At 73.1% G+C, this 43,100-nt stretch carries 42 protein-coding genes; 25 read left to right on the forward strand and 17 right to left on the reverse strand.

All coding sequences use genetic code 11. The features are described 5' to 3' along the window. Positions 1-154: 154 nt before the first annotated feature. The 8 genes from AB0G08_RS23500 to polA all read left to right on the forward strand — a co-directional run bounded on the left by AB0G08_RS23500 (position 155) and on the right by polA (position 9,273). On the forward strand, positions 155-1,105 hold the full coding sequence (locus tag AB0G08_RS23500) for a branched-chain amino acid ABC transporter permease (protein WP_357868568.1): 951 nt from the start codon (positions 155-157) through the stop codon (positions 1,103-1,105). Beyond that, positions 1,102-2,211 (forward strand): branched-chain amino acid ABC transporter permease, encoded by a 1,110-nt coding sequence (locus tag AB0G08_RS23505; RefSeq protein WP_358091496.1) that lies wholly within the window; start codon positions 1,102-1,104, stop codon positions 2,209-2,211. The genes AB0G08_RS23500 and AB0G08_RS23505 overlap by 4 nt, the downstream gene beginning before the upstream one ends. 46 nt (positions 2,212-2,257) lie before the next feature. After that, positions 2,258-3,049 carry an ABC transporter ATP-binding protein gene (locus AB0G08_RS23510; RefSeq protein ID WP_358091572.1) on the forward strand — a complete coding sequence of 264 codons (792 nt, stop codon included), beginning with the start codon at positions 2,258-2,260 and terminating at the stop codon, positions 3,047-3,049. After that, complete coding sequence (locus tag AB0G08_RS23515; RefSeq protein ID WP_357868574.1) at positions 3,039-3,749, forward strand: ABC transporter ATP-binding protein; 711 nt, start codon at positions 3,039-3,041, stop codon at positions 3,747-3,749. The genes AB0G08_RS23510 and AB0G08_RS23515 overlap by 11 nt, the downstream gene beginning before the upstream one ends. Positions 3,750-3,782: 33 nt before the next feature. Next, positions 3,783-4,697, forward strand: coding sequence for an ABC transporter substrate-binding protein (locus AB0G08_RS23520; protein WP_358091498.1), 915 nt, complete (start codon positions 3,783-3,785; stop codon positions 4,695-4,697). Positions 4,698-4,699: 2 nt separating this feature from the next. Continuing rightward, entirely contained in the window at positions 4,700-5,680 is a 981-nt protein-coding gene (locus AB0G08_RS23525; RefSeq protein WP_357868580.1) for an amino acid ABC transporter permease, read from the forward strand. Next, a complete protein-coding gene (locus AB0G08_RS23530) occupies positions 5,677-6,486 on the forward strand; it encodes an amino acid ABC transporter ATP-binding protein (RefSeq protein WP_358091500.1) in 810 nt (269 codons plus the stop codon). The genes AB0G08_RS23525 and AB0G08_RS23530 overlap by 4 nt, the downstream gene beginning before the upstream one ends. Before the next feature lie 87 nt (positions 6,487-6,573). Next, positions 6,574-9,273, forward strand: a complete 2,700-nt coding sequence (gene polA, locus AB0G08_RS23535; RefSeq protein WP_358091502.1) for a DNA polymerase I — start codon at positions 6,574-6,576, stop codon at positions 9,271-9,273. A gap of 229 nt (positions 9,274-9,502) precedes the next feature. Here polA and AB0G08_RS23540 read toward each other — a convergent pair whose 3' ends face one another. From AB0G08_RS23540 to AB0G08_RS23565, 6 genes are read right to left on the reverse strand one after another with little or no spacing between them, the layout of a single operon-like run. Next, positions 9,503-9,868 (reverse strand): MerR family transcriptional regulator, encoded by a 366-nt coding sequence (locus AB0G08_RS23540; protein WP_358091504.1) that lies wholly within the window; start codon positions 9,866-9,868, stop codon positions 9,503-9,505. A 49-nt stretch (positions 9,869-9,917) separates the two neighbouring features. Next, positions 9,918-10,667, reverse strand: a complete 750-nt coding sequence (locus AB0G08_RS23545; protein WP_358091506.1) for an SDR family oxidoreductase — start codon at positions 10,665-10,667, stop codon at positions 9,918-9,920. Positions 10,668-10,717: 50 nt separating this feature from the next. Continuing rightward, entirely contained in the window at positions 10,718-11,068 is a 351-nt protein-coding gene (locus AB0G08_RS23550) for a DUF3140 domain-containing protein (protein ID WP_101411732.1), read from the reverse strand. Next, positions 11,055-11,276: a DUF2945 domain-containing protein gene (locus AB0G08_RS23555; protein WP_121400637.1), complete on the reverse strand. Its 222-nt coding sequence runs from the start codon at positions 11,274-11,276 to the stop codon at positions 11,055-11,057. Before AB0G08_RS23555 ends, AB0G08_RS23550 begins: the two co-directional genes overlap by 14 nt. A gap of 46 nt (positions 11,277-11,322) precedes the next feature. Beyond that, a complete protein-coding gene (locus AB0G08_RS23560) occupies positions 11,323-11,925 on the reverse strand; it encodes a Uma2 family endonuclease (protein ID WP_358091509.1) in 603 nt (200 codons plus the stop codon). Further along, positions 11,922-12,785 (reverse strand): class I SAM-dependent methyltransferase, encoded by an 864-nt coding sequence (locus AB0G08_RS23565; RefSeq protein ID WP_358091511.1) that lies wholly within the window; start codon positions 12,783-12,785, stop codon positions 11,922-11,924. The genes AB0G08_RS23560 and AB0G08_RS23565 overlap by 4 nt, the downstream gene beginning before the upstream one ends. A gap of 297 nt (positions 12,786-13,082) precedes the next feature. Between AB0G08_RS23565 and rpsA the strand changes: the two genes are divergently transcribed. After that, positions 13,083-14,678: a 30S ribosomal protein S1 gene (gene rpsA / locus AB0G08_RS23570; protein ID WP_088999324.1), complete on the forward strand. Its 1,596-nt coding sequence runs from the start codon at positions 13,083-13,085 to the stop codon at positions 14,676-14,678. A gap of 191 nt (positions 14,679-14,869) precedes the next feature. On the opposite strand, the gene AB0G08_RS23575 is transcribed toward rpsA, so the two are convergent. Then, a complete protein-coding gene (locus tag AB0G08_RS23575; RefSeq protein WP_358091513.1) occupies positions 14,870-15,490 on the reverse strand; it encodes a GyrI-like domain-containing protein in 621 nt (206 codons plus the stop codon). Next, positions 15,474-16,007: a PadR family transcriptional regulator gene (locus AB0G08_RS23580; RefSeq protein ID WP_358091516.1), complete on the reverse strand. Its 534-nt coding sequence runs from the start codon at positions 16,005-16,007 to the stop codon at positions 15,474-15,476. The genes AB0G08_RS23575 and AB0G08_RS23580 overlap by 17 nt, the downstream gene beginning before the upstream one ends. Positions 16,008-16,135: 128 nt before the next feature. On the opposite strand from AB0G08_RS23580, the gene coaE reads away from it, so the two are divergent. Continuing rightward, on the forward strand, positions 16,136-17,317 hold the full coding sequence (gene coaE, locus AB0G08_RS23585; RefSeq protein ID WP_358091518.1) for a dephospho-CoA kinase: 1,182 nt from the start codon (positions 16,136-16,138) through the stop codon (positions 17,315-17,317). A 4-nt stretch (positions 17,318-17,321) separates the two neighbouring features. Here the strand turns inward: coaE and AB0G08_RS23590 are convergent, their stop codons facing one another. Then, positions 17,322-18,656 (reverse strand): hypothetical protein, encoded by a 1,335-nt coding sequence (locus AB0G08_RS23590; RefSeq protein WP_358091520.1) that lies wholly within the window; start codon positions 18,654-18,656, stop codon positions 17,322-17,324. A 431-nt stretch (positions 18,657-19,087) separates the two neighbouring features. Between AB0G08_RS23590 and uvrB the strand changes: the two genes are divergently transcribed. Both uvrB and AB0G08_RS23600 read left to right on the forward strand, forming a co-directional pair. Continuing rightward, positions 19,088-21,196 (forward strand): excinuclease ABC subunit UvrB, encoded by a 2,109-nt coding sequence (gene uvrB / locus AB0G08_RS23595; RefSeq protein ID WP_358091522.1) that lies wholly within the window; start codon positions 19,088-19,090, stop codon positions 21,194-21,196. Between the two features lie 136 nt (positions 21,197-21,332). Continuing rightward, the gene (locus AB0G08_RS23600) at positions 21,333-22,193 is read left to right on the forward strand and encodes a helix-turn-helix transcriptional regulator (protein WP_358091524.1); all 861 of its coding nucleotides are present in this window, start codon (positions 21,333-21,335) and stop codon (positions 22,191-22,193) included. Positions 22,194-22,200: 7 nt separating this feature from the next. Here the strand turns inward: AB0G08_RS23600 and AB0G08_RS23605 are convergent, their stop codons facing one another. Both AB0G08_RS23605 and AB0G08_RS23610 read right to left on the reverse strand, forming a co-directional pair. Continuing rightward, positions 22,201-22,959, reverse strand: a complete 759-nt coding sequence (locus tag AB0G08_RS23605) for an SDR family oxidoreductase (protein ID WP_358091526.1) — start codon at positions 22,957-22,959, stop codon at positions 22,201-22,203. Positions 22,960-23,095: 136 nt separating this feature from the next. Then, positions 23,096-23,389, reverse strand: a complete 294-nt coding sequence (locus tag AB0G08_RS23610; protein WP_121400645.1) for an antibiotic biosynthesis monooxygenase — start codon at positions 23,387-23,389, stop codon at positions 23,096-23,098. Between the two features lie 101 nt (positions 23,390-23,490). Here AB0G08_RS23610 and pnuC point away from each other — a divergent pair, with 101 nt between their 5' ends. The 3 genes from pnuC to AB0G08_RS23625 all read left to right on the forward strand — a co-directional run bounded on the left by pnuC (position 23,491) and on the right by AB0G08_RS23625 (position 26,646). Continuing rightward, positions 23,491-24,144, forward strand: coding sequence for a nicotinamide riboside transporter PnuC (pnuC, locus tag AB0G08_RS23615; RefSeq protein ID WP_358091528.1), 654 nt, complete (start codon positions 23,491-23,493; stop codon positions 24,142-24,144). Beyond that, positions 24,141-25,313: an AAA family ATPase gene (locus tag AB0G08_RS23620; protein ID WP_358091530.1), complete on the forward strand. Its 1,173-nt coding sequence runs from the start codon at positions 24,141-24,143 to the stop codon at positions 25,311-25,313. Before pnuC ends, AB0G08_RS23620 begins: the two co-directional genes overlap by 4 nt. A gap of 331 nt (positions 25,314-25,644) precedes the next feature. After that, positions 25,645-26,646, forward strand: coding sequence for a TerC family protein (locus AB0G08_RS23625; protein WP_358091532.1), 1,002 nt, complete (start codon positions 25,645-25,647; stop codon positions 26,644-26,646). Positions 26,647-26,714: 68 nt separating this feature from the next. On the opposite strand, the gene AB0G08_RS23630 is transcribed toward AB0G08_RS23625, so the two are convergent. Both AB0G08_RS23630 and AB0G08_RS23635 read right to left on the reverse strand, forming a co-directional pair. After that, on the reverse strand, positions 26,715-27,632 hold the full coding sequence (locus tag AB0G08_RS23630) for an NlpC/P60 family protein (RefSeq protein ID WP_358091534.1): 918 nt from the start codon (positions 27,630-27,632) through the stop codon (positions 26,715-26,717). Positions 27,633-27,690: 58 nt separating this feature from the next. Continuing rightward, a complete protein-coding gene (locus tag AB0G08_RS23635) occupies positions 27,691-28,788 on the reverse strand; it encodes a dipeptide epimerase (protein ID WP_358091536.1) in 1,098 nt (365 codons plus the stop codon). A gap of 46 nt (positions 28,789-28,834) precedes the next feature. Here AB0G08_RS23635 and AB0G08_RS23640 point away from each other — a divergent pair, with 46 nt between their 5' ends. Further along, entirely contained in the window at positions 28,835-29,632 is a 798-nt protein-coding gene (locus AB0G08_RS23640) for a tyrosine-protein phosphatase (protein ID WP_358091538.1), read from the forward strand. Positions 29,633-29,642: 10 nt separating this feature from the next. Here AB0G08_RS23640 and AB0G08_RS23645 read toward each other — a convergent pair whose 3' ends face one another. Beyond that, entirely contained in the window at positions 29,643-30,500 is an 858-nt protein-coding gene (locus tag AB0G08_RS23645) for a serine hydrolase (RefSeq protein ID WP_358091540.1), read from the reverse strand. Positions 30,501-30,565: 65 nt separating this feature from the next. Here AB0G08_RS23645 and AB0G08_RS23650 point away from each other — a divergent pair, with 65 nt between their 5' ends. After that, on the forward strand, positions 30,566-31,231 hold the full coding sequence (locus AB0G08_RS23650) for a methyltransferase domain-containing protein (protein WP_358091542.1): 666 nt from the start codon (positions 30,566-30,568) through the stop codon (positions 31,229-31,231). Positions 31,232-31,305: 74 nt separating this feature from the next. Here AB0G08_RS23650 and typA read toward each other — a convergent pair whose 3' ends face one another. Further along, entirely contained in the window at positions 31,306-33,174 is a 1,869-nt protein-coding gene (gene typA, locus AB0G08_RS23655) for a translational GTPase TypA (RefSeq protein ID WP_358091544.1), read from the reverse strand. Between the two features lie 135 nt (positions 33,175-33,309). On the opposite strand from typA, the gene AB0G08_RS23660 reads away from it, so the two are divergent. Continuing rightward, complete coding sequence (locus AB0G08_RS23660) at positions 33,310-34,707, forward strand: DedA family protein (RefSeq protein WP_358091546.1); 1,398 nt, start codon at positions 33,310-33,312, stop codon at positions 34,705-34,707. Positions 34,708-34,932: 225 nt separating this feature from the next. On the opposite strand, the gene AB0G08_RS23665 is transcribed toward AB0G08_RS23660, so the two are convergent. Beyond that, on the reverse strand, positions 34,933-37,068 hold the full coding sequence (locus AB0G08_RS23665) for an MMPL family transporter (RefSeq protein WP_358091548.1): 2,136 nt from the start codon (positions 37,066-37,068) through the stop codon (positions 34,933-34,935). A 170-nt stretch (positions 37,069-37,238) separates the two neighbouring features. Here AB0G08_RS23665 and AB0G08_RS23670 point away from each other — a divergent pair, with 170 nt between their 5' ends. The 5 genes from AB0G08_RS23670 to AB0G08_RS23690 all read left to right on the forward strand — a co-directional run bounded on the left by AB0G08_RS23670 (position 37,239) and on the right by AB0G08_RS23690 (position 41,139). Continuing rightward, positions 37,239-37,754, forward strand: a complete 516-nt coding sequence (locus AB0G08_RS23670) for a MarR family transcriptional regulator (RefSeq protein ID WP_358091550.1) — start codon at positions 37,239-37,241, stop codon at positions 37,752-37,754. A gap of 4 nt (positions 37,755-37,758) precedes the next feature. Continuing rightward, on the forward strand, positions 37,759-39,453 hold the full coding sequence (locus AB0G08_RS23675) for a CocE/NonD family hydrolase (RefSeq protein ID WP_358091552.1): 1,695 nt from the start codon (positions 37,759-37,761) through the stop codon (positions 39,451-39,453). 147 nt (positions 39,454-39,600) lie between these two features. Next, a complete protein-coding gene (locus tag AB0G08_RS23680; RefSeq protein ID WP_358091554.1) occupies positions 39,601-40,509 on the forward strand; it encodes a hypothetical protein in 909 nt (302 codons plus the stop codon). 60 nt (positions 40,510-40,569) lie between these two features. Then, positions 40,570-40,917, forward strand: a complete 348-nt coding sequence (locus AB0G08_RS23685; protein WP_358091556.1) for a hypothetical protein — start codon at positions 40,570-40,572, stop codon at positions 40,915-40,917. A 30-nt stretch (positions 40,918-40,947) separates the two neighbouring features. Continuing rightward, positions 40,948-41,139, forward strand: a complete 192-nt coding sequence (locus AB0G08_RS23690; RefSeq protein WP_358091558.1) for a hypothetical protein — start codon at positions 40,948-40,950, stop codon at positions 41,137-41,139. Between the two features lie 51 nt (positions 41,140-41,190). Here the strand turns inward: AB0G08_RS23690 and AB0G08_RS23695 are convergent, their stop codons facing one another. Continuing rightward, positions 41,191-41,394, reverse strand: coding sequence for a cold-shock protein (locus AB0G08_RS23695; protein WP_088961229.1), 204 nt, complete (start codon positions 41,392-41,394; stop codon positions 41,191-41,193). A 175-nt stretch (positions 41,395-41,569) separates the two neighbouring features. On the opposite strand from AB0G08_RS23695, the gene AB0G08_RS23700 reads away from it, so the two are divergent. After that, positions 41,570-42,265 (forward strand): 50S ribosomal protein L11 methyltransferase, encoded by a 696-nt coding sequence (locus AB0G08_RS23700; protein WP_358091560.1) that lies wholly within the window; start codon positions 41,570-41,572, stop codon positions 42,263-42,265. Between the two features lie 99 nt (positions 42,266-42,364). Continuing rightward, positions 42,365-42,976 (forward strand): VTT domain-containing protein, encoded by a 612-nt coding sequence (locus tag AB0G08_RS23705; RefSeq protein WP_358091562.1) that lies wholly within the window; start codon positions 42,365-42,367, stop codon positions 42,974-42,976. The last annotated feature ends 124 nt before the right edge of the window (positions 42,977-43,100 follow it).

Genomic DNA, 43,100 nt, shown 5'->3' on the forward strand with positions numbered 1-43,100 from the left:
TGGGGGGGTGTCCGTTCTCCCCGTACTCGCATACCCCGATGTCTTCCCGCTGTTGGGTGTTCCTGTTTTTGTTGTGTGTGCGGGGGTGCGGCCGGGAGCTCGCTCCCGGCCGCACCCCATTTTTCTCTCCAGACCCTGATGGAGTGTCCCTTCATTGAACTTCGACGACCTGTTCTCCAACTTCGGGACATACACGACGACCGGCCTGACGCAGGGCGCGATCTACGCCCTGGTCGCGCTCGGCTACACGCTGGTCTACGGCGTGCTGAGACTCATCAACTTCGCCCACTCCGAGGTCTTCATCGCCGGCGCGTTCGCGGCGATCTGGACCTGGAACGGCTTCGGGCTCGACCAGAACTCGCAGGTCAGCGGGATCGGCTCGATCCTGTTCTACCTGCTGGTGGCCATGATCGTCGCGGCGATCGCCTCGGCGGGCACCGCGACGGTGATCGAGCGGGTGGCGTACCGGCCGCTGCGTAAGCGCAACGCGCCGCCGCTGGCCTTCCTGATCACGGCGATCGGCGCGTCCATCGCCATCTCGGAGGCGTTCGGCATCTGGACCCGGCGCCGCCCGGAGGGCGCCCCCATCCTGGTCAGCCAGGACCCGCTGTTCCACGTCTTCGGCGTGCCGATCGACGCGGTGCAGCTGCTCACCCTCGGCGCCGCGTTGGCGATGATGATCGCGCTGGACCTGTTCATCAACCGCAGCCGGGTCGGTCGCGGCATCCGGGCGGTGGCCCAGGACGCCAACACCGCCGCGCTGATGGGCGTGAACAAGGACCGGATCATCCTGATGGTCTTCATCGCCGGTGGCGCGATGGCCGGCGTCGCCGGCCTGCTCTACGACGTACGGATCCAGACCCTCACCTACAGCGTCGGCTTCCTGCTCGGCCTCAAGGCGTTCACCGCCGCGGTGCTCGGCGGCATCGGCAACCTGCGCGGCGCGCTGCTCGGCGGCCTGCTGCTGGGCGTGGTGGAGAACTACGCCTCCGGCCTCTTCGGCAGCGAGTGGAAGGACTTCGCCGCGTTCGCGCTGCTGGTGGTGCTGCTGATGTTCCGGCCGACCGGTCTGCTGGGTGAGTCGCTGGGGAGGGCGCGGGCATGACGACCGTCTTGGAAAAGGTGCGCACCGGCCGCGAGGCGGCCGGCGAACGGTGGCGCGGCGCGCCGCGCTGGGTGCGCTGGGCGCTGCTGGTCGCGGTGATCGCGTTCTTCTACGCGCTGCCGAACAAGGAGTTCTACCAGTACCTCGGGCCGATCCCGACCCCCGGTGCGAACTTCACCCAGGTGATGTTCACCGTCTCGATCTACGTGCTGCTGGCCGTCGGTCTGAACATCGTGGTCGGCTTCGCCGGCCTGCTCGACCTCGGCTACTTCGGCTTCTTCGCCGTCGGCGCGTACACCGTGGCGGTGCTGACCTCGCCGAGCAGCGACATCAAGACGCTGTGGCCGTGGCTGCTGGCGGTGCCGGTGGCGATCGCCCTGACGATGCTCTCCGGCGTGATGCTCGGTACGCCGACCCTGCGGCTGCGGGGCGACTACCTGGCGCTGGTGACGCTCGGCTTCGCCGAGATGATCCGCATCGGCGCGGTCAGCTCGGAGTTCCTCAAGGGCCAGCGGGGCTTCAACCAGATCCCGCACCCCCCGGGCCAGTACGCCGACGGCAAGCCGGTCTTCGGCGTGCTCGACGCCCGGCCGTACTACTGGCTGGTGCTCACGGTGATCATCCTGGTGGTGATCGGCGTGCGGAACCTGACCCACAGCCGGGTCGGGCGGGCCTGGATCTCCATCCGCGAGGACGAGGACGCCGCGCAGCTCATGGGCGTGCCGACGTTCAAGTTCAAGCTCTGGGCGTTCGCCGCGGGCGCCGCGATCGCCGGCCTGGCCGGCGCGTTGTTCGCGGGCAAGCAGAACTTCGTCAACTCGCAGAACTTCGAGCTGCTGAACTCGATCATCATCCTGGCCGCGGTCATCTTCGGTGGCTCCGGCAACATCGTCGGCGCGATCGTCGGCGGTGGCCTGGTGGCGTACATGATCGAGCGGTTCCGCGGCATCGAGCTGTTCGGCGTCGAGCTGTACGAGTACCGGTTCCTGTTCTTCGGCCTGGTGCTGGTGGTCATGATGATCTTCCGGCCGGAGGGTCTGATCCCCAACCGACGACGTGCGGCGGAGTTCAAGGATCGCCGCAAGGAGGTGACCGTCGGTGAGTGACACCGAGCAGACGCCGGTGGTCCCGGCGCAGGCCGGCGCGCCGGCCGTGGAGGCGGTTTCCACCCGGGAGCCGCTGCTGGAGGTCGACAAGGTCACGCTGCGCTTCGGCGGCGTGGTCGCGTTGAACGAGGTGGACTTCACCCTCTACAAGGGCGAGATCCTCGGTCTGATCGGCCCGAACGGCGCCGGCAAGACCACCTGCTTCAACGCCATGACCGGTATCTACCAGCCCACCGAGGGGCAGATCCGGTTCCGCGGCCAGCGGATCAGCGGCAAGAAGCGGCACCAGATCACCAAGATGGGCATGGCGCGGACGTTCCAGAACATCCGCCTCTTCCCGGAGATGACGGCGCTGGAGAACGTCCTGGTGGGCGCGGACGCGCACAACAAGACGAGCGTCATCTCCGCGCTGTTCCGCCTGCCGCGGTACTGGAAGGAGGAGCGCGCGAGCCGGGAGAAGGCCGAGCGCCTGCTGGAGTTCGTCGGCATCCGCAAGCGGATGCACGAGTTCGCCCGCAACCTCTCCTACGGCGAGCAGCGGCGGCTGGAGATCGCCCGCGCGCTGGCCACCGACCCGGTGCTGCTCTGCCTGGACGAGCCGGCTGCCGGCTTCAACCCGGCGGAGAAGGAGGAACTGCTCCAGCTCATCCGGCAGATCCGGGACACCGGCGTGACCGTGCTGCTCATCGAGCACGACATGCGCCTGGTCATGGGGGTCACCGACCGGATCGTGGTGCTGGAGTTCGGAAAGAAGATCGCCGAGGGGCTGCCCGCCGAGGTGCGGGAGAACCCGAAGGTGATCGCGGCGTACCTGGGGGTGCCGGACGATGCTGCTTGAGATCGACGATGTGAGCCTGCTCTACGGGCGGATCCAGGCGCTGCACGGCATCAGCCTGACGGTGGACGAGGGCGAGATCGTCGCCCTGATCGGCGCCAACGGCGCCGGCAAGTCGACCACGATGCGGGCGATCTCCGGAATCCGGCCGGTCGCCAGCGGCAGCATCCGGTTCGACGGTGAGGACATCACCAAGCTCCGGGCGGACCTGCGGGTCCGGCGGGGGCTGTGCCAGGCCCCCGAGGGCCGCGGAATCTTCCCCGGCATGACGGTGCTGGAGAACCTGGACATGGGCGCGTACACCCGGCGCGACCGGGCCGGCATCGCCCAGGACCTCGACCGGGTGCTGGGGCTCTTCCCGCGCCTGGCCGAGCGGCGCAAGCAGCACGGCGGCACCCTCTCCGGCGGCGAGCAGCAGATGCTGGCCGTCGGGCGGGCGCTGATGAGCCGGCCGAAGCTGCTGCTGCTCGACGAGCCCTCGATGGGTCTGGCGCCGATGCTGATCCAGCAGATCTTCGACATCATCGTCGAGATCAACCAACAGGGCACCACCGTCCTGCTCGTCGAGCAGAACGCCCAGCAGGCGCTGGCCCGCGCCCACCGGGCGTACGTGCTGGAGACCGGCCGGATCGTCAAGAGCGGCACCGGCGCCGAGCTGCTGCACGACCCGGCGGTCAAAGAGGCCTACCTCGGCGTGGCCTGACCGGCCGTCACCCCTCATCGCAAGGAGTACCCCATGTTCCTCATCAGTGGCGGCCGCCGGGCCGTTCTCGGCGTCACCGGCGCCGCGCTGCTGGCCATCTCGCTGGCCGGCTGCGGCGAGAAGGAGAGCGGCACCGAGCAGCCCGGCGCCGGCCCCACCGTCACCGCCGCCGCCGACTCGGCGCTGGCCGCGAAGGTGCCCGACGCCGTCAAGGCCGACGGCGTGCTCAAGGTCGGCACCGACTCGACGTACGCCCCGGCGGAGTTCCTCGACGCCGACGGCAAGACGGTCGTCGGCTTCGACATCGAGCTGTTCAACGCCGTCGCGCAGAAGCTCGGCCTCAAGGCCGAGTACGAGTCGGCCCCGTTCGACTCGATCCTGCCCGGCGTGGACTCGGGCAAGTACGAGGTCGGCGTCTCCTCGTTCACCATCAACGCCGAGCGGATGAAGACCGTCAACATGGTCAGCTACTTCTCCGCCGGCACCCAGTGGGCGACCAAGGCCGGCAACCCGGCCAAGGTCGACAGCGAGAACGCCTGCGGCAAGAAGATCGCCGTGCAGGTCGGCACCGTGCAGCTCGACGACATCACCGCCCGGTCGAAGAAGTGCACCGACGCCGGCAAGCCGGCGATCACGATCGACCAGTACCAGGCGCAGAGCGACGCCACCGCCGCGGTGGTCAGCGGCAAGGACGACGCCATGCTGGCGGACTCCCCGGTCGGCGCGTACGCGGTGAAGCAGAGCAGCGGCCAGCTGGAGCTGCTCGGCGACATCTACGAGTCCGCCCCGTACGGCTACGCGGTGAAGAAGGACCAGGCCGCGTTCGCCGAGGTGCTGAAGGAGGCCGTCGCGGCGGTCATCGCCGACGGCACGTACCAGACCGCGCTGAAGAAGTGGGGCGTCGAGGGCGGCGCCATCACGACCCCGGCGCTGAACCCGACCAGCTGACCATGCCGGTCGAGACTGACACACCCGAACGGGCACGGCCGGAACCCATCCAGGCCGTGCCCGTGCGGCATCCCGGGCGGTGGGTCGCCGTCGCCGTGATCGGGGTGCTGGTGGCCATGTTCGTCCACCTGCTGGTGACGAACAAGGCGTTCAACTGGTCGTTCATGGTCGACGAGATGTTCCGGCCGCCGATCATCGAGGGGGTGCGCGGAAGCATCGCGCTGCTCCTGACCTCCATGCTGATCGGCATCGGGCTGGGCGTCGTCCTCGCCATCATGCGGCTGTCGGAGAACCCGATCCTGCGCGGCGTCGCCTGGGCGTACACCTGGTTCTTCCGGGCGGTGCCCCGACTGGTGCTGGCGATCCTCTTCGGCAACCTCGGCATCCTGTGGGCGCGGATCGAGTTCGGGCTGCCGTTCGACCGGCAGATCGGCGCCCTGTTCGGGGTCGACGACTTCGAGGCGCGGCTGTTCGGCTTCTCCGCCGTGGAGATCCTGACCGGCTTCGTCGCCGGCATGCTGGCGCTGGGCCTGTCCGAGGCCGCCTACATGGCGGAGATCGTCCGGGCCGGCATCCAGTCGGTGGACGAGGGGCAGACCGAGGCCGCCCAGGCGCTGGGCATGCGGCGCGGGCAGATCCTGCGCCGCATCGTGCTGCCGCAGGCCATGCGGGTGATCGTCCCGCCGACCGGCAACGAGACCATCGCGATGCTCAAGGACACCTCGCTGGTGGCCTTCGTGCCGGTCTCCACCGAGCTGTTCTTCCAGCTCAGGGCCGTCGGTAGCCGGACCTTCCAGGTCTTCCCGATGCTGGTCGCGGCGACCATCTGGTACCTGCTGCTGACCAGCGTGCTGCTGGTCGGGCAGTACTACCTGGAGCGGCACTTCTCCAAGGGCGTCGGGCGCACCGGGCGGGCGAAGACCAAGCTGCGGGGCCTCGCGGCGGAGAGCGGCGGCACGACGGGGAAGGTGGACGGCGCATGACCGGGCTGACGGTGCCGGCGCAGGCCGGCGGGCCGGCGGTGGACTCCGGGCCGATGGTCCGGGCCGAGCAGGTGCACAAGTCGTTCGGGGCGATCGAGGTGCTCAAGGGCATCGACCTGGAGGTCCGCAGCGGCGAGGTGTGCTGCCTGCTGGGTCCCTCCGGCTCCGGCAAGTCGACGTTCCTGCGCTGCATCAACCACCTGGAGAAGATCAACGCCGGTCGGATCTGGGTGGACGGCGACCTGATCGGCTACCGCGAGCGCGGCGGCAAGCTGCACGAGATGCGGGAAAAGGACGTCGCCGCGCAGCGCCGGGCGATCGGCATGGTGTTCCAGCGGTTCAACCTCTTCCCGCACATGACCGCCCTGCAGAACGTCGCCGAGGCGCCGGTGCTGCTGGGCCGCGAGAAGAAGGCCGCCGCCCGGGACCGGGCCGCCGCCCTGCTGGAGCGGGTGGGGCTGGGCGACAAGCTCGGCAACTACCCGGGCCAGCTCTCCGGCGGCCAGCAGCAGCGGGTGGCGATCGCCCGGGCGCTGGCGATGCAGCCGAAGCTGATGCTCTTCGACGAGCCCACCAGCGCGCTCGACCCAGAGCTGGTCGGCGAGGTCCTCGACGTGATGAAGGACCTGGCGCGCGAGGGCATGACGATGATCGTGGTCACCCACGAGATCGGCTTCGCCCGGGAGGTCGGCGACTCGCTGGTCTTCATGGACGGCGGCGTCGTGGTCGAGTCCGGCGTGCCCCGCGAGGTGATCGCGAACCCCCGGCACGACCGGACGAAGGCGTTCCTGGCCAAGGTGCTCTGAGCGGCACGCCGGCGCGGCCCACCCGGGCCGCGCCGGCGCCCGTGCCGGTGTCCCGGAGTGTCGGAGCGGGCGGCTAGAGTCGCTGCCGTGACAGCTACGACGCCGCGCCTGCTTCTCGTCGACGGACATTCCATGGCATACCGGGCGTTCTTCGCCCTGCCGGTGGAGAACTTCTCCACCACGACGGGGCAGCCGACCAACGCGGTCTACGGCTTCACGTCCATGCTGATCAACGTGCTGCGCGACGAGCAGCCGACGCACATCGTGGTCGCCTTCGACGTCTCCCGCCGCTCCTTCCGCACGGAGAAGTACGCGGAGTACAAGGCCGGCCGCAGCGAGACCCCGACCGACTTCAAGGGCCAGGTGAGCCTGGTCAAGGAGGTCCTCGCGGCGCTGCGCATCCCGGTCGTGGAGAAGGAGGGCTTCGAGGCCGACGACATCATCGCCACCCTCGCCTGCCAGGCCCGCGACCAGGGCATGTCGGTGCTGATCAGCAGCGGCGACCGGGACGCGTTCCAGCTCGTCGGCGACCGGATCACGGTGCTCTACCCGCGCAAGGGCGTCTCCGACCTGGCCCGGATGGACCCGGCGGCGATCGAGGCGAAGTACGGCGTCCCCCCGGAGCGCTACCGCGACCTGGCCGCCCTGGTGGGCGAGACCAGCGACAACCTGCCCGGCGTGCCCGGCGTCGGCCCGAAGACCGCCGCGAAGTGGATCACCACCTACGGCGGGGTCGACGGGGTCGTCGCGCGGGCCGACGAGATCAAGGGCAAGGCCGGCGACAGCCTGCGCGAGCGGCTCGCCGACGTGATCCGCAACTACGAGATCAACTGTCTCGTCTCCGACCTGGAACTGCCGCTGCGTCCCGAGGACGCGCGCTGGGAGGGGTGGGACCGCGAGGCCGTCCACCAGGTCTTCGACACCCTCGAGTTCCGCATCCTGCGCGACCGGCTCTACCAGTACCTGGAGGCGGTGGAGCCGGAGGCCGAGTCCGGCTTCGACCTGACCGGCGAGGTGCTCACCGCGCCCGGGTCGCTCGCCGGGTGGCTGGAGACGCACGCGCCGGCCGGCACCCCGGTGGGCGTGGCGGCGAAGCTCGACACCGGGCCCAACCGCCGGCACACCGCCTCCGTGACCGGGATGGCGCTGGCCACCGCCGGCGGCGCGGCGGCCTGGTTCGACCCCGCCACGCTGGAGGCGACCGACGAGGCGGCCCTGGCGGCCTGGCTGGCCGACGCCGGGCGGCCCAAGGTGCTGCACGACAGCAAGCCGGCGGTGCTGGCGTTCGCCGCGCACGGCTGGGGCCTGGAGGGCATCCTCCGCGACACCCAGATCGCCGCCTACCTGGCCCGCCCCGACCAGCGCTCCTACGACCTGACCGACCTGGCCCTGCGCTACCTGCACCGCGAGCTGCGGGTCGACGCCCCGGAGACCGGCCAGCTCACCCTGGAGGGGCTCGGCAACGACGGCGAGGCGGAGCAGAACCTCATGCTCCAGGCCCGCGCCACCCTCGACCTGGCCGACGCGATCGACGCCGAGCTGTCCCGCGACGGCGAGCAGTCGGCGCGGCTGATGGCCGGGGTGGAGCTGCCGCTGATGCGGGTGCTCGCCGCCATGGAACGCACCGGCATCGCCGCCGACACGCACTACCTCTCCGAGCTGGAGGCGCACTTCGCCGCCGAGGTGAAGGCCGCCGCCCAGGGGGCGTACGAGGCGGTCGGCCGGGAGTTCAACCTCGGCTCGCCGAAGCAGTTGCAGGAGATCCTCTTCGGCGAGCTGGGCCTGCCCAAGACCAAGAAGATCAAGACCGGCTACACCACCGACGCCGACGCCCTCCAGTGGCTCCACGCGCAGAACCCGCACCCGGTGCTGGCCCACCTGCTGCGCCACCGGGACGTGGCGAAGCTCAAGACGACCGTCGACGGGCTGCTCAAGTCGGTCTCCGACGACGGCCGCATCCACACCACCTTCAACCAGACGGTGGCCGCCACCGGCCGGCTCTCCTCGACCGAGCCCAACCTGCAGAACATCCCGATCCGCACCGAGGAGGGGCGCCGGATCCGCCGCGCCTTTGTGGTGGGGGAGGGCTACGAGTGCCTGCTCACCGCCGACTACAGCCAGATCGAGATGCGGATCATGGCGCACCTGTCGTCGGACGACGCGCTCATCGAGGCGTTCAACTCCGGCGCCGACTTCCACGCCGCCACCGCCTCGTCGGTCTTCGGGGTGCCGGTCGACGAGGTCACCGCCGACCAGCGGCGCAAGATCAAGGCGATGAACTACGGCCTGGCGTACGGGCTGAGCGCGTTCGGCCTCTCCCAGCAGCTCGGGATCACCGCCGAGGAGGCGCGCGGGCTGATGGAGAACTACTTCGCCGGGTTCGGCGGGGTGCGCGACTACCTCCAGGAGGTCGTCGCCCGCGCCCGGCACGACGGCTACACCTCCACCATCCTGGGCCGCCGCCGCTACCTGCCCGACCTGGTCAGCGACAACCGGCAGCGCCGGGAGATGGCCGAGCGGATGGCGCTCAACGCCCCCATCCAGGGCTCGGCGGCCGACATCATCAAGGTCGCCATGCTGCACGTCGACACCGCGCTGCGCGAGGCGGGTCTGCGCTCCCGGATGCTGCTCCAGGTGCACGACGAGCTGGTCTTCGAGGTCGCCCCGGGCGAGCGGGAGACCCTGGAGGCGCTGGTGCGGCGGGAGATGGGCGGGGCACACCCGCTCTCGGTGCCGCTGGAGGTCTCGGTGGGCGAGGGCCGCGACTGGAACAGCGCCGACCACTGACGGGCACCGTCCCGCGCGCGTCGGCACCGGCCCTGCCCGTGGAGGGCGGCAGGGCCGCGTCGCCGTCGAACTGAGCGGGACGGACGTGGTCGGGGTAGGGCGGCAGGGCCCGCGTCGCGGTCGAACCGTGCGGGACGGACGTGGTCGGGGTAGGGCGGCAGGGCCCGCGTCGCGGTCGAACCGTGCGGGACGGACGTGGTCGGGGGCAGGCGGCGGGTCCGCGTCGCCGTCAGACGTGCGGGACGGCCGTGCCCGCCGCGCGCAGGGCCGCCGCCAGCCGGTCGCGTACCGCCGTCTGCGCCGCGATGCGGGCGTCGAGTACCGCGAGCCGGTCCAGGGCGACCCGGACACCGGCGGGCGCGGGCGCGGCGGCGGCCACGTCCCCGTCCAGGCAGGGCAGGAACGTCCGCACGTCGTCCAGCGTCAGGCCGGCGGCCAACAGGTGACGGATGTTGCGCACCCGGCCGACCGATCGCTCGTCGTAGACCCGGTAGCCGTTGTGGGCCCGCCGGGAATCGAGCAGTCCGTGCCGCTCGTAGTGCCGCAGGGCGCGTGGGGTGGTGCCGGTGGCCTCCGCCAGCTCGCCGATCAGCATGGGTCCGCACCTCCGGGCACCGTTTCTACCAGGCCGGCAGCCGGCGCCGTCACGCGATCACGGCGCCACCGTCCACCGGCAGCACGACGCCGGTGACGAAGCCGGCCGCCGGGTCGGCGAGGCGCAGGATCGCCCAGGCCACCTCCTCGGGGCGGCCGACGCGTCCCAGCGGCGTCCGCTCCACCTGCCACCGGCGGACGTCGGCCTGCTGCTGCGGCGTCAGCCCCTGGTGCGCGCCGATCGGGGTGTCGACGGCGCCGGGCGCGACCGCCACCACCCGGATCCCGTGCGGCGCGAGTTCCACCGCCCAGCTGCGGGTCAGCGAGTCCAGGGCGGACTTGCCCGCCGCGTACAGCGAACTGCCCGGCCAGGCGCGTGACCCGACCGACGTGGTGACGTTGACGATTACGCCTCTGCTGTCGGTCAGCGCCGGCACCGCCGCCTGGGCGAGCAGGAGCGGCGCGACCAGGTTCGTCGCCAGGTGGCGCTCGACCGTCTCGGGGGCGAGGGAGCCGAGCGGGCCACCGCCGGCGACGCCCGCGTTGTTGACCAGGACGTCGAGGCGGCCGTGCCGCTCGGTGGCAGCGCCGACGATCAGCTCCGCGGCGCCGGGGGCGGTGACGTCGGCGACCAGCGGCTCGATGCCGGGGTGACCGGCGGCGGTCTCCGCCAGGGGCGCGGCCCGTCGTCCCACCGCGACGACGTGCGCCCCCTGGGCGCTGAACTCACGGGCGGTGGCCCGCCCGATTCCGGTACCCGCACCGGTGACGACGACGATCCTGCGTTGCGCTCGACTCATGGCGCGGATCGTCGGACCCTGCCGCCAGTGGCAGGGTCAAGCGGGCGAGCTCAGCGCTTCAGGGGGTCGTGGCCCCAGTTCATCAGCGACCAGCGCCACTTCGTGTCGCGGACGTCGCCGGAGGGGCGCTGCGCCATGTGCCGGCGGACGTAGCCGACGACCTTGCGCATGTGCCGGTAGTCGCCCTCGGAGAGCTCGGCACGCTTGCGCCGCAGCAGGTTGATGATCTTCCGGCCGGATTCGTGCCCGACCGACTCGCCGCCGCCGGAGCGCCCACCCTTGTGCCAGCCGACCTGCTTCGACTCGTCGGTCTCCAGCCACTTCGACAGCTCGGCCGGCTTCATGTTCACCGCCTCGGTGAACTCCCGGTAGGTGTCGCGGCCCTCGTCACCCCTGCTCATGGCGCAGCACCTCCGGTCGGTGTGCGACGTCCCGCCCCGAGTCGTCGTTGCGGATCCGGTACTGCGGGTCGTCCGGGGACGCGTTGACGGCGTGCCCGCGTACGTGCGTGCGTTCGGTGATCTTCTCCTTGACCACGCCGTACGCCCGGCCGCTGTGGCTGGCCCAGGAGACGTGGTCGCCCCTGCGGAACTCGCTCTGCTCGGCCATGCCGCGCGGGTACCCGGCGTCGACGGGCCGAAACGACGACCGCGGGCTACGGCGTGACGTCGGCGATCGGCAGCTTGATCTCGAATGGTTCGACCAGCTCGATCAGCTCCGCGCTGTCGGCGATCAGTTCGTACTGTCGCTCACCGCCCGGCCCGAGCCGATCGCCCCGCCGGTAGGCGTAGAGGTGGATGGGGTCCTGTTCGATCCGCCAGTAGAAGGGGATGCCTGCGGCGGCGTACTCGCCGGGCTTGGCGAACCGGTCGGTGCGGCGGGTGCAGGGCGACACCACCTCGACCGCGAGGACGACGTCGTCCGGCATGAGCAGCGACCGGTCGGCGGTCACCTCCGTCCGGCACAGCAGCACGTCCGGCTGCCGGCTGGTGTTCGCATTGAGGGCCACGCCGACGGCCTGTGTGGCACGCAGGTGTGCGGGGCAGTGGGTTCGCAGCCACAGCCAGAGCAGGCTGGAAATGTCCTGGTGGCCCAGGGTGGGGGAGGGTGTCACCTGGACGACTCCGTCGACGAGTTCGACGCGGGGGGCGTCGTCCGGCAGGTTGAGCAGGTCCTCCAGCGTGTAGTCGGCACGCTGCTGCCGGATCGGGTCCGGACACCATGGGCCAGGTGGTGTCGCGATCGGCTCGGCGCTCACCGGCTCAGCGTAACCCCGCGGCCCGCCTCGGACGTCGCACTGACTGTCCGGCTCGCGCGGGCGGGCTTCTCGGTGACGAAGATGGCGGTGCCGGGGAAGAGGCGGCCGCGCAGCGGGCTCCACTGCCCCCAGACGCCCTCGTGTCCCTCGGGCCACTCGGGCTCCACCAGGTCGACCAGGCGGAACCCGGCACCCACGATCTCGCGGACCCGGTCGCCGAGCGTGCGGTGCTGCTCGACGTAGGTGGCGTCGCCGGCCTCGTCCTGCTCCACGTAGGGGGAGCGGTCGAAGTACGAGTGCACGGCCGTCAGCCCGCCCTCGCCGGGGTCGTCGAGGAAGATCCACCGCATCGGGTGGGTCACCGAGAACACCCACCGGCCGCCGGGACGCAGCACCCGGAACACCTCGCGCATGACCGCCGCCGAGTCGGCCACGAACGGGACCGCCCCGAAGGCCGTGCAGGCCGTGTCGAACGCGGCGTCGGCGAAGGGCAGCGCCAGGGCGTCGGCCTGCACCAGCGGCACGCGTACGCCGGTGCGCGCGGCCGCCAGCGCGGCGTGCCGCAGCATGCCGGCGGACAGGTCCAGGGCGACCGGCCGGGCGCCCCGGGTGGCGAGCCACCGCGCGGCGGCGGCGGCCCCGCAGCCGAGCTCCAGCACCCGCCGTCCGGCCAGCTCACCCAGCAGCCGTACGTCGGCCTCGCGCACGCCCTCGGGACACCAGACGAAGTCCAGGTCGCCGAGGAAGCGGCCGTGCTCGGCCTGGTAGTCGTCGGCGTCGGCGTCCCACCAGCGGCGGTTCGCCCGGCGGGCCTCGGCGTCGCCGACCCGGCGCCGGGTCACCCGGCTGTCGTCATCCACCCGCTCACGCTAGTCCCGGCGGCGCCGATGGCCGGCCGACCCCCGCAGCGCGTGGCGTGGCGCCCGGCGCTACCGTTCACGGGTGATGCCCCTGTGACGGACGCGACACCTGCGACGCCTTCCTCCCGATATCTCCGCTTTCGCAGCTGACGAGGCGGCGAGAGGACGGGAGGCCTTGCACGCTGTGGTAATGCAGCGGGTAGGCTAGACGATGCGCTCGCGGATCGTGTGCCTCGGCAGGGAGCAGGTGCGCGGTCTCCGGGACCACTGGCGGAGCCACATCCATGATCTCACGCGATGATCTTTCGGTGTGCCCGGCGACGGATCCGCTGGCGCGAACAGGTCACCGCGACACACCAGCCTGCTGTGACACACCATCCGACCGGAGCAACCGCCCACATGACGAGCAGCATCGAGGCCCCCTCGAGCGCCACCCGGGTCACCCACGACGATCTCGGTTCCGAGGAGGCTTTCCTCGCCGCGATCGACGAGACCATCAAGTACTTCAATGACGGCGACATTGTCGAAGGCACCGTCGTCAAGGTCGATCGGGACGAGGTCCTGCTCGACATCGGCTACAAGACCGAGGGTGTCATCCCCTCTCGGGAGTTGTCGATCAAGCACGACGTGGACCCGGCCGAGGTCGTTTCGGTTGGTGACCACATCGAGGCCCTGGTCCTCCAGAAGGAGGACAAGGAGGGTCGTCTGATCCTCTCCAAGAAGCGGGCGCAGTACGAGCGGGCCTGGGGCACCATCGAGAAGATCAAGGACGAGGACGGCGTCGTCCGCGGCTCGGTCATCGAGGTGGTCAAGGGTGGCCTCATCCTCGACATCGGGCTGCGTGGCTTCCTGCCCGCCTCCCTGGTCGAGATGCGTCGGGTGCGTGACCTGCAGCCGTACGTGGGCCGTGAGCTCGAGGCCAAGATCATCGAGCTGGACAAGAACCGCAACAACGTGGTCCTGTCCCGCCGGGCCTGGCTGGAGCAGACGCAGTCCGAGGTGCGCACCGAGTTCCTCAACAAGCTGCAGAAGGGCCAGGTCCGCAAGGGCGTCGTGTCCTCGATCGTCAACTTCGGCGCGTTCGTCGACCTGGGCGGCGTGGACGGCCTGGTGCACGTCTCCGAGCTGTCCTGGAAGCACATCGACCACCCGTCCGAGGTCGTCGAGGTGGGCCAGGAGGTCGAGGTCGAGGTCCTGGACGTCGACCTGGACCGCGAGCGCGTCTCGCTGTCGCTGAAGGCGACGCAGGAGGACCCGTGGCGTCAGTTCGCCCGCACCCACGCGATCCAGCAGATCGTGCCGGGTAAGGTCACCAAGCTGGTGCCGTTCGGCGCCTTCGTCCGGGTGGACGACGGCATCGAGGGCCTGGTCCACATCTCCGAGCTGGCCGAGCGCCACGTGGAGATCCCGGAGCAGGTCGTCCAGGTCGGCTCCGAGGTCATGGTCAAGGTCATCGACATCGACCTGGAGCGCCGCCGGATCTCGCTGTCGCTCAAGCAGGCCAACGAGGGCTTCGTCGAGGGCGAGGAGCACTTCGACCCGACCCTCTACGGCATGGCCGCGACCTACGACGCCGAGGGCAACTACATCTACCCGGAGGGCTTCGACCCGGAGACGGGCGAGTGGCTCGAGGGGTACGACAAGCAGCGCGAGACCTGGGAGAACCAGTACGCCGAGGCGCGTCAGCGCTGGGAGGCCCACACCAAGCAGGTGCAGACCTCCCGGGCCGCCGACGCCGAGGCCGCTGCGAACCCGGCTCCGGCCGTCACCGGTGGTGGCACCACCACCTCGACGAGCGCGGCCCCGAGCCGCCAGGCCGAGGAGCCGGCCGGCACCCTGGCCACCGACGAGGCGCTCGCCGCTCTGCGGGAGAAGCTCGCCGGCGGCAAGTGACCCGCTGAACGACGACGGGCCCCGTCCCCGCGATCGCGAGATCGCCGGGGGCGGGGCCCGTCGCCGTTGCCCGACCTGCCCGCCGCGCGTCGCCTGCGTCCGAGGCGCTCGCGGTCGCGGCGGGTGGCCCGCCGCGCGCCGGCCGAGGGCGGTGGGGAGGACGCGCGGGTGAGGGCTGGCCGCCGTCGCGCCTACGCGGCGGCGACCGGTTGCCTCAGGATGGTGCGTTGCCGCTCGGGTGCGACCCGGCGGAAGTCGCTGAGGTAGATCTCGTGGTGTCTGCCCACCATCCGCAACCCGTTGCCCGGCACGAACTCGCCGTGCAGCCGCGCCAGCACCTCAGCCTCGTCGTCGAACGAGCCGACGTGCAGCGTCTGCACGCACCGCCCCTCGGAGAGCGTCTCCAGCCGGATGTCGTCGAGCCGCGACGGGCGGTTGCGGGCCCCGGCCTGCTCCACGGCGGCGGTGAACATGTCCCGGCCGATCCAGTCCGGGACCATGATCATCAGGGTCCAGTCCCACCGCGACTTGTCGCGTTCCGCGGTGAAGGAGGCCATGTCCTCGGCCCACCACAGGCCCTCCAGAGGCGGCACGACGTAGTCGCGCCCGAGCTCCCGTCTGCTGGCGAACTTCAGTTTGTAGGCCACCGGGTAGAGGGCTTCGACGGCGGCGGTGAACGCCGGTGAGGTGTTCGGGTCGCCGTGGCCGTCGACCATGAGGTACCGCATGTCGGGCACGTCCACGAGCCGGAACTCGCCCCGTCCGGCCTGGTAGGCGTCGACGGCCTTCTTGAAGTCAGTCTTCTCCGTCATGCGGCACCTGGGCTCGGGTGGCGAGCCACTGCCTTTCTGCCTCCAGGAGGCTCAGTGCGTACGAGAACACCTCGCGCGCCGGTCGCGGGAGGGGGGCCTGCGCCTGCTGCGCCACCTGGACCGCCCCGATGCGGGCCTCGACCCGCGCCAACCGGGTGCGCAGCGCCCGTGCGTACTCCCGGTCGGAGAGCAGGGGCAGGTTGGCGATCCCGACGAGAAGCGGGTGCCGGGCCGGCTGCGGATCCTCGATGAGGGCCAGCGTGGTGCGCGCCGCGACCTCCCGGCCCTCGGCGGTGGCGTGGAACACCCGGCGGGACTTCGGGGCGGCGGGGGCCTCGGGCACGTGGACGAGGCCGCGCCTCTCCAGCTTGGCGAGCAGGTAGTAGATGGAGGAGAACCCGACGTCGGACCACTGCCGGATGCCGCGTCGCTCGATCACCTGCTCCAGGTCGTAGCCGTGCCGGGCGCGTTCGATGATCAGGCCCAGCACGGTCAGCTCGGCGGGGGTCAGCTCCACGGGCATATCCTACTACTAGGATAGGGCTCCGGCGGGCGAGTTCCGCCGAGGTTCGGTCGGCCGCGGCGGGTGTCCGGACGAGGTGCCCCGGTGCCGGCGGCGCCGCGGTGATCCGGTTGACTGGTGTCGTGCTGAAGGTGGGACTGACCGGGGGAATCGGGTCCGGCAAGAGCGCCGTGGCGAGGCGACTGGCCGAGTGCGGCGCGGTGGTGGTCGACTCCGACCGGGTGGCCCGGGAGGTGGTCGCGCCGGGCACGGAGGGGCTGGCCGAGATCGTCGCGGCCTTCTCCGACCGGGTCCTCGACACCGACGGCGCCCTGGACCGGGCTGCGCTGGGCGCGCTGGTCTTCGCCGACGAGACGGCGCGCCGCCGGCTGGAGGCGATCACCCACCCCCGCGTACGGGCCCGCTCCGCCGAACTCGCCGCCGCGGCGGCACCCGACGCCATCGTCGTCAACGACGTGCCGCTGCTGGTGGAGGTGGGGCTCGCGCCCACGTACCACCTGGTGGTCGTCGTGCAGACGGAGGTGGCCACCCGGTTGGCGCGGCTGGCCCGCGACCGGGGGATGGACCGGGGGGAGGCCGAGCGGCGGATCGCCGCGCAGGCCGACGACGCCCGGCGCCGGGCCGCGGCGGACGTGCTGCTGACCAACGACGGCAGCCTCGCCGACCTGCACGCGGCGGTCGACGCGCTGTGGCGCGAGCGGCTGCGGCCCTACGAGGCGAACCTGCGCGAGCGGCGGCCGGCCGGGTCGGACCGCGTCGTGCTGGCGGAGGCCGACCCGACCTGGCCGCAGCAGTACGCGCGGCTGGCCGCCCGGATCCGGCACGCGATCGCCCCCGCCGACCTGCGCATCGACCACATCGGCTCGACCGCGGTCCCGGGGCTCGCCGCCAAGGACGTGATCGACATCCAGCTCACCGTCCCGACCCTCGCCGACGCGGACGGGCCGCTGGCCGAACGGCTCGCGGCGGCGGGATTCCCGCGCCTGTCCGGCGAGTGGTGGGACAACCCCCGTCCGCCGGGCAGCGGCCGGTGGGAGAAGCGCCTGCACGGCAGCGCCGACCCGGGCCGCCCCGTGCACCTGCACGTCCGCCCGGTCGACTCGCCCGGCTGGCGGTACGCGCTGCTGATGCGCGACCACCTGCGTGCCGACCCGGACCAGCGGGCGGCCTACCTGATGCTGAAGCGGGAGCTGGCGGCCTCCGCCCCGGACAGCGTCACCTGGACCACGGCGAAGGACCCGTGGTTCGACGAGGAGCACCTGCGCGCCGAGCAGTGGGCGGCGCAGACGGGCTGGCGTCCCTGACCGGTCAGCGGCCCGCCGCCGGGGTGCGAGCCGGCGTGAGCCGGGGCACCGTGGCGGGCGTCAGGTCGAGCTGGGCCCAGGCGCCGGCGCGGGTGCGCAGCTCCAGGCGGCGCAGCGCGCCGGCCCGGTCGATCCAGTAGCGCAGCAGCCCACGGGGCGTGCGCAACTCCACCACGTCGACGGTCTTCCCGGCGACGCTGTCGCCGCGCACCCGCAGGGCCGCGCCCCGCCCGCCGGGCGATCCGGCGGCCCGCAACGCCGCGTCGAGCAGCACGCCCAGCTCGCCCGCGCGCTGCGGGTCGGCGCGCCAGCCCCGGGCGGGCGGCGGCAGCGGCGGCCGGCCCGGCGACTCCACGGTGCCCGGGACCGTCGCGGCCGGCACCTCCGCCCGGCGTACGCCGGTGCCGTCGGCGCGCAGCAGCGTCCGGCGGTCCGGCACGTCGAGGTCGGCGACGGTCACGTACGCGGCCCGCCCGCTCCAGCTCACCCAGCCGGACCCGCGCAGGTTCGTGGCGGCGGCGACGGGCGCGGTCAGGGTCACGGCGGCGCCGCCGCGGGCGCGCAGCCGGGCGGGCAACCGGTCCAGGCGGCCCCGCTCGGCGATCGTCAGGGCGCGGGGCTGGCCGGGACGGCCGCCGAGGGCGTCGACCGGCCGAAGCGTGGGCCGGTCGGTCCGGTTCAGCTGTACGGTCACCGGCCCGACGCCGGCCAGCGCCGTCTCCAGCCGGTGCAGCCGGGCGTCGTGGTCGAGCCAGTAGCGCGGCTGCCCGTCCGGCGGCGAGGGTGGGGCCGACGCGCCCGGACCAGGCGGCGGCGCCTGGAGGATGTCGACCGGGGTCGCCCCGACCGTGGCGCCGCCGATCCGTCGCGCGGCGTCGGCCGGCGGCTCCGGGCGGTCCGCGGCGAGGCCGAAGAGCAGGTCGAGCCCGGCGGCCAGCCCCCGCCCGGCGGGCGGGTCGTGCAGCCGCCAGCGGTCCGCCGGCGGCACCAGCGGGGGCGGCGCCGGGGTCGGCACCGCCGTCGGGTCGGGACGCAGCAGGACCATCGTCGGGGTGGCCTGGAGCAGCCCCCGCTCGGCGCCCGCGCCGGGCCCGCCGACGTCGAGGTAGACCAGCGGCCGGGACCAGTCGACCCAGCCGACCAGTTCGGTGCGCGCCGCGCCGGTGCCCGCCGTCAGGCGCACCCCGGCGCGCAGGTCGCGGTAGTTGGTGACCCGCATCGCGGCCAGCCGCTCGCGCTCGGCGCCGGTCAGCGCCCGCGGCTGCTCCGCGCGGTCGGGCGCCCAGCTCAGCCCCACGACCAGCGCGGCGGCGGAGAGCACGGCCACGGCCGTGAGCACCAGCAGGACGGTACGTCGTCGGCCGGTCACCACCCGGGGGATGCCCCCGGTGTGGGCGTCGTCGTGCGGCGGGGGGCCCTGCGGCGGCGGTGTCGGGCCGGGACGGGCGGTCCGGGCGGCGGAGGTCTCCACGGGAGGTTGAACGGGATTCACCCCCGTGGGGTGACGAGCAGGGGCGCTCGCGGCGGCCGGTCAGCGCCTCACGCGCGACCACGTCGGGTGCGCACGCCGGACACGCCGGGTGCTGCGACCCCTGTGCCGGGGGCGGGCCGGCCGTGACGGCCTGGCCACCTGCCCGGTCGGCCGCCGCGAGCGGCCTACACGGAGAGCGTAGTCCGGTGAGATGCGCCACACAATGCGAATATTGAAGCCGATCACGGACCGGGCGTAGTCGCGTCACGGTGTCGGACCCCCGGCGTACCGTGGTGGTCATGGCGCTCGACATTCCCCGGCTCGACGGCCGTTTCCAGGTCATCAGCGAGTTCCAGCCGGCCGGCGACCAGCCGGCGGCGATCGACGAGCTGGAGCGTCGGGTCCGACGCGGCGACCGCAACACGGTGCTGCTCGGCGCGACCGGCACCGGTAAGAGCGCCACCACCGCGTGGCTGATCGAGCGGGTGCAACGGCCGACGCTGGTGCTGGCGCCCAACAAGACGCTCTGCGCGCAGCTGGCCAAGGAGTTCAGCGAGCTGCTGCCGCACAACGCGGTCGAATACTTCGTCTCCTACTACGACTACTACCAGCCCGAGGCCTACATCCCGCAGACCGACACCTACATCGAGAAGGACTCCTCGATCAACGAGGAGGTCGAGCGGCTGCGGCACTCGGCGACCATGTCGCTGCTCACCCGCCGCGACGTGATCGTGGTGGCGACCGTCTCGGCGATCTACGGGCTGGGCACCCCGGAGGAGTACCTCGACCGCGCGGTGCGGGTCGCGGTCGGGCAGGAGCTCGACCGCGACCAGCTGCTGCGCCGGCTGGTCGACATCCAGTACACGCGCAACGACATGGCCTTCAACCGGGGCACCTTCCGGGTCCGCGGCGACACGCTGGAGATCATCCCGGCCTACGAGGAGCTGGCCGTCCGGATCGAGCTCTTCGGCGACGAGGTGGAGAAGCTCTACTACCTCAACCCGCTCACCGGCGACGTGGTCAAGGAGGTCGACGGGCTGGTGATCTTCCCGGCCACCCACTACGCGGCCGGGCCGGAGCGGATGGAGCGGGCGATCCGCGACATCGAGGCCGAGCTGGCCGAGCGGCTGGCCGAGCTGGAGCGGCAGGGCAAGCTGCTGGAGGCGCAGCGGCTGCGGATGCGCACCACCTACGACATCGAGATGATGCGCCAGGTCGGGTTCTGCTCCGGCATCGAGAACTACTCGATGCACATGGACGGCCGGCTGCCGGGCAGCCCGCCGCACTGCCTGCTCGACTACTTCCCCGACGACTTCCTCACGGTCGTCGACGAGTCGCACGTGACCATCCCGCAGATCGGCGGCATGTACGAGGGCGACGCGTCGCGCAAGCGGATGCTGATCGACCACGGCTTCCGGCTGCCCAGCGCCGCCGACAACCGGCCGCTGCGCTTCGACGAGTTCCTGGAGCGGGTGGGCCAGATGGTCTTCCTCTCCGCCACGCCCGGCCCGTGGGAGCTGGAGCAGGCCCAGGGCGAGTTCGTCGAGCAGGTGATCCGGCCCACCGGTCTGATCGACCCGGAGGTCGTCGTCAAGCCGACCAAGGGCCAGATCGACGACCTGATGCACGAGATCAAGCTGCGCACCGAGCGCGACGAGCGGGTGCTGGTCACCACGCTGACCAAGAAGATGGCCGAGGACCTGTCCGACTACCTCCTGGAGAACGGCATCCGGGTGCGCTACCTGCACTCCGAGGTCGACACGCTGCGCCGGGTGGAGCTGCTGCGCGAGCTGCGCAAGGGCGACTACGACGTGCTGGTCGGCATCAACCTGCTCCGCGAGGGCCTCGACCTGCCTGAGGTGTCGCTGGTCGCCATCCTCGACGCCGACAAGGAGGGCTTCCTGCGCAGCGGCCGGTCGCTGATCCAGACCATCGGCCGGGCGGCCCGGAACGTCTCCGGTCAGGTGCACATGTACGCCGACAAGGTCACCCCGTCGATGGCCGAGGCGATCGGGGAGACCAACCGGCGGCGGGACAAGCAGATTGCGCACAACGAGGCGCACGGCATCAGTCCCGAGCCGCTGCGCAAGAAGATCCACGACATCCTCGACGACATCTACCGCGAGGCGGAGGACACCGAGAACAGCCGTGTCGGCGGAGCCGTGCGGCAGCTCTCCCGGGGCAAGGCGCCGGTCAAGGAGACCCGCAGCCGGAGCCGGTCCGGCGGTGCGGGGCCCGCGCGGGAGGGCATGGCCCGGGCCGAGCTGGCCCAGCTCATCCAGGAGCTCAACGACCAGATGCTGGCCGCGGCCCGGGAGCTCCAGTTCGAGCTGGCCGCCCGGATCCGCGACGAGGTCGCCGACCTCAAGAAGGAGCTGCGCGGCATGGACGCCACCGGCGTGAAGTGAGCGCCCCGAGCCCGCGCCCCGCCCGGGGCGACGAGGGCCGGCCGGCACACGCGACGGGTCTCTGATTGCGGTACGCGAGCAGACTATTGCGCTCAGTGATCGTCCTGCGTACTCTCCCTCGGTGGGGAGGCTGGGGATGCCGTTGCCAACGAGTCCGGTCATTCGTCGCGCCCGGCTGGGCGCCGAGCTGCGTCAGCTGCGACGACGGGAGGCGCTGACCCTGGAACAGGTCTGCGACCGGCTGGGTTGGGCCTCCACCTCCAAGCTGTCCCGCATCGAGCTGGGGCAGAGCCGGCCGGACCTGGCCGACGTGCTCGACCTGCTCGACATCTACGAGGTGCCGCCGCCGCAGCGCGACGCGCTCATCGTCATCGCCCGCGACGCCGCCACCAGCCGGGGCTGGTGGAAGGCGCTGGGGGAGATGGGCGAGCGGCAGCGCACCTACGCCGAGCTGGAGGCCGGGGCGGCGAGCATCGTGGACTGGCAGCCCGCGATCGTGCCGGGGCTGCTCCAGACCCCGGCGTACGCCCGGCTGCGGCTCGCCGCCGGCCAGCTGCTGGACCCCGCCCTCGACGTGGACGCCGACGTGCGCGCCCGGGCGCTGCGGCACGAGGTGCTGCGGCGGGCGGACCCGCCCCGTTACACGGCGCTGCTCGCCGAGGACGCCTGCGGGGCCGGCGACACCCCGCCGCAGGTGTGGCGGGAGCAGTTGCGGCACCTGGTCGACCTGGCGGCCCTGCCGCACGTCACGATCCGGCTGCTGCCCCGGGGCGTCGCCGCGCGGGGCGGGGCGCAGCCGCTGACGCCGTACTCCTGCTACTCGTTTCCCGACCCGGCCGACCCGCGCACCGTGATGCTGGAGGCGCTGACCACCGACGTGCGCCTGGTGACGGCGGCCGACGTCGACCGCTACGAGCAGCTCACCGGTTGGCTGCTGGACGCGGCCCTCGGCCCGGAGGAGACGGTCGCGGCGCTGGACCGGCTCGCCGCCGGCTGAGCCCGGCTCACAGGTGGCGGCGGAAGCCGCCCTCCGAGTCGATCACCTGGCCGGTGATCCAGTCGGCGTCGGACGAGCAGAGGAACCGCACCAGCCGGGCGGCGTCCTGTGGGGTGCCCCAGCGTCCGCTCGGAAAGAGCTTGGCGACCTCGGCGTACGCCTCGGGGGAGGCGTATCCGGTGTCCGTCGGGCCGGGGTGGACGCAGTTGACGGTGATGCCCCGTGGCATCAGCAGCGGGGAGAGCTGGAAGGTCGCGTTCTCCACCGCCGCCTTGCTGACCGCGTAGGCGAGGGTCTGCGGCATCGGGCCGAGGCGCTGGCCGGTGGAGAAGAGCACCAGCCGGCCACCCGATCCGGCGGTGAACGCCTTGGCGAACGCTTCGGCGAGCAGCAGCGTGGCCCGCACGTTGACCAGCAGGTGCCGGTCGATCTCGGCCGGATCCAGCGTGCCGAACGGCGTGTCGGTGCAGTAGGCGTGCACGGCGACCACCGCGTCGAGCCGGCCGTACCGGCGCAGCGCCTCGGCGACCAGGCCGGCGGGCGCCGCCGGGTCGAGCAGGTCGGCGCGGACGTGTGCCGTGTCGCGCAGCTCGCCCAGCAGGGCCGGCACGCCCTCGGGATCACCGCCGTAGGGCTGGGCGTCGTCGAACTCCGGCAGGCCGGTCAGCAGCAGCCGCCAGCCGTCCGCGGCGAGGGTGCGGGCGACCGCCGCGCCGATGCCGATACGTCGACTCACGCCCGTCACGAGGGCCACCCGCTGCGTCATGGTGGCCAGTCAACCGGGCCTGATGCCCGGGTGCCAGCGGTTATCGCCGCGCGGCCACCGGGCCCGGCGCCCCCGAGCCCGTCGGGACCGGCGGTCGGCGCGTGCACGGCGCACCCTAGGGCAGGGGTGCGACAGCTCAGGCCGGCACGTCCACGAAGTGCTCGACCAGCGGCGGGTTGGCGAAGTGCGGGCCGATCAGCGCCCGCCACTGCGCGAAGCGCTCGGTGGCGCGGAAGTTGTCGGTGTGCGCCTCGACCGAGTCCCACTCGACCAGCAGCACGAACCGGCTCGGGGACTCGACGCCCCGGGTCATCCGCACCGACCGGCAGCCGGGCGTGCCGGCGAGCACCGGATGCCCCTTGGCGTACGCGGCGGCGAACTCGTCCTCGTGTCCCGGCAGTACGTCGATGAGCGCGACCTCAAGCACCATGCCCGGAAGCCTTTCACGCCGTCGCGCGGGCCGGACGCCGCGGGGGCCTGTTCCCGCAGGCCGGGCGGATCTAGGGTGGGCGCGCGGAAAGGGGGAGGCCGATGATCGACTGGCTCACCGGCACGGCGTTCACCGTGGCCGGCACCGGCACCACCCGGGCGGAGCTGCTGGGCTTCGCCACCGGGGTGCTCAACGTCTGGCTGGTGGCCCGGCAGCGGATCGCCAACTGGCCGGTCGGCATCGCCAACGTGCTGCTGCTGATGCTGCTGTTCTGGACGGCCGGCCTCTACGCCGACGCCGGCCTCCAGGTCGTCTACGTCGGCCTGGGCCTGTACGGGTGGTGGGCGTGGCTGTACGGCGGCGAGCGGCGCACCCGGCTCACCGTCGCCCGGACGGGCCGCGGGGAGTGGTGGGCGCTGGCGGCGGCGGGCGTGGTGCTGACGGGCGGGCTCTGGGCGCTGCTGGAGCGGGCCACCGACTCCACCGTGCCCCTGCCGGACGCGCTGACCACCGCGCTGTCGCTGCTGGCCACGTACGGGCAGACCCGCAAGCGGGTGGAGAGTTGGTGGCTGTGGATCGCCGCCGACCTGGTCTACATCCCGCTGTACGCCTACAAGGGCCTGTACCTGACCGCGGCCCTCTACGTGATCTTCCTCGGGCTGTGCGTGCTCGGACTGCGCGAGTGGCAGGCGGACCTGCGGCGCGGCGCCGCCCCGACTCCGGTGCCCCCCGGTCCGGCCCCGGCGGCGGCGTGAGCGCCGGGCCGGCGCCGACCGACGGGTGCCCGGCCGCGGGTGCCGGCGGCGGCCCGCCGCGGTCGCCGGAGTTCCGGCACGCGATGGTGGTGGGCAAGTTCTATCCGCCGCACGCGGGCCACCACGCGCTGATCGAGGCCGCCGCCGCCCGCTGCGCGGCCGTCACCGTGGTGGTGGCGCCGTCCCGCCGGGAGTCGATACCGCTCGCGCTGCGGCTGGACTGGCTGCGCGAGGTGCACGCGGGCACCCCGTGGGTCCGCTTCGTCGGGCGGTACGACGACCACCCGGTGGACTACGCCGACCCGGAGGCCTGGGACCTGCACTGCGCGGTGTTCCGGGAGGCGCTGGGCGGGGCGTCGGTGGACGTCGTCTTCTCCTCCGAGGCGTACGGCGAGGAGTTGGCCCGGCGGTTCGGCGCGGCGTCGGTCTGCGTGGATCCGGGGCGGCGCGGCGTGCCCGTGTCGGGCACGGCGGTGCGCGCGGACCCGGCGGGGCACTGGGACCGGCTCAGCGCGCCGGTGCGGGCGTGGTTCGTCCGGCGGGTGGTGGTCCTCGGCGCGGAGTCGACGGGCACCACCACGATGGCCGCCGCCCTCGCCGCGCACTACGGCACCCGCTGGGTCCCGGAGTACGGCCGGGAGTTGACCGCGCGCAAGCTGGCCCGGCTGCGCGAGCGGGATCCGGCGGCCACGGTCTTCGACGTGGCCTGGGACCGCGACGACTTCGCCGAGGTGGTGCGGGAGCAGCAGGCGGCGGAGGACGCCGCGGCGCGGTCGTGCGGCCCGCTGCTGTTCTGCGACACGGACGCGCGGGCCACCGCCGTTTGGGAGGAGCGGTACCTGGGGTCGACGTCGGCGCGGGTGCGCGCGGCGGCCCGGCGCCCCGCGTTGTACCTGCTGACCGACCACGTCGGGGTGCCCTTCGACGACGACGGGCTGCGCGACGGCGAGCACCTGCGGGCGTGGATGACGGGGCGGTTCCGGGCGGAGCTGGCCGGCTGCGGGGTGCCGGTGGTGGAGCTGGCCGGCCCGCACCGGCGGCGGCTCGCCCGGGCGGTGGCCGCCTGCGACGCGGTCCTGGCGGCGGGCTGGCAGCTGACCGACCCGTTGGTGGCGCCGGGCCAGGAGCCGGCGCGCGCGGGCCGGGGAGCGACGCCGTCTAGCACCTAGCCTCCTAGGATGCCTACGGGGGGTGTACCCCGTCACGCCGTTCGCGATAGATGCTGGCGAGTGGGAAAGGACACCGACCGCCCGGGCTGCGGTCACTCGCGGCGATGGGCAACAATGGCGGACGAAGGAGGGGAGTATTCCCCCGCGACGGAGTCGTCAGCACGGTCGAGCGCCGATCCTGGATGCGCGACCCGGCCCCGTCGGTCGCCGCCCCCGAGGGCGGCGACGGAAGAGACCTCCGACAGTCACCAGTGTCAGCGTCGCCGGCACACCGCGCCCACCGAGGGCGTACGGTGTGCCCGTCGTTGCGTGTCTGCCGGAGGAATGAACCTTGGACGTGTCCGGACTGGTCTGGGCGGGGACGCTCGTCGCCCTGACCGGGATCCTGCTCGTGGATCTGCTGATCGTCGGTCGGCGACCGCACGAGCCCAGCGTGCGTGAGTCGAGCCTCTGGGTCGGCTTCTACGTCGCCCTGGCCCTCATCTTCGGCGCCGGCCTCTGGCTGACCTCCGGGGCCAGCGCGGCCGGGCAGTTCTACACCGGCTGGCTGACCGAGTACAGCCTCTCGGTCGACAACCTGTTCGTCTTCGTGATCATCATGGCCCGGTTCGGGGTGCCCCGGCAGTACCAGCAGAAGGTGCTGCTCATCGGCATCGTGCTGGCGCTGGTCATGCGGGGCGGGTTCATCGCGGCCGGCGCGGCGCTGATCTCCCAGTTCTCCTTCGTGTTCTACATCTTCGGCGCGTTCCTGATCTACACCGCGATCAACCTCGCCCGGCAGGGCGAGCCCGACGAGGACGAGTTCTCCGAGAACCTGCTGATCCGGTGGAGCCGCAAGGCGCTGCCGATCTCCCGGGACTACGACGGCGCCAAGCTGACCACCCGCACGATGAAGGGCAAGCGGATCTTCACTCCGATGCTGATCGTCATGATCGCCATCGGCACCACGGATCTGATCTTCGCGCTCGACTCGATTCCGGCGATCTTCGGCATCACCCAGGAGCCGTACCTGGTCTTCACCGCGAACGTCTTCGCGCTGATGGGCCTGCGGCAGCTCTACTTCCTGCTCGGTGGCCTGCTCAACCGCCTGATCTACCTCAGCTACGGCCTGGCCGTGGTGCTCGGCTTCATCGGCGTCAAGCTGGTGCTGGAGGCCCTCGCCGACAACAAGCTGCCGTTCATCAACGGCGGCGAGCACGTCTCCTGGGCCCCGCACATCCCGATCTGGCTCTCGCTGACGATCATCCTCGGCACGCTCGCGGTGGCCACCGTGGCCAGCCTGGTCAAGTCCTCCCGGGACCGGCGGCGGGTGCTCACCGACGCCCGCCACTGAGGCGTACCCGACGCGACGAAAGGGGGCGCTCCCGGCCGGGAGCGCCCCCTTTCCGTGTCGTACGCGCCTCAGACCCGGTGCACGCCGACCAGGGTGGCGGTGCGCTCGTCGGGCAGCCGCTCCTCCAGCACCCGGCGCTGCACGTAGCAGGCGTGCAGCATCCGCCGGTCGTCGCCGGGGCGCGGGTCTGCGGTGACGATGCCGATGTGGTGGATCCGGCGCCCGGGCCGGGCGAAGAAGTAGAGGTCGCCGGGGCGTTCCGCGCCCATCGGCACCGGCGTGGTCGCCGCCGCCTGGTCGTCGGCGTCGCGCGGCAGCAGCACGCCGAGCCGGCGCCAGGCCAGGTGGACCAGGCCGGAGCAGTCGATGCCGTACGCCGACACCCCGCCCCAGATGTAGACGACGTCGACCAGTCGCTGGGCGACGGCCAGCACCTCCCCGGCCGACGGGGGCGTGGTCGGCACCGGCACCGCGTCGCCGCCGGGCAGCCAGAGCGGCGCGGTGTGGCCCGGCGCGTGCACCGGTTGCCAGCCGTCGACCGCCGGCCCGGCCGGGACCAGCCGGGTGCCCAGGACGATCCCGGGGAGCACCTCGGCGCCGCCCGGCGCGTCGCGCAGCGCGGTGACCGTGGCGTCGACCACGAGCGGGTCGGCGTCGGCGGTGGCGGCGGCCGGGGCGAGCTGCTCGGTGGGCAGCCAGCCGGGGTAGCCGCGTGGGTGCAGCCGGGGAGCCGGCTGCTCGACCGCCACCACGTGGGCCCAGCCGTCCGGGCGCAGCTCGGTGACGAGCACCCGCTCGCCGAGCAGCAGCTGGCTCAGCACGCAGTCGCCGACCTGCTGGTCGCTGTCCATGCCCGAGATCCAGGCCGCGATGTCGGTACGCGGGGCCAGGGCGGGACCGTCGACGGGTCGTACCGCCTCGGGGCAGCTCCAGAGGGTCGCGACCGCGACCCGGACCACGGCCTCCCGGCCCGGTTGCAGCTCCACGTGCACCCCCAGCTCCCGCCGAATGTCCCCGCGACCATATGAAAGTTTTCGACAGGCATCAACTGCCAGTCTGCATCTTTGCTTCAGTAACGGAGCTGATGCCGAGGCCCGGCGCGTCCGGCAGCACGACGGTCGCGCCGTCGTACCGCAGACCGCCGCGCACCGGGGACCAGGCAAGCCACCAGGCGGCGTCCAGGTCGGCCACGGCGGTGGTGCCGTAGGCGCCGACCAGGCTCGCGGCGGCGCCGATGCCCACCTGGCTCTCCATCATCGACCCGACGACGGTGCCGATGCCGTGCGCGGCGGCCAGGTCGAGCAGGGTCCGGGCCGGGTGCAGGCCGCCGCACTTGGCGAGCTTGACGTTGACCATGTCGGCGGCCCGGCGGCGGATCACCTCGACCAGGTCGCGGACCCCGAAGACCGACTCGTCGGCGAGGATCGGCACGTCCACCCGGTCGCTGACCCAGGCCAACCCGTCCAGGTCCCAGCGGGCGACCGGCTGCTCGACCAGCTCCACGCCCAGCCCGGCGTCCTCGACGCCACGGATCACCCGGACCGCCTCGCGCGGGGTCCAGCCCTGGTTGGCGTCGAGCCGGATGCGGACCCCGTCGCCGATGGCGGAGCGCACCGCGCGGACCCGCTCCAGGTCACCGGCGGCGTCGGTGCCCACCTTCAGCTTGAGCACGTCGAAGCCCTCCGCCCGCCGCTGCCGGGCCGCCGCCGCCAGGTCCACCGCGTCGCCCGCGGCGAGCGTGACGTCCGTGGGCACCCGCAGGGCCGTGCCCCCGAGCAGCCGCACCAGCGGTACGCCGAGCCGCCGCGCGGCCAGGTCGTGCAGCGCGACGTCGACGGCCGCCTTGGCCGCCTCGTTGCCGACGACCACCCGCTGCACCTCGATGCAGCGGGCCACCAGGTCGTCGGCGTCACGACCGGTGAGCGCCGGGCCGATCAGCTCGCGGACGCACGCCTCGGAACCGGCGACCGACGCACCGGTCACCTGCCACACCTGCGGCGCCTCGCCGTAGCCGGACCGGCCGTCGGCGTCGACGACCTCCACGACCAGGGTCTCCACGGTCGTGGTGCGGCGCAGCGCGGTGACGAACGGAGTGTGTAAGGGGGCGGAGAGCCGATGGGTGCGTACCGCGGCGATCGTCATGTGCGGCACCCTATATGGGCACGGGCAGGCGAAGGGGAGGCCGAGCATGAGCGAGCGGGACTGGGATCTGGTGGGCGCGCCGAACGCGCGGGACCTCGGCGGCCTGGCCGGCGCCGACGGCCGGAAGGTGCGTCCGGGGGTGCTGATCCGCACCCCGGCGCTGGGTCGGCTGACCGACGAGGACCTGCCGGTGCTGGCCAAGCTCGGCCCGGCCTGCGTGGTCGACCTGCGGGACCACTCGGAGACGGCGGTCGCCCCGCCGGACCGGCTGCCCGGCGAGCCCCGGGTGGTGCACCTGCCGGTGCACGACGCCGAGCACCCCGTCTTCACGTACGTCTCGGCGGTGCTGCTCGGGCACGACCTGGGCGCGTACGAGGCCCTGGCGGAGCAGGGCACCCCGGCGGCGATGGCGGCGATCTACCGCTGGTTCGTCAGCGGGGAGTCGGCGCGGGCGAACTTCGGTGCGGCGGTGCGGCTGGCGGCCCGGGCGGAGAACCTGCCGCTGGTCTACCACTGCTCGGCGGGGAAGGACCGGACCGGCTGGTTGACGGTGCTGCTGCTCAGCGCGCTCGGTGTGGACGAGGCCGCGATCCGGGCGGACTACCTGGCGAACAACCGGCTGACCGAGAGCCTGCGGGAGGTGATCCTGGAGGCGATGCGCCGCCGGCTGCCGGGGCTCGACGTCGAGGCGGTGCGCCCGGTGCTGGAGGTCCGCGAGGAGTACCTGGACGCCGCGTACGCGGAGGTGCGCCGGGTGCACGGGTCGTTCGGGGCGTACCTGCGCGACGGCCTCGGGGTGACCGACGACGTCGTGGCGGCGCTGCGGGCGCACCTGCTGGAGTGAGGCGTCAGGGTCACAGGTCGTGCCGGGCGTCCCAGGCGGCGGCGGACACCCGCGCGATGAGCCGGCAGGCGTCGTCCTCGTCCTCACCCGTGGGGCCGCCGTCGGCGAGGTCGGTGGTGGTGCAGACGACGACGGCGTACGGCGGCGCGTCGTCGGGGAAGACCACCCCCGCGCCGTGCCGCACGCCGCGCACCCAGCCGTTCTTGTGCGCGATGCGGGTGCCCTCGGGCAGCCCGGCGGCCAGGTCCTCACGGTGTTCCTGGGCGAACAGCACGTCGAGCATGGCCGCGCAGCCGGCCGGCGAGGCGAGCGGACCCGGGGTGTCCGCGCCGGCGGCCAGCGCACCGAGCAGCGCGGCCAGGTCGGCGGCGGTGACCAGGTTGGTGACGCCCGCCTCGCGGGCCGCGAAGTCCTCGATGCCCCGGCCGGTGACGCTGTGCCGGGCCCCGGCGAGGTCCCACACCCGGGCCACGGCCGGCAGTCCGACGTGGTCGATGACCAAATTGGTGGCGAGGTTGCTGGAGCGGACGATCATCCGGTGGGCGAGCCAGCGCAGCGGCGCGCTCGCGCCGACCCGCTCCCACACGGCCTCGTCGTTGTCGTAGTGCCGGGCGCAGGAGAACCGGGGCACGCCGGGCAACGCCGAGTCGAACTCGTTGCGCACCGGCACGGGGGCGTCCAGGTCGAGGGTGCCGGCCTCGGCGGCGCGGTGCAGCGCGACGAGCACCGCCGCCTTCATCGTGCTGGCCGCGTAGTGGGTCGCGTCGGCGTGCCGGGTCCAGGCGGGGGCGGCGCCGACCCGCCCCACGTACGCCGACACGGTGCCGGGCACCCCGTCCAGACGGGTGTCGAGCTCGTCCCAGGTCATGCGGCTGACCGTAACGGATCGCCGACGGGGCGGCGGGGCGGGGCGATCGGTCGTACCGTGCGGGGATGACGGTTGCCGCCTACGACGCGCACGCCGACTGGTACGAGGCGTTTGCCACCGACACCTTTAGCGACTACATGACCCGGGTCCGCGGTCGGCTGCGCGACCTGCTCGGCCCCGGCCCCGGCCGCTGCCTGGACCTGTGCTGCGGCACCGGCCTCCAGGCGGCGGAGCTGCGCGGGCTGGGCTGGGAGCCGGTCGGGGTCGACCTGTCCGCCGGGCAGCTGCGGCACGCCCGGCCGCGCCTGCCGGTGGCCCGTGCCGACGCGGCGGCGCTGCCGGTGGCCGACGCCTCGGTGCCGGCGGTGGCGTGCGTGCTGGCCCACACCGACGTCCCCGACTACGCGGCGGTGATCGCCGAGGTCGCGCGGGTGCTGGCGCCCGGCGGGCGGTTCGTCCACGTCGGAGTGCACCCGTGCTTCACCGGGGCGTTCGCCGACCGCTCCGACCCGCAGCGGATCGTGATCGACGGCGGCTACGCCGAGCGGGAGCGCAGCTTCCGGGCCTGGACGCCGCACGGGGTGCGGGTGCGCGTCGGCGCGTGGCACGTCCCGCTGGCCGACCTGCTCAACGCGGTCACCGACGCCGGCCTGACCCTGGTCCGCACGGCCGAGGCCGGTTCCGGTCCGGTGCCCGACCTGTTCGCCTTCCTCGCCACCCGTCCCGCCTGAGCTTCCGCGGCCGGAACGGGCGGAGCCCGGACCGCGCGGGGCGGTCCGGGCTCCGGTGTGGCTGCCGTGGTACGTCAGCCGGCGTGCTTGCGGCGGGCGGCGGCCCGGCCACGGGTGGTCTGGTCGAGCACCACCTTGCGGATCCGGATGGCGGCGGGGGTCACCTCGACGCACTCGTCCTCGCGGCAGAACTCGAGGGCCTGCTCCAGCGACAGCTTGCGCGGCGGGATCAGCTTCTCGGTCTCGTCGGAGGTCGACGCGCGCATGTTGGTGAGCTTCTTCTCCTTGGTGATGTTGACGTCCATGTCGTCGGAGCGGGAGTTCTCCCCGACGATCATGCCCTCGTACACCTCGGTGGTCGGCTCGACGAAGAGCTGGCCGCGCTCCTGAAGGTTGATCATCGCGAACGACGTGACGGCGCCGGCCCGGTCCGCGACCAGGGAGCCGTTGTTGCGGGTGCGCAGCTCGCCGAACCACGGCTCGTACGACTCGAAGACGTGGTGCAGGATGCCGGTGCCCCGGGTGTCGGTGAGGAACTCGGTGCGGAAGCCGATCAGGCCACGGGCCGGGACCAGCCACTCCATCCGGATCCAGCCCGTGCCGTGGTTGACCAGCTGCTCCATCCGGCCCTTGCGGGTCGCCAGCAGCTGGGTGATCGCGCCGAGGTACTCCTCGGGGGCGTCGATGGTGAGCCGCTCGACCGGCTCGCAGGTCTTGCCGTCGATCTCCTTGGTGACGACCTGCGGCTTGCCGACGGTCAGCTCGAACGACTCGCGGCGCATCTGCTCGACCAGGATGGCCAGCGCCAGCTCGCCGCGGCCCTGCACCTCCCACGCGTCGGGACGCTCGGTGGGCAGCACCCGCAGCGACACGTTGCCGACCAGCTCCTTGTCGAGCCGGTCCTTGACCATCCGGGCGGTGACCTTGGCGCCCTTGACCCGGCCGACCAGCGGCGAGGTGTTGGTGCCGATGGTCATCGAGATGGCCGGCTCGTCGACGGTGATCAGCGGCAGCGGGCGCGGGTCCTCCGCGTCGGCCAGGGTCTCACCGATCATGATCTCGGGGATTCCGGCGACCGCGATGATGTCGCCCGGGCCCGCCGAATCGGCCGGCTTGCGCTCCAGGCCCTCGGTCATCAGCAGCTCGGAGATGCGGACCCGCTGGGTGCTGCCGTCGGTGCGGCACCAGGCCACCGTCTGACCCTTGCTGATGGTGCCCTGCCGCACCCGGCACAGCGCCAGCCGGCCGAGGAACGGGGAGGCGTCGAGGTTGGTGACGTGCGCCTGAAGCGGCGCCTCCTCCTCGTACGCGGGCGGCGGGATGGTGTCCAGCAGGGTGCGGAACAGGGGCTCCAGGCTGGTGCTGTCGTCGGGGACCGCGCCGTCGGCGGGCTGGGTCAGCGAGGCGATGCCGTCGCGGGCGCAGGCGTAGACGATCGGGAAGTCGATCTGCTCCTCGTCGGCGTCCAGGTCGAGGAAGAGCTCGTAGGTGTCGTCCACGACCTCCTTGATCCGGGCGTCGGGACGGTCCACCTTGTTGATCACCAGGATGATCGGCATGCGGGCCTTGAGCGCCTTGCGGAGCACGAACCGGGTCTGCGGCAGGGGGCCCTCGCTGGCGTCCACCAGCAGCACCACGCCGTCGACCATGGTCAGGCCGCGCTCGACCTCACCGCCGAAGTCGGCGTGGCCGGGGGTGTCGATGATGTTGATGGTCACCGGGTCGGAGCCGTCGGCCGGCATGTACCGCACGCCGGTGTTCTTGGCCAGGATGGTGATGCCCTTTTCCCGTTCGAGGTCCATCGAGTCCATGACCCGCTCGGTTACCTCGCCGCGGGCGCCGTAGGCGCCGGCCTGCCGCAACATGGCGTCGACCAGGGTCGTCTTGCCGTGGTCGACGTGGGCGATGATGGCGACGTTGCGGAGGTCGGTGCGAAGCTGCATACCCTCCATACTCCTGTCTGCGGTTGCCGGGGCACGCGTCGGGGTCTCCCCCCAGATGGCCCGGATCTCTGCCGAAACTGATGTTCCGACCGTTTCAGCGCCTGGCATGCTGACCCCCGTGGGAATGGGGGCCCGATGCACGACCTGCTGACCTCGCTGCAGGGCCTGCCGCCCCTGCTGATCTATGTGATCGCCGCGATGATCGTCGCGGGGGAGACCGCAGTGATCTTCGGTCTGCTGGTGCCGGGCGAGGCGACCCTGTTGCTGGTCGGCTTCCTAGCGTACGCGGGGACGCTGCGACTCGTACCGGCACTGCTGGTGATGATCCTTGCAGCCGTGATCGGCGACACACTCGCGTACCGGGCGGGCCGGCGGCACGGGCCCCGGCTGCGCGCCGGCCGGCTGGGCGCCCGGGTGGGTCACGAACGGTGGAGCCGGGCGGACGCGATGCTCGGCCGGCTGGGCGGGCGCGGGGTGCTCACCGCCCGCTGGGTGGCCTTCGCCCGCACCCTGGTGCCCCGGCTGGCCGGGGCGGCCGGGATGCCGTACCGGCGGTTCGCGCCGTGGAACCTGGCCGGTGCGGTGACCTGGGTGGGCGGCTCGGTGCTCGTCGGCAACCTGGCGGGGGAGTCGTACGAGACGGTCTCCCGGCTGCTCGGGCGGGCCACCGGCGCGGTGCTGGTGCTGGTGGCCGCGCTGGTCGCGGTGGTGCTGGCGGGGCGGTGGCTGGGCCGCAACCCGGACCCGGCCCGGGCGCTGGCGTCGCGGGCCGCGGGGCTGCGGCCGGTGCGCTGGCTCAGCGGCCGGTACGGGGTGCTGTTCTTCCTGCTCGCCATGCACGTCGGGCCGGCCTGGACGCTGCTGATCAACCTGGTCGCCGGCCTGCTGCTGCTCTTCGTGGCCGGGCTCGCCATCGCCTGGGTGCTCGGGGCCGTGGTCCGGCACAGCGGCCTGGCGGTGCTCGACGGCGCGATCGCCGACTGGTTCGCCGACCGGCGTACGCCCGGGGCGGTCGACGTCACGCTCGCGGTCGTCTCGGCGCTGCGCGGATCGGCGCTCATCGTGCTGGTGGCCGTCGTGGCGGCGGTGCTGGCCTGGCGGAACCGGCCCTGGCGGGCGGACCTGCTCAGCGTGGTCGGCACGGTCGGGGCGTTCGTGCCGCTGGTGGTGCTGGCCGTGGTGGTCGACCTGGCCGGGCCGGCGGCGGGCGGGCCGGACGGCCGGGACGCCGCCCTGTTCCCGACCCAGAACGCCGTGGTGGCGGCCAGCCTCTGCACCCTGGCCTGGCTGCTGTCGCGGGGGGCGCGCTGGCCGGTGGCGGTGGCCGCGTGGACCGCCGCGGCGGCCGGGGTGGTCGGCATCGTCGGCGCCCGCCTCTACCTGGGGCTGAGCACGGCCAGCGGCAGCGCCACGGCGGTGCTGCTCGGGGTGGCCTGGACGGCGTTGTTCGTGGTCGCCTGGGCCACCCGCGACAGGGCGGTGGGCGACGACACGGCGGAGCCGGAACCGGTGGCGGTGCGCACCGACGCGTGAGCCGGCCCGGGGCGACCGGAGCGCCGAACCGCCGCGCCTCCGGGGCGGACCACCGCGCCCCCGCGTCCGCCGACTCCCCGCCGCGCCCACGGGTCCGCTGCGCCGACGGGTCCGCCGCGCCCTCAAGTCCGCCGCGCCCACGGGTCCGCCGGGGCCAAACCCCGCCGGAAGCGGCGAGGGCCGTGGCGTGTCACCGCCACGGCCCCCGCTGTTCCGGCGGACCGGTCAGTTCCGGGTCGGTGCCGACCCACGTTCCGCCGACGGGTCGTCCTCGTCCCCGGCGGGCTCGCGCGCGACCCGTCCCGGCCACCAGAAGCGGTCGCCGAGCGTGAACGCCAGCGCCGGCACCAGGACCGTCCGCACGAGCAGGGTGTCCAGCAGGACACCGATGCAGACGATGATCCCGATCTGGGTCAGCAGGATCAGCGGCAGGACGCCGAGGACGGCGAAGACCGCGGCGAGCAGGATGCCGGCGCTCGTGATGACGCCGCCGGTGACCCGCAGGGCCGAGAGCATGCCGTCGCGGGTGCCGGTGCGCCGGGCGTCCTCGCGGGCCCGGGTGACGAGGAAGATGTTGTAGTCCACGCCCAGCGCCACCAGGAACACGAAGGCGAGCAGCAGGACACCGCTGTCGAGCGCCGGCATGTCGAGCACGTGGTCGAAGAGCAGCCACGACGCGCCGATGCTGGCGAAGAACGACGCGATCACGGTGAGCACCAGCAGCAGCGGGGCGATCAGGCCGCGCAGGAGCAGCACCAGCACCGCGCCGACGAGCAGCAGGATGATCGGCAGGATCAGCCGCAGGTCCTTGCCGTTGGCCTCGTTCTCGTCGTAGGTGGCCGCGACGGCGCCACCCACCACCGCGCCGTCGAAGGCGGGTGCGCCCTCGACCGCGGGCGGGGCGGAACCGGGAACCGCCGCGACCGCGTCCCGCAGCGCCTCGACGGCCCGGTTCGCGGCGGCGGTGCCGGGCTCGGCCTCCAGCACGACGTCGACCTGGGCGACCTGGGCGCCGGCCTCGCCGGGGCGCGCGGAGGCGACGCCGGGGGTCCCGGCGGCGGCGTCCGTGACGGCCCGCACGGCGGCGGGCGTGGTGAGCACGGCGACCGGCTGGGTCGTCCCGGCGGGGAAGGACCGCGCGAGGGTCTCCGCGCCGGCGACCGCCTCCGGCTTGACCCGGAACTGCTCGGTCTCCGACAGGCCGGTGCGGATGCCGAGCCCGCCGAGGGCGAGCCCGGCGAGCAGCAGCGTCGCGAGCAGCGCGACCGGTGCGGGACGGCGCTCGACGGCGGCGCCGAGCCGGCCCCAGAGCCGGCCCTCGCGGACCTCCCCGCCGACCCGGGGCACGAACGGCCAGAACAGCCCCCGACCGAAGATCAGCAGTGCCGCCGGAAGGACGAACAGCGCCGAGAGCATGGCGAGGATGACGCCCGTCGCGCAGGCCACGGCGAGGGCACGGTTGAGCTCCTGCTCGGACAGCAGCAGGGTGAGCACGCCGAGGACGACGGTGGAGCCGCTGGCGAGGATGGGCTCGGCGGTGCGGCGCAGCGCGGCGCGCATCGCCACGAAGCGGTCCTCCTCGCGGCGCAGTTCCTCGCGGTAGCGGGCGATGAGCAGCAGCGCGTAGTCGGTGGCGGCGCCGAAGACGAGGACGCTGGCGATGCCGGTGACGGCGCCGCCGGGCAGGTTGAGGCCGAAGGCCGGGACGACCGTGTCGAGGGCGCGCAGCGTGAGCTGCTCCGTCGCCGCGACGACGACGAGCGGCACGATCCACAGGAACGGGCTGCGGTAGGTGATGAGCAGCAGCAGCGCCACGACGGCGGCGGTGACGGCGAGCAGCGTGGTGTCGGCGCCCTCGAAGACCTTCGTCAGGTCGGTGGTGAACGCGGGACCGCCGGTCACCTCGACGTTGAGCGCGTCGGGCACGTCGTCCAGGGACGCGCGGAGCTGGTCGATCCGGCCCGCGATCTCCTCCTGCCCGCCGGCGGTGGACAGGGGCACTGCGACGAGCGCGACGGTGCCGTCGGGGGAGACCTGCGGCGGGCTGACGCGACCGCCGACGGCGAACCGGCCGAGGTCACCGGACTGGCCGGTCAGGGCTGCGCGGTCGGCGTCGGTGAGCGGGCCGCCGTCGGCGCGGCTGACGACGACGATCGCGGCCTGGACGTCACGGGACGGCAGCTGGTCCTGGAGGCGCTCCACCTGGGTCGACTGCCACTGCACGGACAGGCCGGTGGAGGAGACGGGTGCCGGGTTGTCGGGCTTGGGCAGGCCGAAGATCGCCGCCCCGAAGACGATCGCGGCGACCACGGTGAGCCACGCGGCGAGGCGTCCGCGCGCCACGCGGGTGAACACTGACATTCGGCTGCCCTCACGGTCTCTCGACGGAACTTCCCTCGACGCCCGGGACCTCGCGAACGACGCAAAAAGCCGAGGGTCGAGTATCTTGATGACCGAGATTATCGACTCCTGAGCTATGCTGCAACCGGAACGGACGGCAGGAGGCGGCGACCGACGTGGCAGGTCACGGCATGTACCGGCGGCGCGACACGCGCCGCGAGCGGCTGGTCGCCGAGATCGGGACCGAGCTGCGGCGCTACTCGGTCGACGCGCAGCACATCGGGCACGCCTTCGCCGGCCTGCACGGGCTCAACGCCACCGACCTGCAGGCGCTGATCGCGGTGATGGACGCCGAGCTGACCGGCCGGCCGATCACCCCCGGTCGCCTCGGCGAGCACCTCAACCTCTCGTCCGGCTCGGTCACCGCCCTGATCGACCGGCTGGAGCGCGCCGGGCACATCCGCCGCGACCGCGACACCGCCGACCGGCGCAAGGTCTTCCTGCACTACGCCGAGCGGGGCGCCGCGCTGGCCATGGACTTCTTCCGCCCCCTGGGCCGGCGCACCGACGACGTGATGGCCGGCTTCAGCGACGACGAGCTGGAGGTGGTGCACCGGTTCATGACCGCGATGACCACCTCGATGAGGGAGCACCGCGACGCGGTGCGCGCGGCCCGCGACGAGCCGGCCCGGCGCGCGAACGGCTGACGTCGTGCTCGACCGGCTGGCAACCCGCCTCGCCACCGCCGCGCTGCGGTTGCCGCCCGCGCGCACCCGTCGGGTCACCCTCACCCGGGGCATCCCGGTGCGGGTCCGCGACGGGGTGCCGCTGCGCACCGACCACTACGCCCCGGCCCTGCCCGGCGCGCCGACGGTGCTGATTCGCACCCCGTACGGGCGGGGCGGCCCCATGCGGCTGCTCGGCCGGCTCGCTGCCGAGCGTGGCTTCCACGTGGTGATCCAGTCCTGCCGTGGCACGTTCGGCTCCGGTGGCACCTTCGCCCCGCTCGTGCACGAGCGCGAGGACGGCCTCGACACCCTCGACTGGCTGCGCCGCCAGCCCTGGTGGTCCGGCGCCTTCGGCATGTTCGGCGCCAGTTACCAGGGCTTCGTGCAGTGGGCCCTCGCCGCCGACGCCGGGGAGGAACTGCGCGCGATGGTCGCGGTGGTGACCGCCTCGGGCACCCGCGACTCGACGTACGCCGGGGAGTCCTTCGCCCTGGACACCGTCCTCACCTGGGCCGAGCTGCTCCAGGCGCAGACCGTGCCGTGGCTGGCCCGGCAGTGGGAACTCAAGCGCGGCCAGCCCCGGCTGGTCGCGGCGCTGGCCCACCTGCCACTGGCCGAGGCGGACCGGGTGGCCACCGGCGTCACCGTGCCGTTCTTCCAGGAGTGGCTGCGCCACCACACCCCGGACGCCGACTACTGGCGGGCGCGCGTCTTCGGCGACCGGATCGCCGGGGTCGACGCGCCGGTGGCGATGGTGAGCGGCTGGCACGACATCTTCCTGCCGGCCCAGCTGCGCGACTTCGCGGCGCTGCGCGCGGCCGGCGCCCGTCCCCGGCTGACCGTCGGGCCGTGGACCCACGGCAGCCCCGGGCTCTTCCTCGCCGCGCTGCGCGACGGGCTGGACCACCTCGACGCCCACCTCGCCGGGCGGCTGCCGCAGGCGTCGACCGGTGCCGGTGCGAGCGCCCGCGTGCGGGTGCACGTCGGCGGCGCCGGCGGCGGGTGGCGGGACCTGCCCGACTGGCCGCCCCCGGCGGTGCCGACGCGGTGGCACCTGCACCCGGCGGGCGGGCTGAGCGCCGCCGCACCGGTCCCGTCGGCGCCGGACGGCTTCCACTACGACCCGGCCGACCCGACGCCCTCGCTCGGCGGCCCGCTGCTCGTCGCGCAGCGGGCCGGGCCGGTGGACAACCGCCCGGTCGAGGCCCGGCCCGACGTGCTCACCTTCACCAGCGCCCCGCTCGACGCGCCCGTCGAGGTGATCGGCCCGGTCCGCGCCGAGATCCACCTGCGCAGCGAGCTGTCCCACCTGGACGTCTTCGTGCGACTGTGCGACGTGGACCGGCGCGGCCGGTCCTGGAACGTCTGCGACGGGCTGGTCCGGGTCGCGCCCGACCGGTTCCCCGCCGACGCGGCGGGCGTGGTGCGCGTGCCGGTGGAGCTCTGGCCCACGGCGCACCGGTTCGCGTCGGGGCACCGGCTGCGGGTGCAGGTCTCCGGCGGTGCCCATCCCCGCTACGCGCGCAACCCCGGCACCGGCGAGCCCCTCGGCACGGCGGTCACACTGCGTGCCGGGTGGCGGGAGATCCTGCACGATCCACAGTGTCCGTCCGCGGTGGTCCTGCCGATCTTGCCGCCGGCCCCACAGCTTCTTCCCAGCGGAAAAAACCCGTCCTGAGCTGGGCATTCATCAATCGATGGGGCTATGGTTGGGCCAATGCCCGACGATGTGCATCAATCGGTCGGGCCCGCGCGTCAGGCTCCGACACCGCCTACGCGGTGTCACTTTGGTGCCCGGCCTCCACCCATCCCCGAGGGGGAACCCATGACGCGGGCACCGCAAAACCTGTTGGCCGTCCGCCGCCTGCTGCTCGATCACCTCAACGTCGACCCCGACACCGTCCGCGGTCAGGACCTCGAACCCGCCGAGGTCGGCATCGTCGGCGACCCCGCCCACCGGGGCGGCTACCACTGCGGCTCCGACCGGGTGGTGACCGGGGACTACTCCGTCGTCGAATCGCCCCGGGACTCCGCCGGCCTGACCCTCGACGCGGCGGCGCTCGACGTCGGCCTCTTCGAGGTCCGCGCCGGCGGCCGTACGCACAACCTGCGCAGCTTCTCCACCTGGTGCGTCGCGCAGTGCGCAGGCGGCACCCCGGACAGCCGGGACATCCGCGAGATCATCTACTCCCCGGACGGCGAGGTCGTCCGACGCTGGGACCGCCTGCGCAAACGGACCAGCGGGGACAGCTCCCACCTGTGGCACACCCACTTCAGCTTCTTCCGCGACTCGATCAAGGCGAACCGGGACCAGACCCCGCTGTTCCGCCGCTACCTGACGACCATCGGATTGATCGCACCGCCAGCAGAGGAGTCCGACATGGAACAGACCGACAAGCTCGCCTACAACACCGGAGTGCCCACCCGTACGGTCGGCCACGTCCTCGCCGACCTGGAGAACCTGCGCAACTGGCTGATCTCGCCCGTCGGGACCGAGGGTCTGCTGACCCCGCCACTGGCGGAGTCGCCGTTGATGCTCCTGCTGGCGATGGCGCGGGCCTATCCGGCCCTGGTCGCCCAGGTCAAGGCCCTGTCCGAGGGCGACTTCAGCGACGAGCAGGCGATCGTCGCCGGTGTGCTCGCCGGTCTCTCGCCGGAGCAGATCGCGGAGGCGATCCCGCCCACCATCGCCCAGCAGGTCACCGACGAGCTGGCCCGCCGCCTGGCGGCCTGACCCCGCCGCGTCCCGCCGGCCGCCCGGCGGACTCGGCCACGCCGGAGCGACCGGCAGCGGGTGAAGCCGGCAACGACGGTGGCGCGACAGCTGTCGCGCCACCGTCGTTGCGAATGTCAGTCGTTCCTGGTCCGGGAGGCGCGACTCGCGCCGGCCCCGGTGGGCGTGCTGGTCGCGGCGATGAGTCTCGCCGGCATCGTCGGCGCGCTGTCGGCCACCAGACTCGGCCGTCGGATCGGCACCGCCCGGGCCATGCTCCTCGCGGCGGCGTTCACCGGGCCGCCGGCGTTGCTGATCCCGCTCGCCGGGCCCGGCGGCCGACTCGCCCTGCCGGCGATCGGCGGGATGCTGGTCAGCCTCGGCGTGGCGGTGGGCAACGTGCTCAAGGGCAGCTTCCGGCAGACCTAGCCGCCGCACCACCTGCCGGGCCGCGTCACCGTGAGCATGCACATGCTCAACTACGGCGAGATTCCGCTGGCTGCGGTGCTGGCCGGGGCGGTCAGCGCGGCCCACGGGGCCGGCACCGCGATGGCGGTGACGACGGGCTGGCTCGCGCTCACCCCGGCGATCCTGCTGATCGGGCCGCTACGGCGGCGACGGGACCTGCCCGCCGCGCCGAAGCGGCCCTGAAAACGCGCTGCGGCGGCGGCCGTCAGCCGGCCGCCGCCACCGGCACGGGATCTACAGCGGACGGACGTTGTCCGCCTGCGGACCCTTCTGACCCTGGGTCACCTCGAACTCGACCTTCTGGCCCTCGTTCAGCTCCCGGTAACCGCTCGACGCGATGGCCGAGTAGTGGACGAACACGTCCGGCCCTCCGCCATCCTGCTCGATGAAGCCGAAGCCCTTTTCCGAGTTGAACCACTTAACCGTGCCGGTTGCCATGCATCTCTCCCTGTTCCAAAGCGGGTGAACCTCGGTCGTCGACCGAATGATCGCCCGGTGCTACCCCGAGAGTAACTGGCCGAACCCGGATTCGCTGGCCGAAGTGCCGCAGGCGATGCGGTGAACTCTCGACGCGGGCGATGTGAAAGCCGCGCGGCACCCGGTCGGCTGGGGCATGCTTGCCCCGATGAGGGGTGCCACAGCCGACGCGCTGACAGAGATTGAGCAGGAGATCGACGCTCCCGGCGGCGGGCTGGACCGGCTCCGGCTGGTACGGATCCCGTTCGTGCCGGAGGTCCGGCTGCACCTCGCCGAGGACGCCATCGTCTGGTGGGCCCGGATGGAGGCGCAGGCCGGGCACGCCCTGCCCCCGCCGTACTGGGCCTCGGTCTGGGCCGGAGGCCAGGCCCTCGCCCGCCACCTGCTGGACCACCCCCACCTCGCGGCCGGCCGCCGGGTGCTCGACCTCGCGGCCGGATCCGGCCTGGTGGCGATCGCCGCCGCGCTCGCCGGCGCCGAGCGGGTGGTCGCGAACGACATCGACCCGTACGCGGTCGCGGCGGTCACCGTCAACGCCCGGGCCAACCACGTGACGGTCGCGGCCACCGGCGGCGACCTGCTCGACTCCGACCTCGACGGGGTGGACCTGCTGGTGGCCGGGGACGTGCTCTACGACGCGGCGATGGCGGCGCGGGTGCTGCCCTTCCTGCGCCGGGCCGCTGCCACGGGCACCGACGTGCTGGTCGGCGACCCCGGGCGGGGCCACCTGCCGGCGGGCGCGCTGGCGACGGTGGCCAGCTATCCCGTGCCGACCACCGAGCCCGCCGTGGACTCGCCCGTGCGCCGGGTGCAGGTGCTGCGCCCCCGGTGAGCCCCGGGGCCTCAGGGTCGACCCCGAGCCCGATACCAGGGGGCGGTGGGGGATCGGACCCGATGTCCCGGGTGGTCGGGCGGCCATAGCGTACGGGGCATGGCGGATTGGCTGACCCAGCTCGGAGAGCTCCCCACCACCCTGCTCATGGGGGTGCTCGGGGTGGTGATGCTCTTCGACGCCGTACCGCTGCTCGGGGTGCTGGTCCCCGGCGACGTGGCGATCCTGGCCGCGATGGGGGTGGGCGGCCCGACCACCGGCGCCGCCACCTTCGGTGTCGTGGTGGCCGGCTGCCTCGCCGGCTGGTCGCTGAGCTTCCTCGCCGGCCGCCGGTACGGCGACCGTTTGCGGCGCAGCCGCCTCGGCGACTGGATCGGGGAGGCGCGCTGGGCGGCGGCGGAGGGGATCCTCCAGCGCGGGGGCGGCCGGATGGTGCTGGTCGCGCCCTTCCTGCCGGTGTTCAACGCGCTGCTGCCACTGGCGGCGGGCGGGCTGCGGATGTCGTACCCGCGCTTCCTCGGCTGTGCGACGCTCGGCGCGGCGGCCTGGGCCGGTCTCTACCTGGCGCTGGGCACCGCCTCGCGGTCGCTCGCCGGGCTGTTGCCGGGGGAGTCCAGCCCCATGCTGGTGACCATGGCGGTCGGCCTGCTGCTGGCGGGTGCGGTGCTGATGGGCACGCGACGCCGACTGCGCGCGGTCACCGGGGCCTGACCCCGCCCGACGGGGAGCGGAAGTCGCCGGGGGGACCGGGGGACCGACGGGGGGAGCGGGGGGACCGATGGGGGGAGCGGGGGGACCGACGGGGGGAGCGGGGGGACCGACGGGGGGAGCGGGG

It is taken from the genome of Micromonospora sp. NPDC023644 (assembly GCF_040640115.1).
GTDB lineage: Bacteria > Actinomycetota > Actinomycetes > Mycobacteriales > Micromonosporaceae > Micromonospora.

Excerpts from the sequence above, each read along its gene's own strand:
- AB0G08_RS23505 (WP_358091496.1), top strand. The coding sequence starts at position 1,102 with ATGACGACCGTCTTGGAAAAGGTGCGCACCGGCCGCGAGGCGGCCGGC.
- AB0G08_RS23515 (WP_357868574.1), top strand. The coding sequence starts at position 3,039 with ATGCTGCTTGAGATCGACGATGTGAGCCTGCTCTACGGGCGGATCCAG.
- AB0G08_RS23520 (WP_358091498.1), top strand. The coding sequence starts at position 3,783 with ATGTTCCTCATCAGTGGCGGCCGCCGGGCCGTTCTCGGCGTCACCGGC.
- AB0G08_RS23525 (WP_357868580.1), top strand. The coding sequence starts at position 4,700 with ATGCCGGTCGAGACTGACACACCCGAACGGGCACGGCCGGAACCCATC.
- AB0G08_RS23530 (WP_358091500.1), top strand. The coding sequence starts at position 5,677 with ATGACCGGGCTGACGGTGCCGGCGCAGGCCGGCGGGCCGGCGGTGGAC.
- AB0G08_RS23540 (WP_358091504.1), bottom strand. The coding sequence starts at position 9,868 with ATGCTGATCGGCGAGCTGGCGGAGGCCACCGGCACCACCCCACGCGCC.
- AB0G08_RS23545 (WP_358091506.1), bottom strand. The coding sequence starts at position 10,667 with ATGAGTCGAGCGCAACGCAGGATCGTCGTCGTCACCGGTGCGGGTACC.
- AB0G08_RS23550 (WP_101411732.1), bottom strand. The coding sequence starts at position 11,068 with ATGAGCAGGGGTGACGAGGGCCGCGACACCTACCGGGAGTTCACCGAG.
- AB0G08_RS23555 (WP_121400637.1), bottom strand. The coding sequence starts at position 11,276 with ATGGCCGAGCAGAGCGAGTTCCGCAGGGGCGACCACGTCTCCTGGGCC.
- rpsA (WP_088999324.1), top strand. The coding sequence starts at position 13,083 with ATGATCTTTCGGTGTGCCCGGCGACGGATCCGCTGGCGCGAACAGGTC.
- AB0G08_RS23575 (WP_358091513.1), bottom strand. The coding sequence starts at position 15,490 with ATGACGGAGAAGACTGACTTCAAGAAGGCCGTCGACGCCTACCAGGCC.
- uvrB (WP_358091522.1), top strand. The coding sequence starts at position 19,088 with ATGGCGCTCGACATTCCCCGGCTCGACGGCCGTTTCCAGGTCATCAGC.
- AB0G08_RS23600 (WP_358091524.1), top strand. The coding sequence starts at position 21,333 with ATGCCGTTGCCAACGAGTCCGGTCATTCGTCGCGCCCGGCTGGGCGCC.
- AB0G08_RS23605 (WP_358091526.1), bottom strand. The coding sequence starts at position 22,959 with ATGACGCAGCGGGTGGCCCTCGTGACGGGCGTGAGTCGACGTATCGGC.
- AB0G08_RS23610 (WP_121400645.1), bottom strand. The coding sequence starts at position 23,389 with ATGGTGCTTGAGGTCGCGCTCATCGACGTACTGCCGGGACACGAGGAC.
- pnuC (WP_358091528.1), top strand. The coding sequence starts at position 23,491 with ATGATCGACTGGCTCACCGGCACGGCGTTCACCGTGGCCGGCACCGGC.
- AB0G08_RS23635 (WP_358091536.1), bottom strand. The coding sequence starts at position 28,788 with ATGACGATCGCCGCGGTACGCACCCATCGGCTCTCCGCCCCCTTACAC.
- AB0G08_RS23640 (WP_358091538.1), top strand. The coding sequence starts at position 28,835 with ATGAGCGAGCGGGACTGGGATCTGGTGGGCGCGCCGAACGCGCGGGAC.
- AB0G08_RS23645 (WP_358091540.1), bottom strand. The coding sequence starts at position 30,500 with ATGACCTGGGACGAGCTCGACACCCGTCTGGACGGGGTGCCCGGCACC.
- AB0G08_RS23650 (WP_358091542.1), top strand. The coding sequence starts at position 30,566 with ATGACGGTTGCCGCCTACGACGCGCACGCCGACTGGTACGAGGCGTTT.
- typA (WP_358091544.1), bottom strand. The coding sequence starts at position 33,174 with ATGCAGCTTCGCACCGACCTCCGCAACGTCGCCATCATCGCCCACGTC.
- AB0G08_RS23660 (WP_358091546.1), top strand. The coding sequence starts at position 33,310 with ATGCACGACCTGCTGACCTCGCTGCAGGGCCTGCCGCCCCTGCTGATC.
- AB0G08_RS23665 (WP_358091548.1), bottom strand. The coding sequence starts at position 37,068 with ATGTCAGTGTTCACCCGCGTGGCGCGCGGACGCCTCGCCGCGTGGCTC.
- AB0G08_RS23670 (WP_358091550.1), top strand. The coding sequence starts at position 37,239 with ATGTACCGGCGGCGCGACACGCGCCGCGAGCGGCTGGTCGCCGAGATC.
- AB0G08_RS23680 (WP_358091554.1), top strand. The coding sequence starts at position 39,601 with ATGACGCGGGCACCGCAAAACCTGTTGGCCGTCCGCCGCCTGCTGCTC.
- AB0G08_RS23695 (WP_088961229.1), bottom strand. The coding sequence starts at position 41,394 with ATGGCAACCGGCACGGTTAAGTGGTTCAACTCGGAAAAGGGCTTCGGC.
- AB0G08_RS23700 (WP_358091560.1), top strand. The coding sequence starts at position 41,570 with ATGCTTGCCCCGATGAGGGGTGCCACAGCCGACGCGCTGACAGAGATT.
- AB0G08_RS23705 (WP_358091562.1), top strand. The coding sequence starts at position 42,365 with ATGGCGGATTGGCTGACCCAGCTCGGAGAGCTCCCCACCACCCTGCTC.